A 56,071-nucleotide genomic window follows, 5' to 3' on the forward strand; every position below is an offset into this window, starting at 1 on the left:
CGTCGTCGGTGCGGTGCTGCGCCGTCCGACGGTGATCCGCAATGGCGTGCGGATGCTGGCGAGCGAGGTGCTCGCCACCGCGATCAAGAACGGCATCAAGCGCTCGATCGACCGCACCCGCCCGCAAAAGGCAATCGAGACCGGCGAGCACCGCTTCGCGCCGGGCAAGAGCGCGGCGCACGGCGATACGTCGTTCCCCTCGGGCCATACCGCCGGTGCAGTCGCCGTGGCGGGTGCGATCGCGCAAGACACTCCCGCGGCGGTCGCACCGGCCTATGCGGTGGCAGCAGGGGTCGCGGCGGTGCAGATGCCGCGCGGGAAGCACTATATTTTCGATACCGTCGCCGGGGCGGCGGTCGGCTTCGTCGCGCAGAAGGCGACAAGCATGATCATTCGCGCTGCCGAACCAGCCTTGGTTCGCCTTTTCAAGCGCACCCGCTGAGCGTCGTGTGACTCCCGCGCTATGAGCCGGTCAAGATGCTTAACAACGCCTTCAGCGCGTATCCTAAGTGCCGATAAACGCGGTTGAATTATCACAACGCTCAATCTGCGACAAACGGGGGCGTTGTGATGAAGTTAACGTGTTGGACGATCCTTGCGCTCGCGGCGAGCATCCCGTCGGTCGCGGCGGCGCAGTATAGCGTGCATTGGGCCGCGCCGGTGGCGGCGACGGGGCCCTCGGCGTATTTCCCGATCGGTATGCCGTTGCAGCTGAAGACGCGTAACGAACTCAACACCAAGGACGTGCATTCGGGCGATCGCTTCTATCTCGAGGTGGCCGAACCGCTGATCTATCGCGGCCAGGTCGTCGTGCCGGTCGGATCGATCGCGGTTGGCGAAGTGATGCGGTCCGAGCGAAGCGGAAATTTCGGCAAGCGTGGTGAACTCGAGGTCCGGCTCGATTATGTCGAGACGCCGTCGGGGCCTGTCCGCATCTCGGGGCGTTCTGCGCGGCAGGGCTTGGATCAAGGCGTGCTGGCGATTGGCGGCGCGCTGTTCGTATCGTGGCCGATGATGTTCATTCACGGCACCAGCGGGCGGCTCCCCGCAGATTCACCGATCACCGCCTATCTGGCCGATGATCTGCACTTCGGCGTGCAACCCGGGTCGGCGCAGACCGCACGAGCCGGAACAGAAGCGCCGCCGCAGGGGCCGCGCGCGCTGCCGGCGCGGTTCGATTCGTCGGTCTTCTCGGCCAACCGGCCGTAACGACCGTGCCGAGCGCGGGATGACCCCGCGCTCGGCGTTCGATCAGGCGGCGACGGCGCTCTTGAGCGCGTCGACCAGATCGGTCTTTTCCCAGGTGAAGCCATCGGCATCGGGCTCGCGCCCGAAATGGCCATAGGCTGCGGTGCGCTTGTAGATCGGCGCGTTGAGCTTGAGATGCTCGCGGATGCCCTTCGGCGTCAGGCGAACGAGCTTGGGCAGCACTTCCTCGATCTTGGCTTCGGGAACGGTGCCCGTGCCATGAAGGTCGACATAGAGCGAGAGCGGCTCGGCGATACCGATCGCGTACGACAGCTGGATCGTGCAGCGCCGTGCGAGGCCGGCAGCGACGACGTTCTTCGCCATGTAGCGCGCGACATAGGCGGCCGAGCGATCGACCTTGGTCGGATCCTTGCCCGAGAACGCGCCGCCGCCATGCGGGGCTGCGCCGCCGTAGGTGTCGACGATGATCTTGCGCCCGGTGACGCCGGCGTCGCCATCAGGACCGCCGATTTCGAACGCGCCCGTCGGGTTGATGTAGATCGCGGTCTTGTCGCTGATGAAGCCCTCTGGAAGGACGTCGTGCATCACGCCGCTGACATAGGCGCGGAGCTCTTCGTACAGCGCCGGATTGGCGTTGTCGCCCTGCAGGCAATAGCCCGCCTTGTGCTGCGTCGAGACGACGAGCGCGGTCGCGCGGACGGGAACCTCGTTCTCATATTCGAGCGTGACCTGGCTCTTGGCGTCGGGCTCGAGGAAGGGTGCCGCACCCGAGTGGCGATCGGCGGCAAGGCGCTCGAGGATCTTGTGGCTGTAATAGAGCGTCGCTGGCATCAGGCCCGGGGTCTCGTCGGTCGCGTAACCGAACATGATACCCTGGTCGCCCGCGCCTTCGTCCTTGTTGGCACCTTCATCGACGCCCATCGCGATTTCCGCCGACTGGCCGTGGAGATTGTTCTGGAAGGTGAACTTGTCCCAGTGGAAGCCCGACTGCTCGTAGCCGATTTCCTTGACGGTGTTGCGGACCGCGGCCTCGATTTCCTCGAGCGCGCCATCGGCCCACTGGCCGTTCTCGTAGACGCCCTTGCAGCGGATTTCACCCGCGAGGACGACGAGGTTGGTCGTGGTCAGCGTCTCGCACGCGATGCGCGCATAGGGGTCCTTGCCGAGGAACAGATCGACGATCGTGTCGCTGATCTGGTCGGCGACCTTGTCGGGATGGCCTTCCGAGACCGACTCGGAGGTGAAGAGAAAATTGGAACGCATGCGTGGGATCCTCATGTTGAGGAGAGCTTCGGCCGTTGCCATGCCTGATATAAAGCTTTCCTTATATGACGCCCTATCGTGCCAGGCGGCGCAATGCAAATGCCGCGAGCGCCAGGATGATCCCGATCAACACCGCCATCGCGTTGCCCATACGCGCGAACAGGGTCGGGCGAGCCGCGGGGGGAATCGGGCGCTCGATCGCGCCGGCCGTGTCCGCCGGGATCGACGCGACGATGCGGCCCTGCGCGTCGATGATCGCCGAGATGCCGGTCGGTGTCGCGCGGATGACGGGCAGGCCTTCCTCGATCGCGCGCATCCGGGCCTGGGCCAGATGTTCGGCCTGGCCCCAATAGCCGTACCAGCTGTCGTTCGACGGCTGGAAGAGGAAGGCCGGGCGGTGCCCGCTCTGGACGACTTCTCCGGAGAAGATGATTTCGTAGCAGAGCTGGAAACCGACGCGACCGAAGGCGGGGAGGTCGAGCCCGTCGGGGCCGTGGCCGGGCGCGAAATCGAACTCGCCGGGGACGAGCCGCGACAGGCCGATCGCCGAGAGCAGCGGGCGCGCCGGGAGGTATTCGCCGAACGGCACAAGGTGCGCCTTGTCGTAGCGGCCGAGGATGCGCGCGGTCGCGTCGATCGCGAAGATCGAGTTGGTCGCGGTGCTGACGGTGCCGGCGGCGTCGAACTTCAGCGCGTTGCCGCCGGTCAGCACCACGTCGTTCGGGCCGAGCACGGTGGCGATGCGGCGGCGGACGGTCCCGGGGGTTTCGGCATAATATTGTGGGGGATAGCCGCTCTCGGGCAGATAGCGGAGCGCGCCCTCGGGCCAGACGATCAGCCGTGGGGCGGGGCCGGGCTTGCCGCTCAGCCTCACGAGGGCCTGGAGATTGGTTTCGGCATAATCGTCGCGCGGGCGCTGTTCATCGGCGGCATTGGGCTGGACGACGCGGATGCGGGGGGCGTTGCGGGTGCCGCCTGGATGGTACCAGTTATATGTAAGTGACGAAAATCCGGCGATCCCGATCATCGCGACCGCGGCGGGAAGTCGCCACCACTTTGCCCACGAACCCGCCAGCGCGCCTGCTGCCAAGATCGCTATTCCGGACATCGCATAAGTACCGATAAAGGCCATGAGAGGCGCAAACGGCGTCGGTAGCCAGATCTCGGACAGCGGGTTCCACGGATAGCCGCTCAGCAGCGTACCGCGCAGATATTCGGTCGCGATCCAGGCGGCGGCGAAGATCAGCACGTAGCTCGCGTCGAGCACCGGCCGGCGAAGCTTCCACGCGACGGTTGCCGCCGCCATCGGGAAGAGCGCGAGATAGAGCGACAGGAGCGCCGGCGCGACCGATCCGAGCGCATGCGGCATCGCATCCTGATAGCTGAACGCCTTGGCGATCCAGTTATTGCCGATCGCAAAATGCGCGAAGCCGAACAGCCAGCCGCGCCCCAGCGCCGCCTTGCGGGTCGGCGCCTGGTGGACGAGCAGCATCCACGCGGCGAGGCAGCCGAGCGTGACGGGCCACCACCCGAGCGGCGCGAAGCCGACCGCGGCGATTCCGCCGAGCAGGAACGAGAAGAGCGCGGGGCGTTGGGTCATCGCGTGCGGCTATCGCGGGATCGGGCAGGCAACGCAACGTCGCGCTTCGATCCTCCCCAGAACGGGGAGGGGGTGTGCGAGCGAGAATGTGTCCGGGGGACACATTCTCGCTCGCACACCAGCCTTCTTCAGGCTGGTGGTGGAGGGGGCTCTCCACGAGCGGCACGCCCCCTCCACCATTCTGCCGGAAGAGGCAAAATGGTCCCCCTCCCCCTGCGGGGGAGGATTTGGTAGGGCGCGTTTATGACACGGCCCTTCCACCTCGCCTTTCCGGTCCACGATCTCGCTGCGGCGCGCGCATTTTATGGCGAGACGCTCGGCTGTCGCGAGGGGCGCAGCTCCGACGCGTGGATCGATTTCGATCTCTACGGCCACCAGATCGTCGCGCATCTCGATCCGGCGGCGAAAGCCGTCGCGGTGTCGAACGCGGTCGACGGGCATGACGTGCCGGTGCCGCATTTCGGCGTCGTGCTGACGATGCCCGACTGGCAGGCCCTCGCCGACCGGCTGACTGCGGCCGGCACGCGCTTCGGAATCGCGCCGCATCTGCGCTTCGCCGGGCAGCCGGGCGAGCAGGCCACGATGTTCTTTTATGACCCCTCGGGCAACGCGCTCGAGTTCAAGGCGTTTGCCGATGACGCGATGATCTTCGCGACATGAAGGATTTGTGATGAGCGACCCGATAACCCTCGAAATTCCGCATAAGCTCGGCCTTGCGGGCGCTCGTGCGCGCGTCGAGGGCGGGGTCGGCAAGATCGTCGAGATGGTGCCCGGCGCGACCTCGGTCGATCACCACTGGGAGGGCGACACGATGCACTTCACCGTCGCCGCGCTCGGGCAGCGTGTCGCGAGCCGGTTGACGGTGGGGGACGCCAAGGTGCGTGCGGAAATCGATCTGCCGATGTTCCTGCGGCTGTTCGCCGACAAGATTAAGGCGAAGCTGGCGAAGGAAGCTCCGAAGATGCTGGAGTAGGGATTTTCCGCCTACCTCTCCCGCGAGCGGGAGAGGCTACGGAGACTTGGGTCGCGCTTCTTCAGCGCGGGCCTAGTCGTAGTCGGTGAGGGTCTTCTTTTTTTTGGGCGGGGACGCCAAAAGAAGACCCTCACCCAACCCTCTCCCGCGAAGGGCGGGAGAGGGCTAGAAGGAGAAAAGCCTACTTCGCGGTCACGCGCCAGATCGTGTTGCCGACATCGTCGGCGACCAGCAGCGCGCCGGCTTGGTCGGTGATGACCCCGACCGGGCGCCCTTGCGCGTCGCCCTTGGCGTTGAGGAACCCCGTCAGCACATCGACCGGCTTGCTGCCCTTGACCGGGAAGCCATTGCCGCCGAACGGCACGAACGCGACCTTGTAGCCCGACACCGGCACGCGGTTCCACGAACCATGCTCTCCGACGAACGCGCCGTTGGCGAACTTGCCGCCGAGCTTCGCGTCGGCCGCGAAGGTCAGGCCGAGCGCCGCGACGTGCGGGCCCATCGCGTAATCGGGGCGCTTGGAATATTCCTGCAGCGCGGGGTTCTCGGGCTTCACGCGCGCATCGGGATAGCCGCCCCAATAATACCAGGGCCAGCCGAAATTGTCGCCGAGCCCGACGCGGGTGATGTAATCGGGGACGATGTCCGAGCCGAGCATGTCGCGCTCGTTGACCGCGACCCACAGCGCGCCCGACTTGGGCTCGAACGCCATGCCCTGCGGGTTGCGCAGCCCCGCGCCAAACACGCGGAAGGTCTTCGCCTTGGGATCGACCTGAAGGATGTTGGCGCGGAATTTCTCGGCGTCGAGGCCGTTGTCGGCGATGTTGCTCGACGATCCGACGCCGACATAGAGCAGCCCGTCGGGCCCGGCGAGCAAGGTGCGCGCCCAGTGATTGCCGCCGCCGACGAGCGGGATGACCTTTTCGGGCTTGGCGGTGATCTTGGTCTGGCCGGGGGTGAACGGCACGCGGACCAGCGCGTCGGTATCGGCGATGTAGAGCTGGCCGTCGAGCAGTGCCATGCCGGTGGGCGAGTTGAGCCCTGAGATCAGCACGGTGCGCGTTTCGGCCACGCCGTCGCCATTGGTGTCGCGCAGCAGCGTAATGCGGTTGGGCGAGGCGACGCCAGCGCCGCCCTTCTTCATCAGATAGCCCATCACGACGTCGGCTACCCCCTTGGTAGCGCGCGGCGGGGAATTGGTCTCGGCGACGAGCACATCGCCATTGGGCAGGCGGTAGAGCCAGCGCGGATGATCGAGCCCGGTGGCGAAGGCGGCGACCTTGAGGCCGGCCGCGGCGACGGGCATCGCGCCGTTCTGCCAGCCGACGCGGTCGGCGACCTTGACCGTGGGGATCGTCTGCTCGCGCGGGGGCGAGATGGTCGGGCGGTCACCTTCCACCGCGCTCAGCGGAAGCTGCGCGGGTTCGGGCTGGAGCACCCACCAGAGGACGCCGCCTGCAATCAGGACGACGATCGCGAGAATGATGAGGATGTGTTTGCGCATGGATGCGAAATAGGGGGCGAAGGCAGGCAGGGGAAGCGCGTTCTCGCGAAAGATAGCCCCTCCCCTTTCGGGGAGGGGCTTCGTTCGTATCAGGCGACCGCAGGCTCGCCGCGGACATGGCCCGAGGCCAGGTCGAAGCGGTCGGCGTTCATCACCTTGACCCACGCCTTGACGAAGTCGTGCACGAACTTGTCACCCGCGTCGCCCGAGGCATAGACCTCGGCCAATGCGCGGAGCTGCGAGTTGGCGCCGAACACCAGGTCGGTCCGCGAGGCGGTCCACTTTTGCTCGCCGGTCTCGCGCAGCGTGCCGAGATATTCCTCGTCGCTGTCGTCGCTCAGCTGCTTCCACGCCGTCTGCATGTCGAGCAGGTTGACGAAGAAGTCGTTGGTCAGCTGGCCCTTGCGGTCGGTGAAGACGCCATGCTTCTCGGCCTTGGGGTGGTTGGCGCCGATGACGCGCAGGCCACCGACGAGCACTGCCATCTCGGGCGAGCTGAGACCCAGCAACTGCGCGCGGTCGACCAGCAGTTCCTCGGTCGGAACACTGAACTTGACCGAGAGATAGTTGCGGAAGCCGTCGGCCTTGGGCTCGAGCACGTCGAAGCTCTCGGCATCGGTCTGCTCGGCCGAAGCGTCGGTGCGACCCGGCGTGAAGGGCACTTCGATCGTGTGACCCGCGGCCTTCGCAGCCGCCTCGACACCGACCGAACCACCAAGCACGATCAGATCTGCGATCGACACCTTCTTCTCGCCCTTCCCGTCGAACTCGGCCTTGATGCCCTCATAGACACCCAGCACTTTCGCGAGCTGCTCAGGCTGGTTGACCTCCCAGTCCTTCTGCGGCGCCAGGCGGATGCGCCCGCCGTTGGCGCCGCCGCGATGGTCCGAATGGCGATAGGTCGAGGCCGAGGCCCAGGCCGTCGTCACCAGCTCGGCAACCGAAAGCCCCGAATTGGCGATCGCCTGCTTGAGGGCGGGGACGTCGCTTTCGTCGATCTGCGTATAGTCGGCAGCGGGGATCGGATCCTGCCAGATCAGGTCTTCGGCGGGAACGTCGGGGCCGAGATAGCGGACCTTGGGCCCCATGTCGCGATGCGTCAGCTTGAACCAGGCACGCGCAAAGGCATCGGCGAATGCCGCCGGATCCTTCTGGAAGCGCTTGCTGATCTCGAGATACGCCAGGTCCTTCTTGAGCGCCATGTCGGCGGTCGTCATCATCGTCGGGACCTTGACGCCGGGCGTGTGCGCCTTGGGGGCAAGCGTTTCCTCGGGATTGCCGACCGGCTGCCACTGGTGTGCGCCCGCCGGGCTCTTCACCAGCTCATATTCGTGGTCGAGCAGCATGTCCCAATAGGTCTGGTCCCAGGTGATCGGCGTCGGGGTCCAGGCGCCTTCGATCCCAGACGTGATCGTGTCGTCGCCCATGCCGGTGCCGTGGGTCGACACCCAGCCCATGCCCTGCGTCGCAATGTCGGCGCCTTCCGGCTCGACGCCGACGAGCGAGGCATCACCCGCGCCGTGCGCCTTGCCGAAGGTGTGACCGCCGGCGGTGAGCGCGACGGTTTCCTCGTCGTTCATCCCCATCCGCGCGAACGTCTCGCGCATGTCGCGCGCCGAGCCCAGCGGGTTCGGGCAGCCGCCGGGGCCTTCGGGGTTAACGTAGATGAGGCCCATCTGGATCGCAGCGAGCGGGTTTTCGAAAGCCTTGCCCGATTCCTCGTTGATGCGCGTTTCACCGAGCCACTCTTCTTCGGTGCCCCAGTAAATGTCCTTGAGCGGCTCGAACACGTCCTCTCGTCCGCCACCGAAGCCGAACACCGGGCCGCCCATTGATTCGATACCGACGTTGCCGGCCATGATGAACAGATCGGCCCAGCTCAGCTGCTTGCCGTACTTCGCCTTGATCGGCCACAACAGGCGGCGCGCCTTGTCGAGGTTGCCGTTGTCCGGCCAGCTGTTGAGCGGTGCAAAGCGCTGCGATCCCGACGACGAGCCGCCGCGACCGTCACCCGTGCGATAGGTGCCGGCGCTGTGCCACGCCATGCGGATGAAGAACGGGCCGTAATGCCCGTAATCGGCCGGCCACCACGGCTGGCTGTCGGTCATCAGCGCGGTCAGGTCGCGCTTCACCGCGGCGTAATCGAGCGTGTTGAAGGCTTCGGCATAATCGAAGTCGTCGCCCATCGGGTTGCCCGACAGGCCGTTTTGCTGGAGGATTTCGAGGCTGAGTTGGTTGGGCCACCAATCGCGATTGGTGCGGCCGAGCAACGAGCGGAGCGCGGCGGGCTCCTTGCTCGGGTCGCTCAGCGGGCTGCCTGAGGTAATGGCGTCCATGATTCTCTCCATGTCGAGGCTTGGTAATCTCGACACGGAGAGTGGCATGGACGCGAAGATCGAGGAAATGCATTAAACCGCAGAGAGTGATCGACCGGGTGATTTCTGCGGTCGGCCGTCAGCCATCGCGACCCTCGGGTTCGGCCTTGGGCGGATGCAGGCGCAAGCCCAGCACGCGGCGTGTGTCGGCGGCGGTCACTTCGAGCGTCCAGCCGCTGTCGTGCACGATGGATTCGCCGACTTGCGGCACATGCCCCGCAAGCACTGCGGCGAGGCCGCCGATCGTGTCGATATCGCCATCGACCTCGGCGAGCCGCGGGTCGATCGTCTCGCCGACATCTTCCAACTCGGCGCGCGCATCGGCTTCCCAGGCGCCGCCGTCCAAGGGCACGAGCAACGCCTCGGGGGCGTCGTCATGCTCGTCCTCGATATCGCCGACGATTTCCTCGATCAGATCCTCGATCGTGACGAGACCCTCGGTGCCGAAATATTCGTCGAGAACGATCGCGAGATGGACGCGTTTTGTCCGCATGTCGGCGAGCAGATCGAGCGCGCCGCGCGACATCGGGACGTAGAGCGGTTCGCGGATCAGCTCGGCGATGCTCGGCGGATGCGGCGCGCCAGTCGCAAGGATCGCGAACACGTCCTTGATATGGACCATGCCGATGATCGTATCGAGCTTCTCGCGATAGACCGGCAAGCGGCTGTGGCCGGCCTCGGCGAACAAGGCGACGAGGTTGGCGAAGCTGGTGCGCTCCTCGACCGCTACGATATCGGCGCGGGGCACGCCGACATCGCCGGCATCGCGCTCGCCGAAATGGAGCAGGTTGCGCACCATCGTGCGTTCGAGCGGGGAGAGATCGCCCTTGGCGTCGGGCGCTGGGTCATCCTCGTGCGCGTCGATCGCTTCCTCGAGCGTCGCGCGGAGCGATTCGTCGCCGGTGTGACCCGAGATCCAGCTGCGGAAGCTCCGCCAGATGCTGGTTTCCGCGTGTTGGGCACCGCCGAGATGGCTGGCGGTGCCGGTCGTACTTTGGCCGTCGGGCATGGCGGTCGTTCAGTCCTCTTCGATGAGATAGGGATCGGCAAGGCCAAGGCTCTTCAGCGCGTCGATCTCGATCGCCTCCATCGCCTCGGCCTCCATGCCGACCATGTGATCATAGCCTAGCAAATGCAGCGTGCCATGCACGATTAAATGCGTTGCGTGATCTTCGAGGCTGACGCCTTTTTCCATCGCCTCGCGCGCGCAGGTATCGTGCGCGAGCACGATGTCGCCGAGCAGGACCTCGCCATCGTCGCTGTTCTGGCCGATCGTGTCGAGCAGGTCGGCCTGGACCATCGGAAAGGAGAGCACGTTGGTCGGCTTGTCCTTCTGGCGATATTGCGCGTTGAGGACCTGCACCTCGGCATCGGTGGCGAGGCGGATCGAGATTTCGACCGTGGCAGCGCCGGTCGCGAGTTCGCCATACGGCGTGCGCGAGAGTGCGGCGGTCGCGGCGTGCGTGGCGAGCGCCTCCCAGTCGTGCTCGGGCCAGACGTCTTCTTGGGAGAGGGCGATTTCAAGCATCAGGCAAGGTCCGTATGGAGGAAGTCGTTGCCCTTGTAGAGCAGGCTTGCGTTGTTGGCCTTCGCGCAGGCGTAGGCGAAACAGTCGCCCATGTTGAGCTTGGCGGGGTGGCCACTGTTGCGGCCATACGTCTGGTAAGCGTCGAGTGCAGCGATCAGTTCCGTCGATCCGACATCGACCAAACGCAAGCCCAGCAACTCGGCCGACTCCTCCACCAACGCGCGCGCTTCCGGCACCGACAAAGTGCCGCGCTTGCGTACCGCGCTTACGGTTTCCCAGCACGACATCGCAGACCAGAGCGAATCGGCTTCCGCGAGCACGGTTTGACGGAAGCGGTCGCGCTCCGGTTCGTTGGTGATCATGGCGACGAGCGCGGAGGCATCGACGAAGAGGGTCAATCCGGGGCCTCGCCCCACATCTCGTCGAAGAACGCCTTGTCGGCGTCTGCGCCCGCCGTTGGCGGAAAGGTGTGGCTGGCCCACAACGCATCCAGTTTCTCGCGCGCCGACATTTGCGGCGCGGCGCGGTCGAGCTCGGCCTCTCGCGCTGCGGCGAGTTCGCGGACCAGCGCCGTCTTGGTGAGACCCGACCGTTCGGCGACGCGAGTCACCAGGGCAGCGGTTTCCTCATCCTTGATGTAGAGCGATGCCATCTTCCGTCTCCGGGGATATCCAGACCTTATAGGTCAGGATATCCCCGCTTTCAATCAACTCGCGCCTTCATACGCCTCGACGATGCGTCCGACGATCGGGTGCCGCACGACGTCGGCCGAGCCGAAGCGGCAGATCGACAGGCCTTCGACGCCTTCGAGCCGCCCGACCGCATCGTTCAAGCCGGACGCATTCATCCCGCCGGGCAGATCGGTCTGCTTGGGATCGCCGCACACAACCATCCGGCTGTTCTCGCCGAAGCGGGTGAGGAACATCTTCATCTGCGCGGGCGTGGTGTTCTGCGCCTCGTCGAGGATGATGAAGGCGTCCGCCAGCGTGCGTCCGCGCATGAAGGCGATCGGCGCGATCTCGATCTCGCCCGAGGCGATGCGGCGCTCGACCTGCTCGGCGGGGAGGCAGTCGTTGAGCGCGTCGTAGAGCGGGCGAAGGTAGGGATCGACCTTCTCCTTCATGTCGCCGGGGAGGAAGCCGAGCTTCTCGCCCGCCTCGACCGCAGGGCGCGACAGGATGAGCCGCTGGATGCTGCCGGTGATGAGCTGCGCAACGGCCTGCGCGACCGCGATGTAAGTCTTGCCGGTGCCCGCTGGCCCGAGTGCGAAGATGATGTCGTTGTTGAGCAGTTGCCGCATGTAATGCGCCTGCGCGATCGTGCGCGGGACGATCGTCTTCTTGCGCGTACGGATCATGATCTGCGGGACGGCACCACCGCCAGCATCGGCCTGGATGATACCCGCAAGCGTGGGCTCGCTCGACATCGCGATCACCGCGTCGATCAGCCCGGTGTCGACGACTTCGCCGCGCACGATGCGGTTGTAGAGCCCGTGGAGCACGTCGCGCGCCTGGGCGACCGCCTCTGCACTCCCTTCGAGCCCGACCTTGTTGCCGCGCGCGGTGATGTAGACGCCAAGCTTGTTCTCGAGCGCGAGCAGGTTCTGGTCGAATTCGCCGAACAGCTGCGCCATCAATTGGGGACGATCGAACACGAGTTCGGTGCGGCTGCGATCACCGGATTGCGCGGGGACGGGCTTGCGGCTCATGCGGTTCCTTAACGTCGGAGGGTGAGCAAAAGGTAGGGATCGCGGCGCGGATAGATAGGTGGCGATCGGAATATTCCGACGCGGCGCCCGCAGGCGCTGGGCGCGCGTGCGAGGATCAGCGGCGCAGGCCGATCCGTTCGAGCACGATGCGTCCGCCCGAGAGCAGGATCATGCCGACGCCCGCCGCGATATAGACCCACAAGGCCGCCGGATTGCGCTTCCATTGCGGCGGCACGAGTTCGGTCGGGGCGGGTTTGGGCATAAGCTGCATTTTGCGCTTTTTGGGGAGGCGTGTCGAGAGGGCGCTTCTTTTTGAGCCCTCTCCCATTCTTCATGGGAGAGGGTTGGGTGAGGGCCTTCTGCTTCTTTCTGGCGGCGCAGAAGTGAGAAGACCCTCACCCAACCCTCTCCCGCGAAGGCGGGAGAGGGCTTTAGGAAGAAGACGGCGGGAGGAGGCCGAGCATCGAGTTGGCGCCGGCTTCCGCAAGCGTCACTTCGACGAGATCGCCGATCGCGGCATCGCTCACCAGATGGACCGATTGCAGCCACGGGCTCTTGCCGATCAGCTGCCCGGGCAGCTTGCCGGTGCGTTCCATCAACACCTGGCAGGTCCGCCCGACAGTCGCCGCGTTGAACGCCGCCTGGTCGCGGTTGAGCGCGGCCTGGAGGCGCTGGAGGCGGTCGTCCATCACGTCCTCCGGCACCTGGTCGCCCATCGTCGCGGCGGGGGTGCCGGGGCGCGGACTGTATTTGAAGCTGTAGGCCTGGGCATAGCCGACCGCATCGACCAGGCTCAGCGTTTCGCGGAAATCGGCCTCGGTCTCGCCGGGGAAGCCGACGATGAAATCGCCCGACAACGCAATGTCCGGCCGTGCCGCGCGGACGCGGTCGAGGATGCGGAGGTACGAGTCGCGGCTGTGGCTGCGGTTCATCGCCTTGAGGATGCGATCGCTGCCCGCCTGCACCGGCAGATGCAGGAACGGCATCAGCTTCTCGACCCGCGCATGCGCGTCGATCAGCCCCTGCGTCATGTCGTTGGGGTGGCTCGTCGTGTAGCGGATGCGGGCGAGGCCGGGGATCGCATCGAGCGCGGCGATCAGATCGTGCAGGCCGCGCGCGCCATCGGTCCAGGCGTTGACGTTCTGGCCGAGCAGGGTGAGTTCGCGCGCGCCGGCATCGACCAGCGCCTTGGCCTCGTCGACGATTTGCCCCCAACCGCGCGAGACTTCGCCGCCACGCGTATAGGGCACGACGCAATAGGTGCAGAATTTGTCGCAGCCTTCCTGCACCGTGAGGAACGCGCTCGGCGGTACGCGGCGGCGCGCGGGGAGGTGGCCGAACTTGAGGTCGACCGGCATGTCGGTATCGAGCGCCGCCTCGCCCCGCGCGGCCTTCGCGACGAGGTCGGGCAGGTTGTGATAGGCCTGCGGGCCGACCACGACATCGACCTTCGCGCGACGCACGATCTCGGCGCCCTCGGCCTGCGCGACGCAGCCGGCGACTGCGATCATCGGGGTGCGGCCCTGCTTGCCGGCATCCTTGCGCAGCCGGCCGATGTCCGAATAGACCTTCTCGGTCGCGCGCTCGCGGATGTGGCAGGTGTTGAGCACGACGAGGTCGGCGTCCTTCGCATCTACCTGCGTGAGACCTTGCGCGGCCATCAGCTCGCCCATCCGGTCGCCGTCATAGACGTTCATCTGGCAGCCGAACGATTTGACGGCGTACGTCTTGGGGGCGGTCTTGGGGGCGGGTGTGGCGTCTGACATGATCGGCGGCGCTATAGGCACAAAAGCGCCGGTGCAGAACCCCTGCTAGGCGGTCGGCGCGGGGCGTTCGAGACCGGCGGCGAGGACGCCGGGCAGCGTGTCGCCTTTGCCCGCCCAGGCGTCGTGTCCGATGAACGGCGGGACGGGGCCGCACATCACCACCGACAGCGCCGCTTCGATGCGGCGCTTGCTCTCGGCCGCGATCAGCTTGCGCCCGGGAAAGTCGCGCGGATAGAAGGGTTCGAGGAAGTGCACCGCGACGCGGAACCGCTCTTTGCGCGCAAGCAGCCGCATCGCATTGGCCTTGCCGGTCTCGTCCCCGATCCAGGCGATATCCGCACCGACCGGGCCGTAGTCGAGCAGCACTGGCTGCACCATCACGCCCGGCGGCGGTGGCTCGAGCACCTTGAGCATCGGCGTCTTGAACGGCAGCAACGAGCGGCCGTCGGTGGTCGTGCCTTCGGGGAACACCGTGACCGACCAATTCTCGGCAAGCGTCTCGCGCAGTGCGTTGATCTGCTCGGCGACTCCCAGGCGATCCTCGCGGGCGACGAACACGGTACGGTTGAGCGTGGCGAGCCAGCCGACCACCGGCGCCTCGCGGATTTCGGCCTTGGCGACGAACGCCGTGCCACTTGCCCCCGCGATCGCAAGGATGTCGATCCAGCTGACATGGTTCGCAACGTAGAAGACGTCGCGCTTGAGCGGCACGCCGACGACGCGCACGCGCGCGCCGCAGATCCGTGCCGCGGTGCCGAGGAACAGGCGCGGCCAGGGCGAGGAAAGCCGCACCGTCCGCCACAGATAGTGCAGCGGAATCGCGAGCAGCAGCGTCACCGCGAGCAAGCTCACGCGCGTCCACAGCCTGACCCAGCCGAGCCAAGAGATCGGGGGCGGGCGGCCAGCGGCCGCGTCGGCCCGCGCCGAGGCGCGCGCCGCAGCCGCTTCAGCTCTTGCGGTCAAGGACGACGCCGTACAATTCCATGCGGTGATCGACCAGCCGGAAGCCAAGCCGTTCGGCGATTGCCTTCTGGAGCTGCTCGAGCTCGGGATCGACGAATTCGATGACCTTGCCGGTCTCGACGTCGATCAGATGATCGTGATGCGCCTCGGGTGCGGGCTCGTAGCGCGAGCGGCCGTCGCCGAAATCGTGGCGGTCGAGGATGCCGGCCTCTTCGAAGAGGCGAACGGTGCGGTACACGGTGGCGATCGAGATGCCCGGATCGATCGCCGAGGCGCGCTCATAGACCTTCTCGACATCGGGATGGTCTTCGGCATCGGAGAGGACGCGCGCGATCACGCGACGCTGGTCGGTGATACGCAGGCCTTTTTCGGCGCACAGGGCTTCAAGATCGATATGACGCGGCATGCGGCCGATGTAGGCGCTTCGCGGTTGTTGCGAAAGGGGATAGTGAGTCGCAACAAGCCCGATCGACCAACCCTAGAGCCCCTCCCTGTCGCGGGAGGGGCGGTGGCAGGTGCTTAGCGTGCAGCGACCTTGCGGCGCTTGGTGCCGAGGCCAATCTTCTTGGCGAGCGTGCGACGCTGCTCGGCATAGTTGGGCGCGACCATCGGGTAATCGGCGGGGAGATTCCACTTCGCGCGATATTGCTCGGGGGTCATCTGATAATGCGTCATCAGATGGCGCTTGAGCATCTTCAGCTTCTTGCCGTCTTCGAGGCACACGATGAAGTCGGGCTTGATCGAAGAGCGCACCGAAACTGCGGGCTCTTGCTTGATGGTTTCAACGGGCGCCGGGCCACCAAGGCTGGTCAAAGCACCATGAACGTTTGCGATGAGCACCGGAAGATCCGAAACCGCAACGCTATTGTTGCTGACATGCGCAGCAACGATGTCCGCGGTCAACGTAATCAGGGTCTCCTGCAGTTCGTCCATCACGTCCATAATAATCCTTTCACGATCAACTCGGCAGGCGTCTCAGCCCGCCTGACGGGGCCTATCGCCGCTCCGCTCTCCCTGTGCAAGCAGTAATGAATATGTGACAAAAGGTTTAAGGTATTAAGCGGCGATACGTTAGAGCGTCATAAGTCTGTCCGTTGTGTCCGCGATAGTAATCGCGGCGTCGACCGGCCATGATAAAGCCCTCGGAACTATACAATTTAATGGCGTCATTATCGCTGCGGACTTCGAGATGAATGCTGGTCGCGCCTTGCAATCCGGCATCGCCGATAACGGTACGCAGAAGAGCGCCAGCGACACCGCGGCGACGCAGATGCGGTGTAGTTGCGAGCAACAACAGTTCTGCTTCGTCGAGCACGCGACGCGACAAGGCGAAACCGGCGGATTCACCGGCAACTTCGGCAAGTGTCAGCCACACGCCTGGCATTGCGAGCAGGCCGAGCACTTGATTGTGGGTCCACGCCTCGCCGAAGCGCGGATCGAACGCCGCCTGCATCACGCGATCGACACTCGCCAGATCGGCGACGGCGCCAGTCCGCAAGGCGATGCCGATCATCGTGCTCATGCCACGGGCACGAGCGGCTTCGCGTCGGGCGCGCGGCCGTAGATCGGCTTGGGTTCGAGCGTCGCCCAGTGCGGCGGCAGCAACACCGCGTCGGCGGCGTTGGGCAAGCGTGGATCGGCGACGATCGTAGGGTCGAGGGCGGTCAGGTAGCGGACGCCGCTGCCGATCGCGGTACGCCCTGCCAGCGCGGCGAGCGCCGCTTCGGGCCGCAGCGACGTAAAGGGACCGGTGTCCCGATCTGGCGGGGCAAAACCTTGCATGAAGACTTCGCCATGCCCGCCTTCGAGAATGATCGCAAGATCACCACTGCCACCGCTGCCGAACGCCGTCGCGGCGAGCAGATTGAGCGAGGAATACCCGGTGAGCCTTGCGCCCCAGCCGAGCGCGAGGCCGCGCGCGGCGGCGATCCCGACGCGGATGCCGGTGAAGCTGCCCGGCCCGCAATCGACCAGGATCGCGTCGGCGCGGCCACCGCCGGGCAAGTCGGCAATCATCGGAATCAGCCGCTCGGCGTGGCCGCGACCGACGACTTCATGCGTCTGGGCGAGGACCGTGCCGTTCTCGATCAGCGCTACCGAGCACGCAGCGGTGGCGGTTTCGATTACGAGCGTGCGCGACAAGGGCGTCAGGCGAGCGTGTTGAATTTTTCGAACGCCGGGCGGGGGAGGCGCCCGTAGACCGTCGACGGATCGCCATGCCCGAGCGTTGCGATGAAATTGGTGGTCACGTTCGGCGTGTCGGCGAAGAACGCGGCGTCGACCGCCTTGCCGTCAAACCCCGACATCGGCCCGGTATCGAAACCGAGCGCACGCGCCGCGATCAGGAAATACGCGCCTTGGAGCGTCGAATTGCGGAAGGCCGACTCGGCCCGGACCTCTTCCTTTGCAAACCACGGCCGCGCATCGACGTGCGGGAAGAGTTCGGGGAGGTGATGGTGGAAATCGCGGTCCATCGCGATGATCACCGTGACGGGCGCCTTGCGCACCTTGTCGGCATTCGAATCCGAGCAGCAGACGGCAAGTTTTTCCTTCGCGGCGTCGCTGGTGCACCAGACAAAGCGCGCGGGAAGCTGATTGGTCGCGGTCGGGCCCCATTTCATCAAGTCCCAGATCGCGTGCAGATCTTCGGTGCTGACCGGCTGATCGGTATAGCCGTTATAGCTGCGTGCGGCGCGGAAGATCTGGTCGAGCGCTGCGTCGTCGATGATGGCCATGCTCAGACTGCTCGCACTTCGGTGACTTCGGGTACGTAATATTTGAGCAATTGCTCGATACCGTTCTTGAGCGTCGCGCTCGACGACGGGCAGCCGGCGCACGCGCCCTGCATCGCGAGGAACACCTTGCCCTTGTCGAAGCCGCGATAGACGATGTCGCCGCCGTCATTGGCGACCGCCGGGCGAATGCGCGTCTCGATCAGATCCTTGATCTGCGCGACGATGTCGGCGTCGGCGGGATCGTCGTTGAAGCTATCCTCGGCGGGGACTGCGATGCCACCGGCATTGCCGGGTTTGAACAGCGGCATGTTGGCGCTGAAATGATCGAGCAGCAGGCCGAGCACATCGGGCTTGAGCGCCGACCAATCGACCCCGGCGGCGGCGGTGACCGAGACGAAATCGCGACCGAAGAACACGCCCGTGACGTCACCCAGGCCGAACAGCGCGTCGGCGAGGGGCGACGCCTCGGCGTCCTCGGGCGTGACGAAATCGCGGGTGCCCGCTTCCATCACGACACGGTTGGGGAGGAATTTGAGCGTCGCCGGGTTGGGCGTCGTTTCGGTTTCGATCAACATGCCTGCCATGTGGCGCGCGTGTGCGGCGGGTGCAAGGGTGGATATGGAAACGCTGGGGTGCTGGCGGTCGCCGCATTCCGCCGCTATCTACGCCAGATGATCTCGCCCTCGCGTATGACGCGCTTCGCCTTCGCTTCCGTCCTGGTCCTGGCTGCCGTGCCGCAGGTCGTCGCCCAGACCGCTCCCGCGCAGCCCGCACTGCGCGCCGCCAACACGCCGGTCGATCCGCAGAGCGCGATCGCGAGCCGCGAGGCGTGGCTCTACAAGGGCAGCGACATTACCCCCGATCCAGCGTGGCATTTCGGCACGCTCAAGAACGGCTTGCGCTATGCGGTGCGCAAGAACGGCGTCCCGCCGGGGCAGATCTCGATGCGCGTGCGGATCGACGCGGGTTCGCTCTACGAGACCGACCCCGAGCGCGGCTTCGCGCATCTCATCGAGCATCTCTCGTTCCGCGGCTCGCAATACGTCCCCGATGGCGAGGCCAAGCGCATCTGGCAGCGGATGGGCACGACCTTCGGCTCGGACACCAATGCACAGACCACGCCGACGCAGACGGTCTACAAGCTCGACTTGCCGAGCGCGACCGAGGCGGGGATCGACGAGAGTCTCAAGATCCTGTCGGGGATGGTCTCCAACCCCAACATCACCGCGACCGCGCTGGGGGCCGAGCGGCCCGCGGTGCTCGCCGAACAGCGCGAGCAGCCGGGGCCGCAAGTGCGCGTGATCAATGCGCTCAACGAGACGTTCTTCGCCGGGCAGCCGCTCGCCGATCGTTCGCCGATCGGCCACGTCAAGGAGCTCGAGGCGGCGACCGCCGACACCGTTCGCGCGTTCCATGATCGCTGGTATCGCCCCGAGCGGACGCTCGTCGTAATCGCGGGCGATTTCGATCCCGCCAAACTCGAGACGATGGTCGCGAAGAATTTCGGCGGGTGGAAGGGCATCGGCCCCAATCCCGCCGACCCCGATTTCGGCAAGCCCGACCCCAAGCAGACCACCACCAAGGCGGTGGTCGAGCCCGGCATTCCGACGCGGATCGAAATGGCGATCGTGCGGCCGTGGCAGTACAACGACGATACGATCGTCTTCAACCAGAAGCGGCTCGCCGATTTCATCGCGCTCGCGGTGATCAACCGCCGGCTCGAGACGCGCGCGCGCTCCGGCGGCAGTTATATTGCCGCCGCAGTGCGGCTCGACGATCCGTCGCGCTCGGCCAACGGCACCTTCGTGACGATCTTGCCGGTCGGCTCTGCCTGGGATCCTGCGTTGAAGGATGTTCGCGCGGTGATCGCCGATGCACAGGCCTCGCCGCCGACCAAGGCCGAGATCGAGCGCGAGCTCGCCGAGCAGCGCGTGTCGTTCAAGACGCAAGTCGACACCTATCGCGCCGAAGCCGGTAGCAAGGAAGCCGACGACATGGTCCAGGCGCTCGACATTCGCGAGACGACGACCTCGCCGGCGGTGATCCAGGGCGTGTTCGAGGATGCGGTCAAGAAGGGCTTCTTCGCCCCCGACAAGATCCTCGCTGCGACCAAGCGGCTGTTCCAGGGCACCGCGACGCGCGCGCTGATCTCGACCCCGACCGCCGAGCCGGGGCTCGAGACGACGCTTGCCAATGCGCTCAAGGTCGATGTGAAGGGGCTCGCGGGGAAACGCACGCGGCAGGGCAATGTGACCTTCGCCAGCCTGCCCAAGCTCGGCGCGCCGGCAACGATCGTCTCGAACACGCCGATCAAGGAGTTCGAGATGCAGGAGTACAACCTGTCGAACGGCGTGCGCGTGCTGGTCTATCCGACGACGTCGGAGGACAGCCGCGTCTATGTCCGCGTGCGCTTCGGCGGCGGCTATAACGCGCTGCCGTCGAACAAGGAGACGCCGGCCTGGGCGGCCGATCTCGCGCTCACCGCGGGCGGCATCGGGAAGCTCAACCAGGGCGATCTCGATGCGTTGACCTCGGGGCGGCGGATCGGGCTCGATTTCGGAATCGACGAGGACGCTTTTCTCTACAATGCGCTGACTTCGCCCGCCGATCTCGACGACCAGTTGAAGCTGATCGCTGCCGCCATGTCGGCGCCGGCGTGGGATCCGGCGCCGGTGCTGCGCGCGCGCGCGGTCGCGGTGTCATCTTATGCCGGCGCGAATGCGTCGCCGACCGGCGTGCTGTCGCGCGATCTCGATCGCTTGCTGCGCGATGGCGATCCGCGCTGGGGTACGCCGAGCCTTGCCGCGATCAACGCGACAACGCCTGCCGCCTTCCGAGCCTTGTGGGAGCCGCTGCTCAAGACCGGGCCGGTCGAGGTGATGGTGTTCGGCGACATCAAGGCCGACGTTGCGATCGCGGCGGTGCAGAAGACGCTCGGCGCGCTCCCGCCGCGCACTGCGGCGACCGAGCAGACCCCGCCACCGCATTTCCCGGCGCACAACACCACGCCCGTCACGCGCACGCATGACGGCCCGGCGAACCAGTCGGCGGCGGTGATCGCGTGGCCGACCGGGGGCGGCGTCGCCGGGCTGAGCGAGGCGCGGCGGCTCGAAGTGCTCGCGGCGATCTTCAGCGATCGTCTGTTCGACCGGCTGCGCTCGCAGGCGGGCGCGAGCTACAGCCCCAACGTATCGAGCGATTGGCCGACCGGTTTCGCGACCGGCGGCAAGATGGCCGCGATCGGCCAGGTCGCGCCCGAGAACATTCCGCTGTTCTTCAAGCTCTCGCGCGAGATTGCGGCCGAGCTGGTGTCGACGCCGATCGACGCCGACGAGCTCAAGCGGACGATCGGGCCGATGCAGCAGTCGATCCAGCGCCAGTCGACCGGCAACCAGTTCTGGATGAACCAGCTCGACGGCGCGACCTATGATCCGACGCGGATCAATGCGCTGATGCATCTCTATTCGGATATCTCGAACATCACCGCGGCGCAGCTGCAGGAGACCGCAGCGAAGTATCTGCGGCCCGATCGCGACTGGACGTTGCAGGTGGTGCCGGCGGGCGAGGGGAAGAAGTAAGCCCTCACGTCACCCCGGCCTTGTGCCGGGGGCAACCGTTCCGCGCGTGCTGCGTCTGCAGCGCGTGTAGAGCGGTGGACCCCGGGACGAGCCCGGGGTGACGGGTTTGGACTGCGGGGCCGGCGGGGGTGAGCGGATCGGTACCGCCCCAACGCGTCACCCCCGGCCTTGTGCCGGGGTCTACCCCGCCGCGCGTGCTACGACGGCGGCGCGAGGGGCGTGGTGGACCTCGGCACAAGGCCGGGGTGACGTTCGAGGGTCAGCGGATCGGCGAGTTCGGATCGAGCCGCATGTCGAGATACTTGTCCACGCTGCCCATCAGCTGCGGCATTTCGTGTTCGAAGAAATGGTTCGCCTTGGGGATCGTGTCGTGGTGGATCGTGATGTGCTTCTGCGTGCGCAGCTTGTCGACCAGCTTCTGCGTTGCGAGCGGGGGCGAGACTTCGTCATTCTCGGCTTGAATGATGATCCCGCTCGCCGGGCACGGCGCAAGGAAGGTGAAGTCGTACATGTTCGCCGGCGGCGCGACCGAGATGAAGCCGCGGATCTCGGGGCGGCGCATCAGCAGCTGCATGCCGATCCACGCGCCGAAGCTGACGCCCGCGATCCAGGTGGTCTGCGCCTCGGGATGGAAGCTCTGCACCCAGTCGAGCGCCGACGCCGCGTCGGACAGCTCGCCCACGCCGTTGTCGAAGGTGCCCTGGCTCTTGCCGACGCCGCGGAAATTGAAGCGCAGCGTCGCGAAGCCGCGGCGCTGGAAGGTCTTGTAGAGCTCCATCACGATATGGTTGTTCATCGTGCCGCCGGCTTGCGGATGCGGGTGGAGGATCATCGCGACGGGCGCGCGCGGGCGCGGGCCGGGGACGAAACGACCTTCGAGGCGACCATCGGGGCCGGGGAAAATGACTTCTGGCATCGGACCTGCTGACTGTAGAATGTGGGGCGCGGCCCGTAGGATATGGGCGCGGGAGCTTGTGCGCTATATAGCCATGACCCTGCTTTTCGCAATCTTAACGGAGCCGCCCCGCTTTTGACCGACCGTCCCGCTTCCCGCCTCTATCTCGATCACGCGGCGACGACGCCGATGCTGCCGGCCGCGATCGCCGCGGGGGAGGCGGGGATGCGCAGCTGGGCGAACCCGTCCTCGCCGCATGCCGAGGGTCGCGCGGCGCGCGCGGCGCTCGAGGCGGCGCGGGCGAGGATCGGCGCGGCCTATCGTTGGGGCGGCGAGACGATCCTGACGAGCGGGGCGAGCGAGGCGCTGGGAATCGCACTCGGGCGCGCGGTGGCGGCTCGGCGGCTGATCTCGGCGGTCGAGCATGACGCGGTGATTCGCGCTGGCGGCGATGCCGGCGTGGTGCCGGTCGATGGACAAGGGTTGCTCGATTTGACCGCGCTTGCCGCGATGCTCGACGGCGAACGCGCGATCGTCGGGGTGCAGTGGTGCAACAGCGAGACGGGAGTGCTGCAGCCGATCGCCGAGATCGCCGCGATCGTCCATGCCGCGGGATCGCTGCTGCTGGTCGATGGCGCCCAGATGCCGGAGAGCGCTGCTGGCGACGTCGTCGAGCATGCCGATTTCCTGGCGATTTCGGCGCACAAGCGCGGTGGCCCGCCAGGGATCGGCGCGCTGCTCGTGCGCGATATTGCGACGCTCAGCCCGACTGGCGGGCAGGAACGCGGCTATCGCGGCGGGACCGAGAATGTGCCTGCCGCGCTCGGTTTCGCTGCTGCTTTGGCTGAGGCGGAAGATGTCGCCAAGATGCGCTCGCTGCGCGCGAAGCTCGATGACGCGATCGCACGCTCGGGCGGCCAGCTTGTCGCTGCCGACGCGCCGCGGCATCCGGCGATCGGCGCGTATCGCATGCCGGGGATGGCAGCGGCGACGCAGTTGATCCGCTTCGACATGGCGGGGATCGCAGTGTCGGCGGGGAGCGCGTGTTCTTCGGGGAGCATGAAGCCGAGCCATGTGCTCGGCGCGATGGGGTGGAGCGTCGAGGCGTCGCGCGAGGTGGTGCGCGTCAGCTTCGGGCGCACGACGACCGAGGCCGATGTCGACCGCTTCATCGCCGAATGGCGCAGCGTCGCCCGCTCGGCGCGGGCGTTTGCGGCGTGATCTATCTCGAGTACCAAGCGACCACGCCGCTCGCGCCCGAGGCGTTCGACGCGATGCTGCCGTGGCTGCGCGACCAGCACGCCAACCCGCATTCGGCGCATGCCGCAGGGCGCAAGGCCAAGGCGGTGGTCGAGGTCGCGCGGTCGCGGATCGATGACCATTTCGTGGCCGAAGGCGATATCGCCTTCACCAGCGGCGCGACCGAGGCGCTCAACTGGGCGATCAAGGGCACGCAAGGGCCGATCGTCACGCTCGCGACCGAGCATGCCGCCGTGCTCGACACGGTCGAGGCCGAGCGCGCGCGCGGCCGCACGGTGACGATCCTGCCGGTCGGCGCGGACGGGCTCGTTGATCTGGGCGTTGCGGAGGCGGCGATCGGGCCGGGGACGGGGCTCGTCGCGGCGATGCTGGTCAATAACGAGATCGGCGTGGTCCAGCCGATCGCCGAACTGGCCGAGCTCGCGCATCGCGCCGGTGCGTTGATGCTGTGCGACGCGGTGCAGGGGTTCGGACGTATCTCGATTCCGTCGAGCTGCGACCTCGTCGCGCTGTCGGCACACAAAGTCTATGGACCCAAGGGCATCGGGGCGCTGTGGATCCGCAAGGGGGTCGCGCTCGCGCCGTTGCTGCATGGCGGCGCGCAGGAAGCTGCGGGACGATCGGGCACGCTGTCGCCTGCGCTGTGTGCGGGGTTCGGCGAAGCGGCGCGGCTGCTGCAGACGGAGGAATATCCCGACGCGCTCAAGGTCGACTGCCTGTGGACGCTCGCCACCAAACGCCTCGGCCCCGAGTGGCATATCAACGGATCGACCGAGCAGCGCTATCACGGCAATCTCAACATCCGCCGCGATGGGCTCGATGTCGCGCGGCTGATGTCCGACCTCCGCGATATCGCCTTTTCGGCGGGGTCGGCGTGTGCGAGTGGCTCTGGCCGATCGAGCCATGTGCTGCGCGCGATCGGGCTCTCCGAAGCGCAGGCGCGCTCCAGCATCCGGCTGGGCTTTGGTCGCTACACGCCCGAGGCGGAGCTGGCAGAGGCGATCGACCGGATCGTGGCAGCGACCGATGCGCAACGGATCGCGGGAGGAATTGCGGCATGACGCTGGTACGCTTCATCGGAATCGACGGGACACTGCGCGAGGTCGATGCCGCGCCCGGCGCGCGGCTGCTCGAGGTCGCGCAGGCCGATGGCCAACCGCTCGAGGGCACGTGCGAAGGACAGATGGCCTGCTCGACCTGCCACGTCATCGTCGCGGCCGAGGATTTCGCCAAGCTCCCGCCGCCGAGCGAGGATGAAGAGGATATGCTCGACCTCGCGGCCGGTGCAACGCGGACCAGCCGGCTCGCGTGCCAGATCTTGCTCGCGCCTGATTTAAATCAATTAACCGTACGGATTCCCGGCGAAGTTCGGAACATGCAGGGCCGTTGATCATTACGCTCCCGTACCCCTTGGTACCCACTGGGAGAGATTTGATGAAGTTCGCAGCCCTTGTTTCGGCTGGCCTGATCGCCGCCGCTGCCCTCGTTCCCGCCGCCGCCAGCGCGCAGCAAAACCGCCACGACCGCGTCGTGACCCGCACCGTCCATACCGAGCGCCACAATGGCTATCGCAACCACACGCGCCGCGTCTGCAAGGTGACCTATCGCCATCACAAGCGCATCCGCACGTGCCGCACGGTCCGCTACTGAGACCGGCTAGGCAAGCCCCGCCGATAAAGCGGGCTTGATCCCGCCGCCCGACCCCGCCATATGCGCCGCGGGAGTCGGGCGGACGTAGTCGTCGCCAACCTGGTCAGATCCGGAAGGAAGCAGCCACAACGATTTCGCTACGGGTCGTTCCGGCTCCCACCGCGCAGCCGCCAAGCTGCACCGCAGTTGTAGCGCGAGGTCGCGGAAAGCGCGGCCGGCGGCGCCTCCAGCGCCGTCCGACGACACGGCTTAGCCGGGCCGCCGCTCAACCGCCCGACCGCAGCAAAGCCTGGAACCGACCCTCCCGCCGCTGCGGCGCACACACGTCGGTCGACCGATCGCGCCGCATCACGGTTTCAACGCGCTACGCCCTGCGCAACCTTCGCCGCGGCAGCATCGTTTCGATCATGAAGCAATCGCGAGTTTTCCGCATGACTGGCCTTATCTCCACGATTCTCGTCGCCGGGCGCGACCGTCAGCGGCTGAGCGAGATCGTCCAGGTGGCGTCGCGGTTCGGGCTCGGGGTATTGCTCGCGCAGCTCGGGCTCGCGCGCGCGCCGGTCGATGCGGCGCTGCCCGACGAGCCCAACACGCTGCCGCGCAGGACGCGGCTCGCGCTCGAGGAACTCGGCCCGACCTTCGTCAAGCTTGGTCAGATCCTCGCGACTCGCGGCGATCTGCTGACGCCCGAATGGATCGCCGAACTCGAGCTGCTCCATTCGCGTGCGCCGACGTTGCCGTTCGAGACGCTGCGCCCGGCGGTCGAGGCGGCGCTCGGCCAATCGCCCGAAACCGCGTTCGCGACCTTCGATCCCGCGCCACTCGCCGCGGCGTCGATGGCGCAAGTGCACCGCGCGACGCTCACCGATGGGAGCGCGGTCGTGCTCAAGATCCGGCGCCCAGACATCCGCCCGCGGATGGAGGCGGATCTCCGCCTGATCGCGCACCTCGCCGCGCTGGCCGAGACGGGCAGTGCGGAGGCGCGGCGTTTCCGGCCGTCGGAGATGATCCGGCAGTTGGCCGAGGCGGTGCTCGAGGAACTCGATTTCACCGCGGAGGGGCGCAACGCCGACCGCCTGCGCGCCGATTTCGCCGACGATGCGCGGATCGTCATTCCGCAGATCCACTGGGAATGGACGTCGGAGACGCTGTTGGTGATGGACTATGTCGCGGGGGTGCCGCCGCGCGACGGCGCGACGCTGCGTGCCGTCGGGATCGATCCGAGCGCGATCGCCGCGCTCGGGGCCGATCTCGTGCTCGACATGGTGCTCGTCAACGGACGCTTCCACGGCGATCCGCATCCAGGCAATCTGCTGTGCCTGCCGGGCAATCGCATCGCGTTGCTCGATCTCGGGATGATCGGCCATGTCTCGCCGCGGCGGCGCGAGGAATTCATCGGTTTCGTCCAAGCGCTGTCGCGGTCCGATCCGGCGCAGCTGGCCGATGTGCTGGCGGTGTGGTCGGCTGGAAGCGGCGTGCCGCGCGAGCGCGTGCAGGCGGCGGCGGAACGGCTGATCGTCCGTCACGGCGGCGGTCGCGTCCTGCTGGCGCCGATCGTCGGCGATCTGCTGCCGCTGATGCGCGACGAGGGCATGACGATGCCGCCCGATCTGCTGCTGATCTTCAAGGCGCTGGTGACGATCGACGGCGTGTTGCAAGCGATCGAGCCCGATTTCGATCTCTCGGCGGCGATGCAGCGCGCGACACTGCGAATCGTCAAGGCGCGGCTGTCGTCGGAGCATTGGGCGCCGGTCGTGCAGGCGCTTGCGTGGGAGGTGATCAAGCTCGGCGACGATGCGCCGCGGCTCGTCCGCGCGGCGGTCCGCCGGCTCGAGGCGGACCCCGCCGGACCGGTGCAGAGCGATCCGGCGGCAGCGATCCTGACGGTGGGGCGCTGGATCGCGGCCGCGGTGCTCGTTGCCGCGGGGATCATTGCGGCGGCGCTGTTCCTTGTCTGAGCGGGGCAGGGCGCGCTAATCGCCGCGTCGCGCACCAACCCTTCGACACGGCGCGCCCGCCGCGCTAGACCGCCCGGCGATGTCCGACTCCTTCGATCTAGACCTTCCCGTCACCGCCTCGAAGGACGCGTACCGCGTCCTCGCGCGCAAATATCGACCGCAGACCTTTGGCGAGCTGATCGGCCAGGATGCGATGGTCACCACGCTCGGCAATGCGATCCGGCGCGGGCGTCTCGCGCATGCCTTCCTGCTGACCGGCGTGCGCGGCGTCGGCAAGACGTCGACTGCGCGATTGCTGGCGAAGGCGCTCAACTGCATCGGGCCCGACGGCACCGGCGGCCCGACGATCGACCCGTGCGGCGTGTGCGAGCCGTGTGTCGGGATCGCCGAGGGGCGGCATATCGACGTGATCGAGATGGATGCCGCGAGCCATACCGGCGTCGACGACATGCGCGCGGTGATCGATGCCTCGCGGATGACGGCGTTCGTCGCGCGCTACAAGATCTACATCATCGACGAAGTCCACATGCTGTCGAAGAACGCGTTCAACGCGTTGCTCAAGACGCTCGAGGAGCCGGCCGAGGGCGTGAAGTTCGTGCTCGCGACGACCGAGGTCAACAAGGTGCCGGTGACGGTGCTGTCGCGCTGCCAGCGCTTCGATCTGCGGCGCATCCCGGCCGAGAAGCTCGCCGAGCATTTCGCGCGCGTGTCGAAGGCCGAAGGCGTCGAGGCCGAGCCCGAGGCCTTGGGGCTGATCGCGCGGGCGGCCGAGGGCTCGGCGCGCGACGGGCTGTCGATCCTCGACCAGGCGATCGCGCATGCCGATATGGACGGCGGCGCGGTGAGTGCGGCGGCGGTGCGCGACATGCTCGGCCTGTCCGATCGCGGTGCGATCCGTGACTTGATGGCGTTGCTGATCGCGAGCGACGGCGTTGGCGCGCTTGCCGCGCTTCGCCGGCAATACGATCTCGGCGTCGATCCGCTCGGCGTACTGCGCGGGCTCCTCGAAACGGTCCATGCGACGACGCTGGTGAAGCTCGGCGCGACGCAGGAAGCGGGGCAGGCGACCGAAGAGCGCGAGGCGCTGGTCGGCTGGGCCGAGACGCTGTCGTTCGCGGTGCTCCACCGGCTGTGGCAGTTGCTGCTCAAGGGCCATGACGAAGTCGCCCGCGCGGCGATGCCGATCGAGGCGTGCGAGATGGCGTTGTTGCGGCTCGTCCATGCCTCGAGCCTGCCCGATCCGGGCGAGCTCGCGCGCATGATCGCGGCGGGCGCGCCGATGATAGCGGCGCCGGTCGCGCAAGCCGCCGCCGCACCGGCGCAGGCGCCCGCCGCCGAGGCGGTCTTGCCGAGCACGGTCGAGGGGATCGTCGCGCTGCTCGAGGATGCCGGCGAACTCGCGCTGTCGTCGCGGATCGTGCATCATGCGAGCGTGATCAGCATCGTCGAGGCCGAGCTCGTGCTGAGCAACGCGCGACCGCTGCCGGCCGATCTGGTCGGTGATCTCGGTGCCGCGCTCAAAGCGCTCACGCGCCGCGCGTGGAAGATCACGACGTCGCCCAAACCCGGCCGGCCGACATTGCGCGAGGCCGAAGCAGCCCAATATGAGAGTTTCAAGGCCAGCATCTTGGCAAGCCCGATGATCGAAGCGGCGTTTGCCGCTTTCCCGGGCGCCGAGCTGCCCGAGACCGAGATCAAGAGCTTGCTCGAAAAAAGGAGAAATACCGTATGAAGAGCATCGAAGACATCATGGCGATGGCGCAGAACGTCCAGGCCGAGCTGACCAAGGCGCAGGACGGGCTCGACAAGATCGAGGTCGAGGGCGCCGCCGGCGGCGGGCTCGTCAAGGTCCGCGCCTCGGCCAAGGGGCGGATCATCGGGATCGAGATCGACCCGTCGCTGCTCCAGCCGAGCGAGAAGCAGATGGTCGAGGATCTGGTGATCGCGGCGTTCAACGACGCAAAGGTCAAGGCCGATGCGGCATCGGGTGCGGAAATGGCGAAGATGACGAGCGGCATTCCGTTGCCGCCGGGCTTCAAGCTCCCGTTCTGAACGGCCCGTACGCCACGGGCCTTCGCTCGTTTTTGGGAGGCGGGTGATGTGCCTGCATCGGTCCGCTCGAAGCGCCAGCGGCTGAGTCGGACAGGGCGCTGCCGCCACGGTATGAAGGGTTCGTTTCCGAAAGGGCCGGATCGGAATATTTGTGGCGGCGCCGACACATAACGTCAACAATCATATGCATTCGACGTCAAAGCGCTTTTCAACCTTTCACCTGACATTCATCATCCTGGCAACCGGCTGAGAGAAGCCGAGCTTAACAGGGATATGAAATGCTTGTAGGAACACCTCGTGGGCGGGCTTTGCTCGCCCTGTCCGCGTCGCTCTTTGCGATCGTGACGGCAAGTTCAGCGGTCGCACAGGACACCGCGCCAACGCCCGGCAGCGTCCCGCCGACCACCCAGCCAGCCACTGCCGACGACACGACCGGCGAGATCGTCGTCACCGGATCGCGCATCCGCAATCCGAACGGCGCGTCCGCGGTTCCGATCAACTCGATCAGCGCTGCCGAATTGCTGCAGACCGGCACGACCAACATCGGTGAAGTGCTCAACAAGCTGCCCGGCACTGCCAACACGTTCAGCCAGGCGAACTCGACTCGTTTCCTCGGCACCGCCGGCCTCAATCTGATCGATCTCTACGGCCTGGGTACGCAGCGCACGCTGGTCCTCGTCAACGGCCGCCGTCACGTCGCTTCGGACGTGCTCAACAACGCGGTCTCGACCGACATCAACACCATCCCGAGCGACCTGATCGAGCGTGTCGACATCGTCACCGGCGGCAGCTCGGCAATCTATGGTTCGGACGCGATCGCTGGCGTCGTGAACTTCGTCCTCAAGGATCATTTCGAAGGTCTGCAGGTTCGCGGCCAGGGTAACATCACCCCGCACGGCGATGCCGGATCCTATTATGGCAGCCTGCTCGCCGGCAAGAATTTCGCCGACGGCCGCGGCAACATCGCGATCGATCTCGAATATGCGCGGCAGAACAGCCTCTACGCTTCGGACCGTTCGAACTATGCCAGCAGCAACGGCTTCCTGCTGGTGAACTCGGCCGGCGGTGCGAACACGTCCGGGCCTGCCAACAACCAGTTCTTCAACGACCGTCGCACCGGCACGATCTCCGATGGCGGCCTCGTCGCCTTCGGCAGCACGACGGGCGCATGCGGCCGCGATTCGCAGGGCCGGGCGTTCACCTGCAACTACCTGTTCCAGCCGGACGGTTCGCTGGTGCAGCAGACCGGCACGCGCGTCGGTCTCGCGCCGACCGCGGGTTCGCCCTCGGGCAGCTCGTTCATCGGCGGCAACGGCAACACCGGGCGTGAAAACACGCTGGTCCAGCTCTACCCCGAACTCGATCGCTATTCGGCGAACTTGATCGGCCATTTCGAAGTCTCGAAGGCGTTCATCCCGTTCGTCGAAGCGAGCTTCGTGCGCACCAATTCGGTCGGGCAGGGCTCCTCGGGTCCGGCGTTCATCACCGGTTCGACGATCGGCAGCGCGTTCGGCTATTCGGCACCGCTGTCGACCTATGAGCGGCCGAACCTCGACAATCCGTATCTGTCGACTCAGGCGCGCGCGCAGATCATCTCGGCATTGGTTGCCGGTGGCGCCAACCCAGCGAACATCACGGGGGCGACGCGCTTCACGCTGCGCCGCAACCTGACCGATCTCGGCACGCGTACCGAATCGGCGACGCGCGACACGTATCGTATCGTCGGCGGCGTCCGGGGTGATCTCAGCAGCCACCTCAACTATGAGGTTTCGGCGAACTATGGCGAGTTCATCGAGAACACCCGCCTCGAAGGCGTGATGAACACCCAGCGTTTCCTGCTCGCAATGGACGCGCAGCGGAACGCATCGGGCCAGATCGTCTGCGGTTCGCAGATCAGCGCTGCCCGTGCCGGTACCGATCTCAACGGCGATGCCGCCAACCTGGCGCGCGACATCGCGGCGTGCGTTCCGATCAATCCGTTCGGCAACGGCAACATTTCGCAAGCTGCCAAGAGCTACCTGCTCAACTCGATCTCGGCTTCTGGAAAGCTGACGCAGCTCGACATCGTGGGTACGATCGCGGGCGATACGGGTGCCTTCTTCAACTTGCCGGGCGGCCCGATCCGCGGCTCGGTCGGTGGCGAATATCGTCGTGAAACCGCGCGCTATGCGCAGGATGCGGGGGTCGCGAACGGCTATTATTTCTACAATGCGATCCCGGCCTTCACGCCGACGTCGTTCGAGGTGAAGGAAGCGTTCGCCGAGGTTCAGCTGCCGCTGCTCCGCGATCTGCCGTTCGCCAAGGAACTGACCGTCGGTTCGGCCGCACGCGTTTCGAACTATAAGGGTTCGGCGGGCACGACTTGGACGTACAATGCGACCGGGACCTACAAGCCGATCGATCAGATCACGTTCCGTGGATCGTACAACATCGCGGTCCGTGCGCCGAACCTGGCCGAGCTCTACACCCCGCAGGGCCAGAACTTCGCGCCGGGCTTCATCGATCCGTGCGCTGCGGATCACATCGCGGAGGGCTCGGCTAACCGCGCGGCGAACTGTGCCGCTGCAGGGCGTCCGGCGGGCTACAACTATGCGTACAACCAGTCGCTGGTGTACCGCAGCGGTGGCAACCCCGATCTGAAGGCGGAAGAATCGCGCTCGATCACGGCGGGTGTGGTGTTGCAGCCGGTCCGCGACCTCGTCCTGAGCGTCGATTACTACGACATCAAGGTCGACAACGTCATCCAGTCGGTCGATGGGCAGACGATCGTCGATCAATGCTACGATCTGTCGAACCCGAACAACCAGTTCTGCGGCCAGTTCAAGCGTGCCGGTGCAACGGGTGGTTCGGGCGGCGAAGAGCCGTTCCGCATCATCGAAGGCAGCCTGCTCGCCTCGTCGCTCAACTACGCCAAGCTTCAGGCGCGCGGCATCAACACCGACGTCACCTATCGTCACAAGTTCGGCGACTTCGGCGCAACGGTGCACGTGGTGTGGAATCACTCGATCCTGAACGACCAGTTCACCGACCCGACCGATCCGACCTATGTCACGCGTTTCAACACGACCGTCGGCATTCCGAAGGATCGCGTCAACGCAAGCTTCGGCTTCACCTACAACAAGCTCTTCCTGAACTATCAGGTGCGCTACATCTCGCCGCAGCTGATCGGCGATTACGAGACGGTGAACTCGGTTCAGGGTCGCGCGCCGACCAACCCGAACCAGTATCCGAACAACTACTACCCGGCGGTCGATTATCACGATTTCCGTCTGGGCGTGAACGTGACGCCGAAGTCGACCTTCTATGTCGGCATCGACAACGCCTTCGACCGGCAGCCGCCCTACGGCTCGACCGGCATCGGCGGCGGCACGGCGATCTTCGACAATATCGGTCGCCGCCTGTACGCAGGTGTCACCGCGAACTTCTGATCGGCTTCGATCGGAACGACACCTTGGGGTCGCCGCGAAAGCGGCGGCCCTTTTTGTATCGCGAAGCGCGTGTGGCATGGGAGTAGATGATGCCTGGTAATCCACCCCCGCCAGCATGGCTGGTCGCGCTGGAGCGTGATGCGAATGCCGGCAGCGGCGCGGCGTTGCTCGAGCTTGCGCGCTTGTACCTGGTGGGCCGCGACGTCCCGCGCGATCTGCCGCGCGCGCGCGACTATTTCGCGCGCGCCGCCGCGGCGGGGGAGCAGGCTGCGGCAGCGGTGTATCGTGCATTTGTCGCCAACGGTACGGGCGGCGCGCCGGACTGGCCGGCGGCGCTGCGGTTGCTCGAGGCGGATCGCGTCGATCCGGACGCGGCGGAGCAGCTTTCGCTGATCGCTGCGATGGCGCTCGATGACGCGGGAGCGGGATCGATGCCGCTCGTCGGTGAGCCGCTCAGCGCACAGCCACGGATCCTCCTGTTCCGGCGGTTCCTGAGCAACGCGGAAGCAGACTATCTCGTCGCGCGTGCCACGCCACGCTTTCAGCCTGCACTCGTCGTGCATCCCGTGACGGGCCAGCAGATCCCCGACCCGGTTCGGACATCGAACCTGGCTGCGTTTCCGCTGGCGCTCGAACAGCCAGCAATCCACGCGATCAATCGCCGGATTGCGGCCGCGAGCGAGACCGACGTGCGGGCTGGCGAACCGCTGACGGTGCTGCGCTATCGGCCGGGGCAGCAATATCGCGCGCATCTCGACACTTTGCCTCGCGTCGAAAACCAGCGCCTCGCGACGATGCTCGTCTATCTGAACGACGGCTATGGTGGTGGCGAAACCCACTTTCCGAAAATCGGCCTCAAAGTCCGGGCGCAAAAGGGGGATGCCTTGCTCTTTTACAATGTGCGCGATGGCGGGCAGCCCGATCCGCTCACCTTGCATGAAGGCATGGTCGTCTCGGCCGGAGAAAAGCTGGTCGCATCGCGCTGGATCCGGCAGTCTCGTCTGATGCTGTGATATCACCATAGCGTGACGCGCGCTCGCCGCTGGCGCTTTTGGCGCGGGCGAGGACGAAGCCGGTTGTTCGACCATGCGCTTTGGGTGTGCGTCAGCTTTATTCGTCGCCTGTACCCGCTGGGGGGTTGGGAACGCGGCTCGCTGCCGCTACCCTTGCGCCAATGTTTGGAAGTGGCGACGTTGCAGCAATTCTGGTCGGGGTCGCACTCGCCGTGTTTATCGGCGGGACCGGCTGGGTGCTGTACACCGGCCTGCGCGCGCGGCGGGCCGCGTCCGATGCGATCGCGAGCAATGCCCGGTTGGGTGCGATGCTCGCGTCGGCGCCTGCGCTGGCGATGGTCGTGCGCGCCGACGGGCGGGTCGAATGCAGCGCGCGGCTCGCGTCCTGGCTCGGGCTGTCGACGCCGCCACGCTATCTCGATGATCTCGCACAGGCCGATGCCGGCCTCTCCACAGACGACGCCGCCGCGCTCGCCGCCGATGTCGTGTCGGCGCAGAAATCGGGGCGCGGCTTTTCGCGCACCGTCCGCGCGCAAGGCTCCGACCGCGCGCTGATGATCCGCGGCAGCCGTGCGGCGCGCGAGATGCAGGCGCCGGGCGGGGTGATCCTGTGGGTGTTCGACGCGACCGAGAGCGAAGCCGAGATCGTCCGGCTCGGCGACGCGGTCGGCTATGCGACGACGCTGTACGAGGAACTGAGCGGGGTGATCCAGGCCGCGCCGATGCCGATGTGGTATCGCGGCGCCGACCTGCGGCTCGCCATGGTCAATTCGCATTATGTCGATGCGGTCGAAGGCGCCTCGGCCGAGGACGTCGTCGCGCGCGGGCTCGAACTGGTCGAGGGATCGGGGATGGGCGGCCCGCTCGCCAATGCCGTGCTCGCGCGCGATGCCAAGGCGGTGCAAAGCCAGGCGATGCCCGCGACGATCCGCGGCGCGCGGCGGATGCTGCGCGTGTATGACGCGCCGCTGTCGACCGGTGGGGTCGCGGGCTTCGCGATCGACATCGAGGATCTCGAGCAAGCGCGTGCGCGGCTCAAGCGCTTCGACGATGCGCAGCGCGCGATGCTCGATCGGCTTTCGGCGGGCGTGGTGCAGTTCGCCGCGGATCGTTCGCTCGTCTTCTGCAATCAGCCGTTCCGGCGGTTGTTCGCGATGAAGGGCGAATGGCTTGCCGATCGTCCCGAATTCGACCGCGTGCTCGAACGCATGCGTGAAACCAAGCGCCTGCCCGAAGTACGCGACTTCCCCGGCTGGAAGGCCGAGCGGCGCGACTGGTTCCTGGCTGGCGGCGGCGAGGAAGAGGAATGGCATTTGCCGGGCGGCGTGCATCTGCGCGTCGTCGCGCAGCCGCTGCCCGATGGCGGGCTGCTGCTGATCTTCGAGGACCGTACCGAGGAGGTCCAGCTCGCCAGCGCGCGCGACACGCTGCTGCGCGTCCGCACCGCGACCTTCGAGAATCTGCACGAGGCGCTCGGCGTGTTCGCCGCCGATGGACGGCTGCAACTGTGGAACAACAAGTTTCGCGCGACATGGGGGTTCGACGAGGCGTTCCTCTCGACGCATCCGCGCGTCGATGCGCTCGCCGAGCGCGCAGCGCGCCAATTGTCGAACCCCGAGCGTGCGGTACTGATCAGCGATCTGGTGCGCGCCGCGACGGTCGAGCGCCAGCAGCGCGGCGGGCGGGTGGCCTTTGCCGACGGGCGCCATTTCGAATTCGCGGCGGTGCCGCTGCCCGATGGCAACGGGCTGTTCACGATGCTCGACATTTCGGACAGCCGCCGGATCGAGACCGCGCTGCGCGACCGCAACGAGGCGCTCGAGGCGGCCGACCGGATCAAGACCGCGTTCGTCGCGACGATGAGCTACGAACTGCGCACGCCGCTGACCTCGATCAGCGGGTTCGCCGAGATGCTGCATGAGGGCTATGCCGGCAAGCTGAGCAAGGCGGCAGTCGGTTACGTCGAGGCGATCCTCGAATCGGTCGAGCGGCTGGGCATGCTGGTCGACGAAGTGCTCGATCTGACACAGGCCGAGGGTCGCACACCGGCGCTCGAAATGCATTCGGTCGCGCTCGCGCCGCTCGCGCGCGCTGCCGCCGATGCCGTTGCGCCGCTCGCGGTGAAGCGCAAGCTCGAGTTCGCGGTCGAGATCCTGCCGTCGAGCGGCGAGATTTCGGGCGATGCGAAACGCTTGCAGCAAGTCGTCGAGCATTTGTTGCGCCATGCCGTGTCAGGAACGCCCGAGGGCGGGCGGATCCTGCTGCATGTCGATGGAGGCGCCGATGGCGCGCGGATCGTCGTGTCGGACGATGGCGCGGGGATGTCGCGGCAAGCAGTCGCACGCGCGTTCGATCGTTTCGGCCAGCCCGGCATCACGCGCGATGGCGAGCGCGCGCTCGGGCTTGGTTTGCCGCTCGCGAAGCAATTCGTCGAGGCGCATGGCGGGACGATCGCGCTGGTGTCCGAGCCGGGGCAGGGGACGCTGATCACGGTGACATTGCCGCGGGGCTGACGTTGCGCGGTTGGAAGGATGCGCATATTCTATGCGCATTGGAGGTGTCCGATGACTCGAGTCCGTGAAGATCGCGCCGCGTTTCGACGACCAACCAATCTGTCGCTCGACGAGCAATTGGTTGCAGATGCAAAGGCGCTCGGGATCAATGTCTCACGCGCATGCGAAGTCGGGCTGGATGCTGAAATCCGGGCGGAGCGCAATCGCCGCTGGAAAGAAGAGAATCTCGAGGCGACCGCCGCCTGGGCGGTGTATGTCGAGACATACGGCTTGCCGCTCGAGCGCTATCGTCAATTCTGATGGCGCGTTTCGATGTCTATCGCACGCGGGATTTCGACGACGTTCTGCTCGATTGCCAAGCTGACGTCCTTGATGACTTGCCGACGCGATTCGTGGTTCCGCTTGTCCCCGCAGAGCGAATCAGCCGCATTTACGCGCGGTTGAACCCCGTTCTTTCCTTTTCAGACGGCGACTATGTGATGGCCACGCAATATGCGGCCACTGTCCCGGTCAAGGACCTCGGGAAACGTGTCGCAGCGCTTTCTGCCGAACAGTCCGCTATCATGAACGCGCTCGACATGCTGCTGACGGGCTATTGAAATGATCCTCGTCGATCCTCCGGCCAGCGAAGCGCTCGGCGCGCGCCTCGCGGCTCTCGTCGCACCGGGCGATGTCATCACGCTGTCGGGGACGCTCGGCGCTGGCAAGACCAGCATCGCGCGCGGGCTGCTCGCCGCACTCGGGCTGGTCGGCGAGGCGCCGTCGCCGAGTTTCGCGATTGTCCAGCCGTATGCGCCGCCCGAAGTGCGGTTGCCCGTGCTCCACGTCGATCTGTATCGCATCGATGACGCGCACGAGATCGAAGAACTCGGGCTCGACGAGGCGCTCGCGGATTCGGTGCTGATCGTCGAATGGCCCGAACGCGCGCCCGGCTGGTGGCCCGAGGCGCTCGCGCTGGCGCTCGAGATGCTGCCCGATGGCACCCGCCGCTTGACAGCCAGCGTGCCCGCTGGCTGGAGGGCGCGATGGCAGCAGATATGATTCCACCCCCGGCCGCGGCGGCTTTTCTGGCCGCTTATGGCTGGGGCGGCGCGACGATCCTTCCGGTTGCGGGCGATGCGTCGTTCCGGCGCTATTTCCGCGTGATCGATGGCGCGCGCAGCGCGATCCTGATGGACGCGCCGCCGCCGCACGAGGACCCGCGCGACTTCATCGCGATCGCGCGCTGGCTCGGCGAACACGGCTTTGCCGCGCCGACGATCGATGCGGTCGATCTCGCGCAGGGCCTCGTCTTGCTCGAGGATTTCGGCGACGTGCAGATGCGCGAGACGGTCGATGCCAATGCCGCACGGGCGCCAGCGCTCTACGGCACCGCGATCGATACGCTGGTGCGGTTGCACGGCGTGCCCGCAGCGCCGGTCCCGCCCTATGACCATGCGGTGCTGCACCGCGAAGTCGATCTGCTGACGCAGTGGTATTGCCCCGCGGTCGGCGTTACCCCCGATCAGGCGCGCTACGATGCTGCCTGGGACGCGGTTTTCGCGCCCGTGCTCGCCGAACCGGGCGTGACCGTACTGCGCGATTATCACAGCGAAAACCTGATGTTGATCCCGGGCGGAACGGGCGAACGTACGCTCGGGCTGCTCGATTTCCAGGATGCGCTGGTCGGGCATCCGGCCTATGACCTCGTTTCGTTGCTGCAGGATGCGCGGCGCGATGTCGACGAAAGCGTGGAGGCGCAAATGCTGGCGCGGTACAAGGACGCAACGGGGGCGGGTGACGCCTTCGACAGGGCGTATCACGTGCTCGGCGCACAGCGGAACGCCAAGATCGTCGGCATTTTTACGCGGCTGTGGCAGCGCGACGGCAAGCTCCGCTACGCAGGCCTGTGCCCACGCGTGTGGCGCTATCTCGAGCGCGACCTCGCACATCCGGCGCTCGCTCCGGTCAGGGCGTGGTTCGACGCGACGCTCCCGGCGGAGCTGCGCGGCGACCCAATGCTGGTCCGCCAGGGCGCCGCGGCGTGATGCGTCCCAAGCGCACGCTGCGCCTGCGGCCCGACTCGAACGCCGCGGTGCCGACCACCGCGATGGTGATGGCGGCGGGGCTCGGCACGCGGATGCGCCCGCTCTCGGCGATGCGGCCCAAGCCGCTGATCCAGATCGGCGGCACGACCTTCATCGACCATGTGCTCGACCATCTGCGCAGCGCGGGCGTGTCGAAGATCGTCGTCAATGCACATTACATGGCCGACATGCTCGAGGCGCATCTCGCGGTGAATGCGCACGGGCTCGAGGTGGCGATCTCGGACGAGCGCGGCAAGCTGCTCGAGACCGGCGGCGGGCTGGTCAAAGCGCTGCCGCTGATCGATGCCGACCCGTTCCTGTGCGTCAACACCGACAATATCTGGCTCGACGGCCCGCTCGATTCGCTCAAACTGATGGCGGACGCGTGGGATGATGCGAGCATGGACGTGCTGATGCTGATGATCCCGCAAGCGCGCGCCAACCACAATGCGGGCCTAGGCGATTTCTATCTCGATCCGTTCGGGCGGATCGCGCGGCGCAAGTCGGGGCGGGTGGCGCCCTATGTCTGGACCGGGATCCAGATGCTGTCGAAGCGGCTGATCGTCGATCCGCCGAGCGACGCGTTTTCGACCAACGTCTTCTGGGATCGCGCGATCGAGGCGGGGCGCGCGTTCGGCATCGTCCATCAGGGCTTGTGGTTCGACGTCGGCACGCCGGCGGCGATCCCCAAGACCGAGGCGATGCTCGCGGATGGCTGAGGGCCCGCGGCTCTTCACGATCCCCGCGCACCGCGCGTTCGCCGATGCGCTGGCGGCGGGGCTGATCCGACAATTTGGTGGCGATGATTTGGGGCTCGCCAAGGGGCTCGTGCTGCTCCCCAACAACCGCGCCAAGCTCGCGCTGACCGACGCGTTCGTCCGTGCGAGTTCGGGCGGATTGCTGTTGCCGCGGCTGGTCGCGATCGGCGATCCGGCGCTCGACGAAGCGATCGGTGCGGCGCTCGATCCGGCGGACGATGGTGATCCGGTGCCGCCCGCGGTCGCGCCGCTCGAACGGCGGATGATCCTTGCGCGGCTCGTCGCCGAGGAGCGCGCGCGGGCGGGCCAGCCCGTCGATGCGGCTGAGGCGGTGCGGCTTGCCGGCGACCTTGCGCGCACGCTCGACCAATTGCTCGTCGAGGAGATCGCGCCGCATCGGTTGCGCGAGATCGAGCTCAACGAAGCGATGTCGGCGCATTGGGAGCGCGCGCTCGCGCTGTTCGGGATCGTGCTCGACCGCTGGCCCGATGAGCTGCGGCGGCTTGGCCGGGTCGACGCGGCGGCGCGGCGCGCGATGCTGTTCGAGCGACTGACGACGCGCTGGCGCGCCGCGCCGCCCGCCGGGTTCGTCTGCGCGGCCGGGGTGATCGACAGCGCGCCCGCAGTCGCGCGGCTGCTGCGCTGCATCGCCGATAGCCCGCGTGGAATGGTGGTGCTCGCCGATCTCGCGACGGGGATGGATGAGGGCGAGTGGCAGGCGCTCGGGCCGCATGTGCCCGATCCGGTGAGCGGTCTGTCGCGGCGATCGATCGAGACGCATCCGCAATTCCATCTCAAGCTGCTGCTCGAGCGGATGGGCGTCAATCGCGGCGAGTTCCGGACGTGGCGCGACGGCAGCGATCACGACGCGACGATCGCACGCGGCAAGGCGGTGGCGAACGCGCTGTCGGTCGCCGACTATACCGCGCGCTGGACTACGCTCGGCCCCGAGCAGCGCCGCCTGGCGGGAATTTCCGCCGCCGAGCTCGCGACGCCGGGCGAGGAAGCGCAGGCGATTGCACTCGCCTTGCGCGCTGCGCTCGAGCCCGAGGCGGGCGAGCTGATCGGCACGCGGACCGCGGCGCTGATTACGCCAGATCGTGGGCTGGCGCGGCGTGTTGCCGCACATCTCCAGCGGTGGAACATTACCGTCGATGATTCTGCGGGGCGACCGCTGTCGATCCTGCCGCCTGGGACCTTGCTCACCGCGCTCGCCGAGGCGGCGACGCAGCGGTTTGCGCCGCTCGCCTTGCTGACGCTGCTCAAGCATCCGCTGGTGCGCAGCGGAGCGCCGCGTGCGGCGTGGCTGTCGGGGGTGCGGGCGCTCGACCGCGCCTTGCGCGGGCCGAGGCCGGCGGCGGGGCTGGCGGGGATCGACGCGCATTTGCGCGAGGCGCGGCACGCGCGCGCTGCGCTCGAATGGTGGCCCGAGGCGCGCGCATTGCTCGCACCGATCGAACGTGTCTTTGCGCACGGCGCGCAGCCGCTCGGTGCGGTGCTCGAGGCGCTGCGCACGACCGCGCAGGCGCTGTGCGGCGATGCCTTGTGGTCGGGCCCCAATGGGCGCGCGGCGGCGGAATTGCTGAACGAGGCCGAGGCGCATGCCGCCCACGGCCCGCCCACGATCGACCCGGCGAGCCTCGCGGCGTTGCTCAAGACGCTGATGGATGAAGTCGCGGTGCGCTCGCGTCAGGGCGAGCATCCGCGCCTCGCGATCTATGGCTTGATCGAGGCGCGGTTGCAGACCGCCGACATCATGATCCTCGGCGGACTCAACGAAGGGACGTGGCCGGGCCTGCCCGCGCCTGATCCGTGGTTGGCACCGCGGATCCGCGCCGAGCTCGGGCTTCCAGGGCTCGATCGCGGTGTTGGTCTGGCGGCGCATGATCTGGCGCAGGCGCTCGGCGCGCCGACCGCGCTGATCACGCGCGCGCGGCGCGGGGGCACGCAACCGGCGATCGCGTCGCGCTTCTGGCTGCGGTTGCAGGCGCTGGCGGGCGAGCGGTTCGAGCGTGCGACTGCGCTCGAGGGTTGGACGCGCGCGCTCGACGATCCTGGGGTGCATGAGCCAGCCGAGCAGCCCGCGCCGGTGCCGCCGCGCGAGCGCCGGCCCGAGAAGATCGCGGTGACCGATGTCGACCGGCTCAAGGCCGACCCATACGCTTTCTACGCCAAGCGCATCCTGGGGCTCGCGCCGCTCGATCCTGTCGACGCCGATCCGAGTGCGGCGTGGCGGGGGACTGCGGTCCACGACATTCTCGAGCGCTGGGCGAAGGAGGACGGCTGCGCGCTCGACCGGCTGCATACGCGTGCGCTCGCGATGTTCGAGGGTGCGCATCCGATGCAGCGCGCGCTCTGGAAGCCGCGGCTGATGGAGGCGATCGACTGGATCGTCGCGCAGATGGGGCGCAATTTGGATGAGGGGCGGCAAGTGCTCGCGGTCGAGCAATCGGGGGCGGTGTCGCTTGCAGGCGTAATGCTGACGGGCAAGTTCGATCGGATCGATCGGTTGGCCGACGGGACGCTCGCGGTGATCGATTACAAGACCGGCAAGCCGCCATCGCCGGCAGCGGTGCGCGAGGGGTTCAGTCTGCAGCTTGGGTTGCTCGGGCTGATCGCCGAGCGCGGCGGGTTCGACGCGATTGCCGGCAAGGCGCGCGGGTTCGAATATTGGTCGCTGTCGAAGAAGGGCGATGCGTTCGGGTATGTGACCTCGCCGGTCGATGCGGCGGGGAAGGGCGACAAGGTTTTGCCCGAGGATTTCACGGGCGTTGCGGCGGGGCACTTTTCGGCGGCGGCTGCGGACTGGCTGACGGGGATGCGGGCGTTCGAGGCGAAGCTGCATCCGGAATATGCGCCGTATGCCGAGTATGACCAGCTGATGCGGCGGGATGAATGGTATGGGCGTGAGTGAGCTCGGCCGTGGTCTGCTCTTCCCGAACCTTTTTCCTCCCCTCCTTGAAAGGGAGGGGCTGGGGGTGGGTAGGCCCGTGGCTGGCGTTGCGTTCCTCCTGAGAGCAACCCACCCCTCGATCCCCTCCCTTCCAGGAAGGGGAGGATTGAAATGAGCGCTCCCCACACCCACCGCCCCCTCCCGATCCTCAAGGACCAGCAGGCGCGCGCCAGCGATCCCGGTGGGCACGTCTGGCTCTCCGCGTCCGCGGGCACCGGCAAGACGCAAGTGCTCACCGCGCGCGTGTTCCGGCTGCTCCTCACCGGCGTCGATCCCGGCGCGATCCTGTGTCTCACCTTCACCAAGGCGGGCGCGGCCGAGATGGCGGGGCGGATCGGCGATCGGCTCGCCGCCTGGGTGCGGATGCCCGAGCCCGAGCTCGTCTCCGACCTGCAGGCGCTCGGCGAGGATCCGTCGCCGGCGCTCCGCGCGCGGGCGCGCACGCTGTTCGCGCGCGTGCTCGATTCGCCGGGCGGCGGGATCCGCATCCAGACGATCCACGGCTTCTGCCAGAGCCTGCTCGCCGCCTTCCCGGTCGAGGCGGGGCTGGTCCCCGGCTTCCGTCCGATCGAGGCGCGCGAGGAAGCGGTGATGGCGCGCGATGCGCTCGCCGAGATGCTCGTCGCTGCCGAGACCGAAGGGCGCGAGGCACCCGTCGCGACGGTCGGCGCGCTGAGCTTGCGGCTGGGCGAGGGCGAGGCGGAGAAGTTCCTGCTCGCCTGCGCGCGTGCACCCGCCGCGATGGCCGAGCTGCCGATGGGGGAGGGGGTGCGGCCCTTCATCCGCCGTGCGCTCGATTTGCCGCAGGGCGAGATCGAGGCGGAGATCACCGCCGCATGCAGCGATGATGCGTTCGATGTCGATGCGGTCGCGCGGCTCGCCGCCGCCAACCGGGCCTGGGGCACTGCTACCGGCGGGAACCATGCCGATGTCGCCGAATGCTGGGTCGAGGCCGACCCCGCGATGCGCGCGCAGATGCTCGGCGATCTGATTGGTGTACCCTTCACCGCGAAGCGCGAGCCGCGCAAATATTCGCCCAAGCTGCTCGCTGCCGATCCGGAGTATGCCGATCTCGCGATCGAGATCGGCGAGGCCTGCGCGCATCTGTTGGGCCTGCGCGAGCGCGCGGCTTATGCCGACCTGCTCGCCGATGCGCTGTCGGTCGGGCGCGACTATGCGGTGACGTATGAGCGCGCCAAGCGGCGGCTCGGCGCGGTCGATTTCGACGATCTGATCCGCGCGACGATCAGCTTGCTCGGCCAGCCGGGAATGGGCGAATGGGTGCGCTACAAGCTCGACCAGGCGACCGACCATGTGCTGATCGACGAGGCGCAGGACACCAATCCCGCGCAATGGGCGATCATCCATGCGCTGGTCGAGGAGTTCTTCGCGGGCGAGGGCGCGCAGGATGCGCGCGTCCGCACGCTGTTCACCGTCGGCGATTTCAAGCAGGCGATCTTCGGTTTCCAGGGGACGCACCCGCTTTACTTCGCCGCCGCCGAAAAGAAGCTCGGCACCTTGGCTCGCGATGCGTGGGAGGCCGATGACGAGCAGCGCCGCCAGACCGGCACGATGCGCGCACGGCCGTGGCACCGGCTGTCGCTGACGCAATCGTTCCGCTCGACGCGGCCCGTGCTCGAATTCGTCGATGCCGCGATCGAGGCGCTGCCCGAGCCTGGGCTCGGCGCGATCGCCGACCGCGAGGTGCATGCGAGCGAAGTGCCGGGGCCGGGGACCGTCACGCTGTGGCCGCTCGTCGTCGCGGGCGGAAGCGACGAGGACGAGGAGAGCTGGATCTCCGATTCGACGCGCGAACTCGCGCGCCAGATCGCGCGAACGATCAAGGGCTGGATCGGCACGCTGATGCTCGAGAGCAAGGGGCGCACGCTGCGGCCCGAGGACATCATGATCCTCGTCAAGCGGCGCGGCGAGCTCGCCTCGCTGATCGTCGCGCGGCTCTATGCCGAGGGCGTGCCGGTCGCGGGCGTGGATCGATTGCGGCTCAACGCGCCGTTGTCGGTGCAGGATCTGCTCGCCGCGATCCGCTTCGTGCTCCAGCCGGCCGACGATCTGTCGCTTGCCGCGCTGCTCGTTTCGCCGCTGATCGGATGGAGCCAGGAGCGGCTGATGCTGGCGGCACCCCCGCGCACCAGCAGCTTGTGGCGGCATATTTCGGCGAGCGAACCTCGCGAGGACATCGCGCCGCTGTTCGCGATGCTGGCGCGCGCCGATATCGCGACACCCTACCAGTTTCTCGAGGAATTGCTGTCGGGGCCGCTCGGCGCGCGGCGCAATCTCGTGCGGCGGCTCGGGCAGGAGGCGCGCGATCCAATCGAGGAACTGCTTAGTGCCGCGCTCGATTTCGAGTCGCTCGGGACGCCGTCGCTGCAGCGCTTCCTCGACTGGTTCGATCGCGGTGAGGTCGAGATCAAGCGCGATCCGTCCGCCCCGCTCGATGCGGTCTGCGTGATGACGGCGCACGGCGCCAAGGGGCTGCAGGCGCCGCTCGTCATCCTCGCCGATGCTGCGGTCGATCCGACGCGCTCGCCGCGTTCGACGCTCAACTGGCGCGCGGGCGACATGGCGAACGAACTGCCGGTGATCCGCCCGCGCAAGGGCGAGGCGACCGGGCCGCTCGCCGTGCTGGTCGAGGAAACCGCGGCGCGCGATCTCGAGGAGCATTGGCGGCTGTTCTATGTCGCGGCGACGCGCGCCGAGGAGCGGCTGGTGATCGCCGGATCGGTCGGCCCGCGCGCGCAAGGGATCGCGCCCGAGCAGAGCTGGTACGCCGCCGCCGACCGCGCGATGGCCGCGCTCGGGATCGCGGGCGAGGGCGCGCGCGACTTTGCCGGGCGTGAGCCGCAACGTCCCGTCGCGCCCGATCGCCGCGCGGCGCGCGGGGCAGCGACGCACGAGCCCGTCCCCGACTGGGCGCTGCGCCCCGCACCGCAGGAAGCCCGCCCGCCGCGTCCGCTCGCGCCGTCATCGCTTGGAGAAGATGCGGTCGCCGATGCGCCGCCGACGCCGACGATGCGCGCCGCCGCCGAGCGCGGGCGGTTGATCCATGCGCTGTTCGAACGCTTGCCCGCGGTCGCGCCCGAGCTGCGGGCGGCGGCGGCGGATCGCTGGCTTGCGCAGGCGGGCGCGGTCGAGGATGCCAAGGACCGCGCGCGGATCATCGCGCCGGTGCTGGCGGTGCTCAATGATCCGGCGCTGGCCGAGCTGTTCGGGCCGAACGCGCTCGCCGAGGCGCCGATCGCGGCGGTGCTGCGCGACGGGTTCGTCGTGTCGGGGACGGTCGATCGGCTGTTGGTGACCCCCGAGCTGATCCGCGTGGTCGATTTCAAGACCGGGCGCGCGGTGCCTGCGGGGCTCGCCGACGTGCCTGCCTATCATCTCAAGCAGATGGCGGCGTATGTCGCCGCGCTCGCGGTGATCTTCCCGCAGCGCGCTGTCGAGGCGGCGTTGCTCTATACCAGCGGGCCGACGCTCCACGCCCTGCCCGACGATCTACTCACCGCGCACAAGCCAGGCTTTGCGGGCGTGGAGCAAAGCTAGCGTTCGTGCGCTTGAGTGTACCCGGCGCACATCCTATCTCTGCGTTCACACGAAGGAGTTTCACCATGGCGACCAAGAAGATCACCGACGCGAGCTGGGAAGCCGACGTCACCAACGCAACCGGCCCCGTGCTGGTCGATTTCTGGGCGGAATGGTGCGGCCCGTGCAAGATGATCGGGCCGAGCCTCGAGGAAATCTCCGAGGAACTGGGCGAGCAGGTGACGATCGCCAAGCTCAACATCGACGACAATCCCGATGCGCCGGGCAAGTTCGGCGTGCGCGGCATCCCGACGATGATTCTGTTCAAGAACGGCGCGCCTGCCGCGACCAAGGTCGGCGCCGAGCCCAAGGGCCGGTTGAAGGCGTGGCTCGAGGGCGAACTCGCCTGAGATCCTATCGCGGGTTAGGCTGTTAGCGCTGTGAAGCGATAGCCTTTTCTGGATATCTTCCCGCCAGTGCGTGAGCCTCACGCGCTGGCGGAGTCGTATCATGATCCTGGCGAAGCGCGCGACCGCGGCCGTGGCGGCGATCCTCCTGCTCGGCGGGTGCGCGACGATCTCGCACGGCACGACGCAAAGCCTGGATGTGCGCTCGCAGCCGGCGGGGGCAGAGGTAAGCACATCGCTCGGGATCGCGTGCATCACGCCGTGCACGCTGCGGCTCAAGCGCAAAACCGGCTTCGTCGCGACGATCCGCAAGCCTGGCTATCAGCCGCTTGAGGTTGCCGTGAGCAGCATCGACACCGAGCGGCCGGGTGCCGCTGCCCGCAGTGCGCTGACGACGGGACTGGTCGGTTACCTTGTCGATCGCGGCAACGGCGCGTTGCGCGAGCTCAAGCCCAACCCGATCGACGTAACCTTGACGCCCGAGCCGCGACGCTGACGCGTCAGGCGGGTGCGAGGATCTGCCCGATCCGCGGGAAGTGCACCGCGACGCGCCCGACGTGCGGATCCTCGCGCAGCACGACGATCTCGCGCGGCGTCAGGCGCACGAGCGCACCGGCAACCGCATCTGCGCCCGGGTCTTCGGTTCGAACGGTGACGTTCTGGCCCGCTGTGAAGCCGCTGTCGGGCTCGATCAGTTCGATCGCGGTGGGTTCGGCATCGCGCGCAATGACGAGCGCTTCGGCCGCGGAGAGGTCGGTCGGCGTGCCGTGGCCGATCGCGGTGACGCGCTCGAACCACGCGGCGAGATGTGGCAGGCGGGCGGTACGCGCGTCCTTCATCCCGAAATTGCCGTGGAACCACAGGTTCATCGCCGCCGCGCAATCGGCATAGCCCGGCGCGTCGCCGCCGAGGAACGCGCGCCCGTCGCTTAGCGCGTCGTCGAGCCGCGCGAGCCACCCGGTGAATTGCGCGAGCAGATGCGGCGCGGCCTTGGCGATGCGGTCTCGGTCGAAGCCGAACAGCTTCTTGCGGTCCTCGAAGAACGCGTCGGGGATGCGGTCGAGGAACGGCGCCATCGCCGAGCCGACCGCCTGGCTGAAGGTCGCGCCGCCCGCCTGCAGCGCGAGCACCGCGTGCAACCGACCGAGCGGGGCGGGGAACAGGCTCGGGCCGGGCAGTGCGGCCTCGATCGCCTCGATCGCGATCGCGGTGTCGCAATAGATGTCGGCGCCGATCTGCAGCACCGGCGTCTTGCGATAGCCGCCGGTGAGCGGGGTGAGATCGGGCTTTGGCGCGATGTCGGGGATGATCACCGAACGCCACGCCGCACCCTTGATGCCGAGCGCGATCCGCAGCAGCTCGCTATACGGCGAGCGCGGATAATGGTGGAGGATGATCTCGGACATCGGGGCTCTCCTGGTGGGTTTTATGTTTTATCTTTGGTGGTCCCGGAGAAGGCCGGGGCCCAGTTGCGGGCGGATGATCGTCGTGTACCGCCCCCGCTATCAAGGCCTTCGCGCCTGGGCCCCGGCCTTCGCCGGGGAGCAGTAAAGGGCAGTACTCAGCTGCGATAATCCGCGTTGATCGAGATGTAGCCGTGCGTCAGGTCGCACGTCCATACCGTCGCCTGACCATCGCCCAGCCCGATGTCGACGCCGATCTCGATGTCCTGCCCTTTGAGATGCGCCGCGACGGGCGCCTCGTCATAGCCGACCACCGCGAGGCCGCCCTGCGCCACCTGCGTGTCGCCGAAGCGGATCGCGAGGAGATCGCGCTCGGCGGGTTCGCCGGCTTTGCCGACCGCCATCACGACACGGCCCCAATTGGCGTCCTCGCCCGCGATCGCGGTCTTGACCAGCGGCGAGTTGGCGATGCTGAGCGCGATCGTGCGGGCGCTGGCGTCGCTCTCCGCGCCGGTCACCGCGATCTCGATGAACTTGGTCGCGCCTTCGCCGTCGCGGACAACGAGATGCGCGAGCTGGAGGCACAGGTCGGAAAGCGCCGCGCGGAAGGCGTCGGCGCCGGCATCCTCGGCGTCGGCGAGCGGCGTGTTGCCCGCCTTGCCGGTCGCGAAGGCGAGCACGCTGTCGCTGGTCGAGGTGTCGCTATCGACCGTGATGCACGAGAAGCTTGCGCGATTGGCCTCGCCGAGCGCCGCCTGGAGGAAGGCGGGTTCGACTGCCGCATCGGTGAAGATGAAGCCGAGCATCGTCGCCATGTCGGGCGCGATCATCCCCGAACCCTTGATGATGCCGACGAGCGTCACGGTACGCCCGTCGACCACCGCGGTCGTCATCGCTGCCTTTGCGAAGGTGTCGGTCGTGCCGATCGTGTTGGTCGCCTCCTCCCACGTACACGGCGCGGCGGCGAAGGCAGCGTCGAGCCCGGCCTCGGCCTTGTCGATCGGCAAGGGCACGCCGATCACGCCGGTCGAGGCGACGAAGATATCGGAGGGCCGGCAGCCGAGCTGCCCCGCCGCGCGTGCCGCGATCGCCTCGACGGCCGCGCGGCCGCGCGCGCCGGTGAAGGCGTTGGCGTTGCCGGCATTGACCACCATCGCGCGCGCCCGGCCGAGCACGAGCGCGGCGCGGCACCATTCGACCTCGGGCGAAGGGCATTTGCTCTGCGTCAGCACGCCCGCGACGCTGGTGCCCGGATCGAGCGTGATGAAGGTCAGGTCGGTGCGCTCCCACGCCTTGTAGCCGGCGCGCGCGACATGCGGCGTGACGCCGGCGATCTGCGGCAAAAGCGGGAAGGGGCGGGCGAGCGGGGAGCGCGGGCTGGTCATGCTGTGCTCTTAGATGCGCTGCTGCGCTGACGCAAAGGGTGGGCGCCGCGTGGAGGGCGGCAAGGTTGGAGCGGGCCAGCGGGGGGATTGGCGGGTCTCTCGGCTAGTCGTATCCTTTCATAGCGTATCCCGGTCGGCTCACGCCGCGATCGTGCACGACGAAGGAGATGGCATGATGTCGGGGGAGGGGAAACGCCGCGAAACGCTGATGATCGCGGTTTGCAGCGTGCTGGGGTTCGCTGCGATCCTGGTGCTGAGCGTTGGCATCGCATCAATACGCGATTCGACCGACGATTCGCTCGCCGATCTGTCGCGCGTCCAGGCAAGGCAGTCCGCGCCTTCGACCCGGCGCGCAGCCTCGCCCGAGCGCTTGGAAGCGTCCGATCCGCAGGGTCCGGTACCCGTTGGAAATCCAGCGCGTTGGATCACCGCCGATGATTATCCTGTCGCAGCGCTCCACCGCAGCGAGCAGGGCAAGGTGGGAGTCGATCTGCAAATTGCCGCCACGGGCAGCGTGGTCGCGTGCCGCATCGGCGAGAGCAGCGGCCATGAGTCGCTCGACCAGTCTGCGTGCCGCGCGCTCCGCAGCCGTGCCCGCTTCGCCCCGGCGCGCGATGCGAACGGCACGCCGATTGCCGCGACCTGGCACCGCAATGTCGTCTGGCGCCTTCCGTCCTGATCGGCGATGGAGACGCGATCCGCTGGACGTGCGCGCGGTTAGTCCCTAGATCGCGCGGAGCCATGCCGTTTCTGCTGCTTCTCTCTGCCCTTCTGACCGCGCTGACCGGCGTGGTGAGTGGCGTGCGACCGGTCGAGATCAGCGCGCAATGCCCGCTGGCCGCCGCGCAGACGCAGCGTCTCGCGGTCGCGGTCGCCCCGTTCGTGATCGGCCATCGGCATTTGCTCGGCGCGTTCGGGCTCACCGACAGCTTTGCGGTTGCCGATTCGCTGCCCGCCCCGCTGTCGGCCGCACCGCGGCTGTATCTGGATCGCCCACGCGCTTGATCCGGCGGCGCTGACCGCGCTCGCCAGCTCTCCATCCTATTCTGCGCAGCCTCGGCGCGCGCGTTCTATCGTACAGGAATTCCCCATGTTTGGTGGCCTTGCCAAAACGCTCTTCGGTTCGTCCAACGACCGCTACGTCAAATCGCTCGGCGCGATCGTCGCCAAGATCAATGATTTCGAGCCGGTCATTTCGGCGATGTCCGATGAGGATTTGTCGGCGCAGACGGTCCGCTTCCGCGAGCGGCTCGCCGCCGACGAGAAGCTCGACGACTTGCTCCCCGAGGCCTTCGCCACGGTGCGCGAAGCCGCCAAGCGCGCGCTCGGCCAGCGGCATTACGACGTACAGATGATCGGCGGCATCGTGCTCCACCGCGGCGAGATCGCCGAGATGCGCACCGGCGAGGGCAAGACGCTCGTCGCCACGCTCGCCACCTATCTCAACGCGCTGCCGGGCAAGGGCGTCCACGTCATCACCGTCAACGACTATCTGGCAGCACGCGATGCCGGCTGGATGGCGCAGGTCTATAATTTCCTCGGGCTGACGGTCGGCGTGATCGTGCCGAACCTGTCGGACGAGCAGCGCCACGCCGCCTACGCCGCCGACATCACCTACGGCACGAACAACGAATTCGGCTTCGATTACCTGCGCGACAATATGAAGTACGATCGCGAATCGATGGTCCAGCGGCCGTTCGCGATGGCGATCGTCGACGAGGTCGATTCGGTGCTGATCGACGAGGCGCGCACGCCGCTGATCATCTCGGGCCCGACCGACGACAAGTCCGACCTCTATCGCTCGGTCGATCTGGTGGTGAAGGAGCTCGCCGCTGAGGATTACGAGAAGGACGAGAAGCAGAAGTCGATCATCCTCACCGAGGACGGTACCGAGAAGGTCGAGCGGATGCTCGAGAATGCCGGGCTGCTCGAGGGCGCCAATCTCTACGATTTCGAGAACACGCAGGTGGTCCACCACCTCAATCAGGCGCTGCGCGCCAACATGATGTTCAAGGCCGACACCGATTACATCGTCAAGGACGGCAAGGTCATCATCATCGACGAGTTCACCGGCCGGATGATGGACGGGCGCCGCTGGTCGGACGGTCTGCACCAGGCGGTCGAGGCCAAGGAAGGCGTCGATATCGAGCCCGAGAACCAGACGATGGCCTCGATCACCTTCCAGAACTATTTCCGCATGTACCCGAAACTCGCGGGCATGACCGGCACCGCGGCGACCGAAGCGGCCGAATTCTACGACATCTACAAGATGAACGTGGTGACGATCCCGACCAATGTCGGCGTCAAGCGCGTCGACGAGGAAGACGAATTCTACAAGGACACCGCCGACAAGTTCGCGGCGATCGCCAAGAAGATCAAGCATCACGCCGATCTCGGCCAGCCGGTGCTGGTCGGCACGGTGTCGATCGAGAAGTCCGAGCTGCTCAGCGACTTCCTCGTCAAGGAAGGCGTCGAACATGCCGTGCTCAACGCGCGCCAGCATGAGCGCGAGGCGCATATCGTCGCGCAGGCCGGCCGCGCGGGCGCGGTGACGATCGCCACCAACATGGCGGGCCGCGGCACCGACATTCAGCTCGGCGGCAATCTCGAATTCCTCGTCAATGACGAGCTGTCCGAGATGCCCGAGGGGCCGGAGCGCGAGGCGGCGATCGCCAAGATCAAGGAGCAGATCGCTGCCGAGAAGGCTGCGGTGCTCGCCGCCGGCGGGCTGTTCGTACTCGGCACCGAGCGGCACGAGAGCCGCCGCATCGACAACCAGCTGCGCGGCCGTTCGGGCCGCCAGGGCGATCCGGGCCTGTCGCGCTTCTATCTCAGCCTCGACGACGATCTGCTGCGCATCTTCGGGCCGGACACGCTGTTCGCCAAGATGATGCGCAACAATATCGGCGATGGCGAGGCGATCGGCAGCAAGTGGCTGTCGAAGGCGATCGAGACCGCGCAGAAGAAGGTCGAGGCGCGCAACTACGACATCCGCAAGCAAGTCGTCGAATATGACGACGTGATGAACGACCAGCGCAAGGTGATCTACGAGCAGCGCGCCGACATCATGGATGCCGACACCGTCGGCGACGTGGTCGAGGACATGCGCGCCGAGACGGTCAACACGATCGTCGGCGGCGCCTGCCCTCCGGGTACGTATCCGGAGCAGTGGAACATCGAGGGGATGAAGGCGCAACTCGCCGAGACGCTCAACCTCGACCCGCAGATCGAGGCATGGCTCGAGGAAGAGGCGATCGACCCCGAGATCATCGAGCAACGTGTCCAGGCGATGGCCGACGAGATGATCGCCGAAAAGGCCGCATCGCTCGACCCCGACACCTGGGTGCGCGTCGAGAAGTCGATCCTGCTGCAGAATCTCGACCATCACTGGAAGGAGCATCTCGCGACGCTCGATGCGCTGCGCCAGGTCGTCCACCTGCGCGCCTATGCGCAGAAGACGCCAATCAACGAGTATAAGCAGGAGGCGTTCTCGCTGTTCGAGCGGATGCTCGCCAACATCCGCGAGGACGTGACGCGGACGATCGCGTTCGCGCAGTTCCAGCTCGAGCAGGCGCCCGAACTGCCGACGCTGCCCGACTTCATCACGCAGCATTTCGACCCGTTCACCGGCGAGGACGACAGCTACGATCAGGATGGCGCGTCGTCGGGGCACATCACGACGCGGCTCGCGCCGCTGTCGATCCCGCAGCCCGATGGCAGCGAGATTGGGCAGGACCCGGCGCAGTGGGAGAGCACGGTCAGCCGCAACGCGCCGTGCCCGTGCGGCTCGGGGCGCAAGTACAAGCACTGCCACGGCGCAGTGTGACGCTCTCGCCGCGTGCTGGCCCCGGCTGATCTTCGGGGCTAGCACGCTGGCGGGAACGATGCCGGGTCGCTGGTGTTCTGTTCGGACAGAACAGGGTGATCAGCATGAGCGAAGACTTCCCCGATGTGCCGAGCGTCGACATGGTCGAGCGCAAGGGCGGCGGTACGGCGGCGATCGTGATCGGCGTGCTGATGCTCGCCGCTATCATCGTCGGCGCAATCCATCTCTACAATCAGAGCAGCGCGCACGCGGTGCCCAGCGACGCCGTATCGACGGACAGCGGCGCAAAGCCCCTGCGCGACAGCGCCGCACGCGGCAGTGACGGCGCGACGCGCTGATCCGTCCGGGGCGGGCTTACCGCGGCATTACCGCAGGCACCCATCCAGTCCATCGTTGCGAACGACCCCGACGCGCCGTGCGATCGTATTGCCATGCCGTCGCGTAAAGCCGCGTGGCGCAACCGCCGCGCGTTTTTTGGGCAAAGGCAGCACAGCGGCGATCCGCCCGGCTTCGTCGGCCGACAAACGCGAAGCGTCATGCCCGAAATAGCGATGCGCCGCGGCATCGACGCCGTAGGTTCCGATCCCCGTCTCGGCGACATTGAGATAGACCTCCATGATCCGGCGCTTCCCCCAGATCGTCTCGATCAGCAGCGTGAAATACGCTTCGAGGGCCTTGCGCGGATAGCCGCCGCCCTGGATCAGGAAGACGTTCTTGGCGGTCTGCTGGCTGATCGTCGAACCACCGCGGATGCGTCCGCCGCGCGCGTTGCGCGCCATCGCGGTCTCGATCGCGGTGAAATCGAAGCCGTGATGCGCGCAGAACCGCGAATCCTCACCCGCGATCGCGGCACGCGGCATGTTGCGGTCGATGTCCGACAGCGGGCGCCAACTCTTGTCGATCCCATGCCCGCCGAGCGCATCGCCGATCATCGTCAGCGTGATCGGCGGCGGGACGAAGCGGTACACCACCACCATCAGCACCGAGATCAGCAGGAAAGCGATCACCAGCTTGACGATCCAGCCGATCGCCCAACCGATCCAGCCGCGGCGGCGCGGCGTTCTGGTCCGGTTGGAGAGGGGCGCGCGGGATGGCCTGGTGTCGCTCATCCTCGCGTCTTAGGGCGCGGCGGTCAGCGCTGTCCACCACGTGCGGCAAGCACGGCTGCGGCGGCAGCGAGGCCGGTCGCATAGGCGCCGTGCGCGGTCGAGAAATCGTGACGCGAGCAGGCTTCGCCAGCGAAGAACAGGAGATCGTCGACCGGGGCGGCGAGCACCGCGCGTTGGCCTGCGGCGCCGACCCGCGCGTGCGAATAGCTCCCGTGAATATGCGGTGCGTGCCGCCAGCGGGTGCGGCCGAGCGGTGTCAGTTTGGCGCGCCAGTCGCTGCCGAGCAGCGCGACCAGCTCGCCGATCGCAAAGTCCGCGGCAGCGCGGTCGTCCTTGTCCTCGAGCATCTCCGCGCAGTCGCCGCCGAGAAAGCCTTCGATCAGCGGCGTACCGAAAGGCGCGAGGCGGTAGCTTGCGGTGCAGGCGCTGTGCGGATCGCCGATCAGATGGCCGTTGCGCGGCAGATCGGCATCGGCGACGTGGAGGAAGATCTTGTCGGCGAGCCCGAGCGGCAGGTCGGCGGCGGCGGCGTGCTTGGCGGGGAGCGGTGGATCGAAGCGGATTGCTTCGCGCGCGAGTACGGTGGTGGGCACCGCGACGATGACATGGCGTGTCTCGAGCGTGCCGCGGTCGGTTTCGACGCGGATGGTAGTGCCGCGATGGTCGATACGCGTGACCACGGTCTGGAGTTGTCGTGGCAGGTCCCGCGCGTGACGCGCGACGAGCGTGCCATAGCCTTGCTCGACCGCCCAATTGTCAACAGTCGCCGCATCCTCATACGCCGCCCAGTCGTGGAGCGAGACTTCGGCCAGCGGCGCGCCATTGGCATAGCCTGAGATCGCATCGATCATCGGGCGCCAGGGGGCGTCGGAGGCGATGAAATCGCTGAGCGGGCGATCGGGGCCGCTCAGCGCGGCGTGCGCAGTGGTTTCCCAGCGATCCCAGGCGGTGCGATAGGCAGCTTGCTCGGCGCGCGGGAAACCAAGGTCGCGCCATTGTTTGCCCCAGTTGGAAGGGCTGCGATCGACGCTTAGCCCGTATTGCTCGGCAAGCCTCGTCCACGGGTTGCGCCGGGCGGAGTGGAGCCAGCCACAGCCATAATCGACGGTGATGTTCCCCGGCGAAGGCCGGGGTCCAGTCGTGCTGTCGGTCTTCGGCTGGGGCAGACGCTGACTATGTCCGCCTTCGCTACTGGGCCCCGGCCTTCGCCGGGGTGCGGTATCGGGTGGGAGGGGAAGCGCTACGCTATGCGCCCGACCACCAATGCGGTCCCCCGCCTCGAGCAGCAGCACGTCGAGGCCGGCATCGTGCAGCGTGCGCCCGGCGGCGATGCCAGCGGCACCGGCACCGACGATGATGACATCGGCGCCGGCCATGCGCTTACGCCGCGACGAGCATCCGCTGGTCGCCGGCGATCCGCATCATCGCCTTCTGCAGCTTCTCGAACGCGCGTACTTCGATCTGGCGGACGCGTTCGCGCGAGACGCCATAGACCTGCGACAGCTCCTCGAGCGTCTTGGGCTCGTCGGTCAGGCGGCGCTCGGTGAGGATGAACTGCTCACGCTCGTTGAGATCCTCCATCGCGGCGGTCAGCATCGAGTGGCGGACGTCAGCCTCCTGCGCTTCGGCGACGACAGTATCCTGCAGCGGCGCATCGTCCTGCAGCCAATCCTGCCACTGGCCGTCGCCATCCTCGCGCATCGGCACGTTGAGCGACGTGTCGCCGCCCATCGCCATGCGGCGGTTCATGCTCGTCACCTCGGCCTCGGTCACGCCGAGGTCCTTGGCGATCTTGGCGAGATGCTCGGGGCTGAGATCGCCGTCCTCGAACGCGTCGAGCTTGGACTTCATCCGGCGCAGGTTGAAGAACAGCTTCTTCTGCGCAGCGGTAGTGCCCATCTTCACGAGGCTCCACGAGCGTAGGATGAATTCCTGGATCGAGGCGCGGATCCACCACATCGCATAGGTCGCGAGGCGGAAGCCGCGATCGGCCTCGAACTTCTTCACGCCCTGCATCAGGCCGATATTGCCCTCGGAGATCATCTCGCTGACGGGCAGGCCATAGCCGCGATAGCCCATCGCGATCTTCGCCACGAGGCGGAGATGCGACGTCACGAGCTGCGCCGCGGCGTCGGTGTCGCCATGTTCCTCGAAGCGTTTGGCGAGCATATATTCCTGCTCGGGCGCGAGGATCGGGAATTTCTTGATCTCGGAAAGATAGCGATTGAGGCTCGCTTCGCCACCGAGGGCGGGAATCGTCGCGGGGACGTTGCTGCGGGCTGCCATGATCGTGTCTCCCTTTAATAGGTCGGGTGCCGTGAAACGCGGACGCCAGGCCGAATGCTATACCAAGAGTGCAGTGAACAGTTCCTGCATGTCGCCAGGCATTTCGCTGTCAAACGCCAAAGCGTTACTATTCACCGGATGAATGAACCCCAGACGGGCGGCGTGCAACGCCTGACGTCGGAAACCCAGGGTTTCCAGAAGTGCCTTATGGGCCTGCTTTGTTCTACCGTAAACCGGGTCGCCGATCAAGGGATGGCCGAGCGAGGCCATGTGCACACGGACTTGATGCGTGCGCCCCGTTTCCAGTCGACATTCCACCAACGCACCCCCGTTCAACCGCTCAAGAGTAGTATAGTGGGTGACGGCGCGT

At 67.0% G+C, this 56,071-nt stretch carries 53 protein-coding genes and 1 other RNA gene (2 of these 54 only partly in view); 29 read left to right on the forward strand and 25 right to left on the reverse strand.

Annotation, left to right across the window (positions count from 1 at the left end; genetic code table 11):
* Positions 1-442 carry the 3' portion of a phosphatase PAP2 family protein gene (locus ACP7C5_RS10310; RefSeq protein ID WP_426264165.1) on the forward strand. It extends 161 nt beyond the left edge of the window, so 442 of the gene's 603 nt are visible here — the last part of the coding sequence; its start codon lies off the left edge, out of view; the stop codon is at positions 440-442.
* A 128-nt stretch (positions 443-570) separates the two neighbouring features.
* Positions 571-1,209, forward strand: a complete 639-nt coding sequence (locus ACP7C5_RS10315; protein ID WP_426264166.1) for a hypothetical protein — start codon at positions 571-573, stop codon at positions 1,207-1,209.
* Positions 1,210-1,251: 42 nt separating this feature from the next.
* Here the strand turns inward: ACP7C5_RS10315 and metK are convergent, their stop codons facing one another.
* Positions 1,252-2,472, reverse strand: coding sequence for a methionine adenosyltransferase (metK, locus tag ACP7C5_RS10320; protein WP_426264167.1), 1,221 nt, complete (start codon positions 2,470-2,472; stop codon positions 1,252-1,254).
* Positions 2,473-2,545: 73 nt separating this feature from the next.
* Complete coding sequence (gene lnt / locus ACP7C5_RS10325; protein WP_426264168.1) at positions 2,546-4,072, reverse strand: apolipoprotein N-acyltransferase; 1,527 nt, start codon at positions 4,070-4,072, stop codon at positions 2,546-2,548.
* Positions 4,073-4,315: 243 nt separating this feature from the next.
* On the opposite strand from lnt, the gene ACP7C5_RS10330 reads away from it, so the two are divergent.
* Positions 4,316-4,732, forward strand: coding sequence for a VOC family protein (locus ACP7C5_RS10330; RefSeq protein ID WP_426264169.1), 417 nt, complete (start codon positions 4,316-4,318; stop codon positions 4,730-4,732).
* A 10-nt stretch (positions 4,733-4,742) separates the two neighbouring features.
* Complete coding sequence (locus ACP7C5_RS10335; protein ID WP_133186709.1) at positions 4,743-5,045, forward strand: polyhydroxyalkanoic acid system family protein; 303 nt, start codon at positions 4,743-4,745, stop codon at positions 5,043-5,045.
* Positions 5,046-5,226: 181 nt separating this feature from the next.
* Here ACP7C5_RS10335 and ACP7C5_RS10340 read toward each other — a convergent pair whose 3' ends face one another.
* From ACP7C5_RS10340 to ACP7C5_RS10415, 16 genes are all read right to left on the reverse strand, one after another.
* Positions 5,227-6,549 carry a PQQ-dependent sugar dehydrogenase gene (locus ACP7C5_RS10340; protein ID WP_426264170.1) on the reverse strand — a complete coding sequence of 441 codons (1,323 nt, stop codon included), beginning with the start codon at positions 6,547-6,549 and terminating at the stop codon, positions 5,227-5,229.
* Positions 6,550-6,638: 89 nt separating this feature from the next.
* On the reverse strand, positions 6,639-8,885 hold the full coding sequence (katG, locus tag ACP7C5_RS10345) for a catalase/peroxidase HPI (RefSeq protein WP_426264171.1): 2,247 nt from the start codon (positions 8,883-8,885) through the stop codon (positions 6,639-6,641).
* 118 nt (positions 8,886-9,003) lie between these two features.
* Complete coding sequence (locus ACP7C5_RS10350) at positions 9,004-9,933, reverse strand: hemolysin family protein (protein WP_426264172.1); 930 nt, start codon at positions 9,931-9,933, stop codon at positions 9,004-9,006.
* A 9-nt stretch (positions 9,934-9,942) separates the two neighbouring features.
* The gene (gene ybeY, locus ACP7C5_RS10355; protein WP_426264173.1) at positions 9,943-10,452 is read right to left on the reverse strand and encodes an rRNA maturation RNase YbeY; all 510 of its coding nucleotides are present in this window, start codon (positions 10,450-10,452) and stop codon (positions 9,943-9,945) included.
* Entirely contained in the window at positions 10,452-10,850 is a 399-nt protein-coding gene (locus ACP7C5_RS10360; RefSeq protein WP_426264174.1) for a type II toxin-antitoxin system VapC family toxin, read from the reverse strand. Before ACP7C5_RS10360 ends, ybeY begins: the two co-directional genes overlap by 1 nt.
* A complete protein-coding gene (locus tag ACP7C5_RS10365) occupies positions 10,847-11,104 on the reverse strand; it encodes a type II toxin-antitoxin system VapB family antitoxin (RefSeq protein WP_140851674.1) in 258 nt (85 codons plus the stop codon). Before ACP7C5_RS10365 ends, ACP7C5_RS10360 begins: the two co-directional genes overlap by 4 nt.
* Positions 11,105-11,158: 54 nt before the next feature.
* Positions 11,159-12,160, reverse strand: a complete 1,002-nt coding sequence (locus ACP7C5_RS10370; protein WP_189675716.1) for a PhoH family protein — start codon at positions 12,158-12,160, stop codon at positions 11,159-11,161.
* 115 nt (positions 12,161-12,275) lie between these two features.
* A complete protein-coding gene (locus tag ACP7C5_RS10375) occupies positions 12,276-12,431 on the reverse strand; it encodes a hypothetical protein (RefSeq protein WP_426264175.1) in 156 nt (51 codons plus the stop codon).
* A 160-nt stretch (positions 12,432-12,591) separates the two neighbouring features.
* Positions 12,592-13,926: a tRNA (N6-isopentenyl adenosine(37)-C2)-methylthiotransferase MiaB gene (miaB, locus tag ACP7C5_RS10380; protein ID WP_426264176.1), complete on the reverse strand. Its 1,335-nt coding sequence runs from the start codon at positions 13,924-13,926 to the stop codon at positions 12,592-12,594.
* A 45-nt stretch (positions 13,927-13,971) separates the two neighbouring features.
* Positions 13,972-14,889 (reverse strand): lysophospholipid acyltransferase family protein, encoded by a 918-nt coding sequence (locus ACP7C5_RS10385; RefSeq protein WP_133186727.1) that lies wholly within the window; start codon positions 14,887-14,889, stop codon positions 13,972-13,974.
* A complete protein-coding gene (locus tag ACP7C5_RS10390) occupies positions 14,873-15,295 on the reverse strand; it encodes a Fur family transcriptional regulator (RefSeq protein ID WP_133186729.1) in 423 nt (140 codons plus the stop codon). The genes ACP7C5_RS10385 and ACP7C5_RS10390 overlap by 17 nt, the downstream gene beginning before the upstream one ends.
* A 113-nt stretch (positions 15,296-15,408) precedes the next feature.
* Entirely contained in the window at positions 15,409-15,831 is a 423-nt protein-coding gene (locus tag ACP7C5_RS10395) for a MucR family transcriptional regulator (protein WP_133186731.1), read from the reverse strand.
* Between the two features lie 106 nt (positions 15,832-15,937).
* On the reverse strand, positions 15,938-16,411 hold the full coding sequence (locus ACP7C5_RS10400) for a GNAT family N-acetyltransferase (protein ID WP_133186733.1): 474 nt from the start codon (positions 16,409-16,411) through the stop codon (positions 15,938-15,940).
* Positions 16,408-17,031: a tRNA (adenosine(37)-N6)-threonylcarbamoyltransferase complex dimerization subunit type 1 TsaB gene (gene tsaB / locus ACP7C5_RS10405; RefSeq protein ID WP_426264177.1), complete on the reverse strand. Its 624-nt coding sequence runs from the start codon at positions 17,029-17,031 to the stop codon at positions 16,408-16,410. Before tsaB ends, ACP7C5_RS10400 begins: the two co-directional genes overlap by 4 nt.
* A 5-nt stretch (positions 17,032-17,036) precedes the next feature.
* A complete protein-coding gene (locus ACP7C5_RS10410) occupies positions 17,037-17,624 on the reverse strand; it encodes a malonic semialdehyde reductase (protein WP_426264178.1) in 588 nt (195 codons plus the stop codon).
* 2 nt (positions 17,625-17,626) lie between these two features.
* Positions 17,627-18,199, reverse strand: a complete 573-nt coding sequence (locus ACP7C5_RS10415; protein WP_189676216.1) for a NifU family protein — start codon at positions 18,197-18,199, stop codon at positions 17,627-17,629.
* A 96-nt stretch (positions 18,200-18,295) separates the two neighbouring features.
* Between ACP7C5_RS10415 and ACP7C5_RS10420 the strand changes: the two genes are divergently transcribed.
* Entirely contained in the window at positions 18,296-21,202 is a 2,907-nt protein-coding gene (locus ACP7C5_RS10420; protein ID WP_426264281.1) for a M16 family metallopeptidase, read from the forward strand.
* Between the two features lie 259 nt (positions 21,203-21,461).
* Here ACP7C5_RS10420 and ACP7C5_RS10425 read toward each other — a convergent pair whose 3' ends face one another.
* Positions 21,462-22,118 carry an alpha/beta hydrolase gene (locus tag ACP7C5_RS10425; protein WP_133186743.1) on the reverse strand — a complete coding sequence of 219 codons (657 nt, stop codon included), beginning with the start codon at positions 22,116-22,118 and terminating at the stop codon, positions 21,462-21,464.
* 42 nt (positions 22,119-22,160) lie between these two features.
* Between ACP7C5_RS10425 and ACP7C5_RS10430 the strand changes: the two genes are divergently transcribed.
* The 20 genes from ACP7C5_RS10430 (at position 22,161) to ACP7C5_RS10525 (ending at position 46,188) form a co-directional block, all read left to right on the forward strand.
* Positions 22,161-23,318, forward strand: a complete 1,158-nt coding sequence (locus ACP7C5_RS10430; protein ID WP_426264179.1) for a cysteine desulfurase family protein — start codon at positions 22,161-22,163, stop codon at positions 23,316-23,318.
* On the forward strand, positions 23,276-24,418 hold the full coding sequence (locus tag ACP7C5_RS10435) for a cysteine desulfurase family protein (protein ID WP_426264180.1): 1,143 nt from the start codon (positions 23,276-23,278) through the stop codon (positions 24,416-24,418). Before ACP7C5_RS10430 ends, ACP7C5_RS10435 begins: the two co-directional genes overlap by 43 nt.
* Positions 24,415-24,747: a 2Fe-2S iron-sulfur cluster-binding protein gene (locus ACP7C5_RS10440; protein ID WP_426264181.1), complete on the forward strand. Its 333-nt coding sequence runs from the start codon at positions 24,415-24,417 to the stop codon at positions 24,745-24,747. Before ACP7C5_RS10435 ends, ACP7C5_RS10440 begins: the two co-directional genes overlap by 4 nt.
* A gap of 44 nt (positions 24,748-24,791) precedes the next feature.
* Positions 24,792-25,007: a hypothetical protein gene (locus tag ACP7C5_RS10445; protein WP_426264182.1), complete on the forward strand. Its 216-nt coding sequence runs from the start codon at positions 24,792-24,794 to the stop codon at positions 25,005-25,007.
* Positions 25,008-25,073: 66 nt separating this feature from the next.
* Positions 25,074-25,171, forward strand: an RNA gene (gene ffs / locus ACP7C5_RS10450) — signal recognition particle sRNA small type.
* Positions 25,172-25,438: 267 nt separating this feature from the next.
* Positions 25,439-26,965: an ABC1 kinase family protein gene (locus tag ACP7C5_RS10455; RefSeq protein ID WP_426264183.1), complete on the forward strand. Its 1,527-nt coding sequence runs from the start codon at positions 25,439-25,441 to the stop codon at positions 26,963-26,965.
* Positions 26,966-27,044: 79 nt separating this feature from the next.
* Positions 27,045-28,697, forward strand: coding sequence for a DNA polymerase III subunit gamma/tau (locus ACP7C5_RS10460; RefSeq protein WP_426264184.1), 1,653 nt, complete (start codon positions 27,045-27,047; stop codon positions 28,695-28,697).
* Positions 28,694-29,017, forward strand: a complete 324-nt coding sequence (locus ACP7C5_RS10465) for a YbaB/EbfC family nucleoid-associated protein (protein WP_133186755.1) — start codon at positions 28,694-28,696, stop codon at positions 29,015-29,017. The genes ACP7C5_RS10460 and ACP7C5_RS10465 overlap by 4 nt, the downstream gene beginning before the upstream one ends.
* A 278-nt stretch (positions 29,018-29,295) precedes the next feature.
* Positions 29,296-32,445, forward strand: coding sequence for a TonB-dependent receptor domain-containing protein (locus ACP7C5_RS10470; RefSeq protein WP_426264185.1), 3,150 nt, complete (start codon positions 29,296-29,298; stop codon positions 32,443-32,445).
* Positions 32,446-32,534: 89 nt separating this feature from the next.
* On the forward strand, positions 32,535-33,458 hold the full coding sequence (locus ACP7C5_RS10475; RefSeq protein ID WP_426264186.1) for a 2OG-Fe(II) oxygenase: 924 nt from the start codon (positions 32,535-32,537) through the stop codon (positions 33,456-33,458).
* A gap of 161 nt (positions 33,459-33,619) precedes the next feature.
* Entirely contained in the window at positions 33,620-35,971 is a 2,352-nt protein-coding gene (locus ACP7C5_RS10480) for a PAS-domain containing protein (protein WP_426264187.1), read from the forward strand.
* Positions 35,972-36,022: 51 nt separating this feature from the next.
* Complete coding sequence (locus ACP7C5_RS10485; protein WP_426264188.1) at positions 36,023-36,271, forward strand: type II toxin-antitoxin system CcdA family antitoxin; 249 nt, start codon at positions 36,023-36,025, stop codon at positions 36,269-36,271.
* Complete coding sequence (locus ACP7C5_RS10490; protein WP_133186765.1) at positions 36,271-36,570, forward strand: CcdB family protein; 300 nt, start codon at positions 36,271-36,273, stop codon at positions 36,568-36,570. Before ACP7C5_RS10485 ends, ACP7C5_RS10490 begins: the two co-directional genes overlap by 1 nt.
* 1 nt (position 36,571) lies before the next feature.
* Positions 36,572-37,012 (forward strand): tRNA (adenosine(37)-N6)-threonylcarbamoyltransferase complex ATPase subunit type 1 TsaE, encoded by a 441-nt coding sequence (gene tsaE, locus ACP7C5_RS10495; RefSeq protein WP_426264189.1) that lies wholly within the window; start codon positions 36,572-36,574, stop codon positions 37,010-37,012.
* Positions 37,009-37,998, forward strand: coding sequence for an aminoglycoside phosphotransferase family protein (locus tag ACP7C5_RS10500; RefSeq protein WP_322164105.1), 990 nt, complete (start codon positions 37,009-37,011; stop codon positions 37,996-37,998). The genes tsaE and ACP7C5_RS10500 overlap by 4 nt, the downstream gene beginning before the upstream one ends.
* Positions 37,998-38,756 (forward strand): nucleotidyltransferase family protein, encoded by a 759-nt coding sequence (locus ACP7C5_RS10505; RefSeq protein ID WP_133191881.1) that lies wholly within the window; start codon positions 37,998-38,000, stop codon positions 38,754-38,756. Before ACP7C5_RS10500 ends, ACP7C5_RS10505 begins: the two co-directional genes overlap by 1 nt.
* Positions 38,749-41,709, forward strand: coding sequence for a double-strand break repair protein AddB (gene addB, locus ACP7C5_RS10510; RefSeq protein ID WP_426264190.1), 2,961 nt, complete (start codon positions 38,749-38,751; stop codon positions 41,707-41,709). The genes ACP7C5_RS10505 and addB overlap by 8 nt, the downstream gene beginning before the upstream one ends.
* 150 nt (positions 41,710-41,859) lie before the next feature.
* Positions 41,860-45,306, forward strand: a complete 3,447-nt coding sequence (addA, locus tag ACP7C5_RS10515) for a double-strand break repair helicase AddA (protein WP_426264191.1) — start codon at positions 41,860-41,862, stop codon at positions 45,304-45,306.
* A gap of 65 nt (positions 45,307-45,371) precedes the next feature.
* Positions 45,372-45,695, forward strand: coding sequence for a thioredoxin TrxA (trxA, locus tag ACP7C5_RS10520; RefSeq protein ID WP_133186775.1), 324 nt, complete (start codon positions 45,372-45,374; stop codon positions 45,693-45,695).
* Positions 45,696-45,795: 100 nt separating this feature from the next.
* Positions 45,796-46,188: a hypothetical protein gene (locus ACP7C5_RS10525; protein ID WP_426264192.1), complete on the forward strand. Its 393-nt coding sequence runs from the start codon at positions 45,796-45,798 to the stop codon at positions 46,186-46,188.
* A gap of 4 nt (positions 46,189-46,192) precedes the next feature.
* Here ACP7C5_RS10525 and ACP7C5_RS10530 read toward each other — a convergent pair whose 3' ends face one another.
* Positions 46,193-47,098 (reverse strand): glutathione S-transferase family protein, encoded by a 906-nt coding sequence (locus ACP7C5_RS10530; RefSeq protein ID WP_426264193.1) that lies wholly within the window; start codon positions 47,096-47,098, stop codon positions 46,193-46,195.
* A 155-nt stretch (positions 47,099-47,253) separates the two neighbouring features.
* Positions 47,254-48,480 (reverse strand): bifunctional glutamate N-acetyltransferase/amino-acid acetyltransferase ArgJ, encoded by a 1,227-nt coding sequence (gene argJ / locus ACP7C5_RS10535; RefSeq protein WP_426264194.1) that lies wholly within the window; start codon positions 48,478-48,480, stop codon positions 47,254-47,256.
* A gap of 172 nt (positions 48,481-48,652) precedes the next feature.
* Here argJ and ACP7C5_RS10540 point away from each other — a divergent pair, with 172 nt between their 5' ends.
* From ACP7C5_RS10540 to ACP7C5_RS10555, 4 genes are all read left to right on the forward strand, one after another.
* The gene (locus tag ACP7C5_RS10540) at positions 48,653-49,159 is read left to right on the forward strand and encodes an energy transducer TonB (RefSeq protein WP_426264195.1); all 507 of its coding nucleotides are present in this window, start codon (positions 48,653-48,655) and stop codon (positions 49,157-49,159) included.
* Positions 49,160-49,221: 62 nt separating this feature from the next.
* Positions 49,222-49,485 carry a hypothetical protein gene (locus ACP7C5_RS10545; RefSeq protein ID WP_354288044.1) on the forward strand — a complete coding sequence of 88 codons (264 nt, stop codon included), beginning with the start codon at positions 49,222-49,224 and terminating at the stop codon, positions 49,483-49,485.
* Between the two features lie 85 nt (positions 49,486-49,570).
* Positions 49,571-52,306, forward strand: a complete 2,736-nt coding sequence (gene secA / locus ACP7C5_RS10550; protein WP_426264196.1) for a preprotein translocase subunit SecA — start codon at positions 49,571-49,573, stop codon at positions 52,304-52,306.
* 104 nt (positions 52,307-52,410) lie between these two features.
* The gene (locus ACP7C5_RS10555; protein ID WP_426264197.1) at positions 52,411-52,644 is read left to right on the forward strand and encodes a hypothetical protein; all 234 of its coding nucleotides are present in this window, start codon (positions 52,411-52,413) and stop codon (positions 52,642-52,644) included.
* A gap of 27 nt (positions 52,645-52,671) precedes the next feature.
* Here the strand turns inward: ACP7C5_RS10555 and mtgA are convergent, their stop codons facing one another.
* The 4 genes in view from mtgA to ACP7C5_RS10575 are tightly spaced (at most 57 nt apart) and all read right to left on the reverse strand, a layout consistent with a single transcriptional unit that may run on beyond the window.
* Positions 52,672-53,415: a monofunctional biosynthetic peptidoglycan transglycosylase gene (mtgA, locus tag ACP7C5_RS10560; RefSeq protein WP_426264198.1), complete on the reverse strand. Its 744-nt coding sequence runs from the start codon at positions 53,413-53,415 to the stop codon at positions 52,672-52,674.
* A 23-nt stretch (positions 53,416-53,438) separates the two neighbouring features.
* Positions 53,439-54,791 carry a flavin monoamine oxidase family protein gene (locus tag ACP7C5_RS10565; RefSeq protein WP_426264199.1) on the reverse strand — a complete coding sequence of 451 codons (1,353 nt, stop codon included), beginning with the start codon at positions 54,789-54,791 and terminating at the stop codon, positions 53,439-53,441.
* 4 nt (positions 54,792-54,795) lie between these two features.
* Positions 54,796-55,701 (reverse strand): RNA polymerase sigma factor RpoH, encoded by a 906-nt coding sequence (gene rpoH / locus ACP7C5_RS10570; protein ID WP_426264200.1) that lies wholly within the window; start codon positions 55,699-55,701, stop codon positions 54,796-54,798.
* 57 nt (positions 55,702-55,758) lie between these two features.
* On the reverse strand, positions 55,759-56,071 hold the final stretch of the coding sequence (locus ACP7C5_RS10575; RefSeq protein WP_133186791.1) for an RluA family pseudouridine synthase. 638 nt of this gene lie beyond the right edge of the window; only the last 313 of its 951 coding nucleotides appear in the window; its start codon lies beyond the right edge, outside the window — the gene reads right to left on this strand; the stop codon is at positions 55,759-55,761.

This window comes from Sphingomonas sp. PWP1-2 (genome assembly GCF_049898305.1).
In the GTDB taxonomy this organism is placed as follows: domain Bacteria; phylum Pseudomonadota; class Alphaproteobacteria; order Sphingomonadales; family Sphingomonadaceae; genus Sphingomonas; species Sphingomonas glacialis.

Excerpts from the sequence above, each read along its gene's own strand:
- tsaE (WP_426264189.1), top strand. The coding sequence starts at position 36,572 with ATGATCCTCGTCGATCCTCCGGCCAGCGAAGCGCTCGGCGCGCGCCTC.
- ACP7C5_RS10440 (WP_426264181.1), top strand. The coding sequence starts at position 24,415 with ATGACGCTGGTACGCTTCATCGGAATCGACGGGACACTGCGCGAGGTC.
- ACP7C5_RS10490 (WP_133186765.1), top strand. The coding sequence starts at position 36,271 with ATGGCGCGTTTCGATGTCTATCGCACGCGGGATTTCGACGACGTTCTG.
- ACP7C5_RS10410 (WP_426264178.1), bottom strand. The coding sequence starts at position 17,624 with ATGGCCATCATCGACGACGCAGCGCTCGACCAGATCTTCCGCGCCGCA.
- ACP7C5_RS10505 (WP_133191881.1), top strand. The coding sequence starts at position 37,998 with ATGCGTCCCAAGCGCACGCTGCGCCTGCGGCCCGACTCGAACGCCGCG.
- ACP7C5_RS10445 (WP_426264182.1), top strand. The coding sequence starts at position 24,792 with ATGAAGTTCGCAGCCCTTGTTTCGGCTGGCCTGATCGCCGCCGCTGCC.
- ACP7C5_RS10430 (WP_426264179.1), top strand. The coding sequence starts at position 22,161 with ATGGGCGCGGGAGCTTGTGCGCTATATAGCCATGACCCTGCTTTTCGC.
- ACP7C5_RS10540 (WP_426264195.1), top strand. The coding sequence starts at position 48,653 with ATGATGTCGGGGGAGGGGAAACGCCGCGAAACGCTGATGATCGCGGTT.
- ACP7C5_RS10415 (WP_189676216.1), bottom strand. The coding sequence starts at position 18,199 with ATGTTGATCGAAACCGAAACGACGCCCAACCCGGCGACGCTCAAATTC.
- miaB (WP_426264176.1), bottom strand. The coding sequence starts at position 13,926 with ATGTCAGACGCCACACCCGCCCCCAAGACCGCCCCCAAGACGTACGCC.
- ybeY (WP_426264173.1), bottom strand. The coding sequence starts at position 10,452 with ATGCTTGAAATCGCCCTCTCCCAAGAAGACGTCTGGCCCGAGCACGAC.
- ACP7C5_RS10390 (WP_133186729.1), bottom strand. The coding sequence starts at position 15,295 with ATGCCGCGTCATATCGATCTTGAAGCCCTGTGCGCCGAAAAAGGCCTG.
- ACP7C5_RS10315 (WP_426264166.1), top strand. The coding sequence starts at position 571 with ATGAAGTTAACGTGTTGGACGATCCTTGCGCTCGCGGCGAGCATCCCG.
- ACP7C5_RS10375 (WP_426264175.1), bottom strand. The coding sequence starts at position 12,431 with ATGCAGCTTATGCCCAAACCCGCCCCGACCGAACTCGTGCCGCCGCAA.
- ACP7C5_RS10330 (WP_426264169.1), top strand. The coding sequence starts at position 4,316 with ATGACACGGCCCTTCCACCTCGCCTTTCCGGTCCACGATCTCGCTGCG.
- ACP7C5_RS10525 (WP_426264192.1), top strand. The coding sequence starts at position 45,796 with ATGATCCTGGCGAAGCGCGCGACCGCGGCCGTGGCGGCGATCCTCCTG.
- ACP7C5_RS10480 (WP_426264187.1), top strand. The coding sequence starts at position 33,620 with ATGTTTGGAAGTGGCGACGTTGCAGCAATTCTGGTCGGGGTCGCACTC.
- ACP7C5_RS10500 (WP_322164105.1), top strand. The coding sequence starts at position 37,009 with ATGATTCCACCCCCGGCCGCGGCGGCTTTTCTGGCCGCTTATGGCTGG.
- lnt (WP_426264168.1), bottom strand. The coding sequence starts at position 4,072 with ATGACCCAACGCCCCGCGCTCTTCTCGTTCCTGCTCGGCGGAATCGCC.
- ACP7C5_RS10395 (WP_133186731.1), bottom strand. The coding sequence starts at position 15,831 with ATGGACGTGATGGACGAACTGCAGGAGACCCTGATTACGTTGACCGCG.
- argJ (WP_426264194.1), bottom strand. The coding sequence starts at position 48,480 with ATGACCAGCCCGCGCTCCCCGCTCGCCCGCCCCTTCCCGCTTTTGCCG.
- ACP7C5_RS10365 (WP_140851674.1), bottom strand. The coding sequence starts at position 11,104 with ATGGCATCGCTCTACATCAAGGATGAGGAAACCGCTGCCCTGGTGACT.
- ACP7C5_RS10460 (WP_426264184.1), top strand. The coding sequence starts at position 27,045 with ATGTCCGACTCCTTCGATCTAGACCTTCCCGTCACCGCCTCGAAGGAC.
- ACP7C5_RS10455 (WP_426264183.1), top strand. The coding sequence starts at position 25,439 with ATGACTGGCCTTATCTCCACGATTCTCGTCGCCGGGCGCGACCGTCAG.
- rpoH (WP_426264200.1), bottom strand. The coding sequence starts at position 55,701 with ATGGCAGCCCGCAGCAACGTCCCCGCGACGATTCCCGCCCTCGGTGGC.
- katG (WP_426264171.1), bottom strand. The coding sequence starts at position 8,885 with ATGGACGCCATTACCTCAGGCAGCCCGCTGAGCGACCCGAGCAAGGAG.
- metK (WP_426264167.1), bottom strand. The coding sequence starts at position 2,472 with ATGCGTTCCAATTTTCTCTTCACCTCCGAGTCGGTCTCGGAAGGCCAT.
- trxA (WP_133186775.1), top strand. The coding sequence starts at position 45,372 with ATGGCGACCAAGAAGATCACCGACGCGAGCTGGGAAGCCGACGTCACC.
- ACP7C5_RS10565 (WP_426264199.1), bottom strand. The coding sequence starts at position 54,791 with ATGGCCGGCGCCGATGTCATCATCGTCGGTGCCGGTGCCGCTGGCATC.
- ACP7C5_RS10555 (WP_426264197.1), top strand. The coding sequence starts at position 52,411 with ATGAGCGAAGACTTCCCCGATGTGCCGAGCGTCGACATGGTCGAGCGC.
- ACP7C5_RS10465 (WP_133186755.1), top strand. The coding sequence starts at position 28,694 with ATGAAGAGCATCGAAGACATCATGGCGATGGCGCAGAACGTCCAGGCC.
- secA (WP_426264196.1), top strand. The coding sequence starts at position 49,571 with ATGTTTGGTGGCCTTGCCAAAACGCTCTTCGGTTCGTCCAACGACCGC.
- ACP7C5_RS10370 (WP_189675716.1), bottom strand. The coding sequence starts at position 12,160 with ATGAGCCGCAAGCCCGTCCCCGCGCAATCCGGTGATCGCAGCCGCACC.
- ACP7C5_RS10545 (WP_354288044.1), top strand. The coding sequence starts at position 49,222 with ATGCCGTTTCTGCTGCTTCTCTCTGCCCTTCTGACCGCGCTGACCGGC.
- addA (WP_426264191.1), top strand. The coding sequence starts at position 41,860 with ATGAGCGCTCCCCACACCCACCGCCCCCTCCCGATCCTCAAGGACCAG.
- mtgA (WP_426264198.1), bottom strand. The coding sequence starts at position 53,415 with ATGAGCGACACCAGGCCATCCCGCGCGCCCCTCTCCAACCGGACCAGA.
- ACP7C5_RS10435 (WP_426264180.1), top strand. The coding sequence starts at position 23,276 with ATGGCGCAGCGTCGCCCGCTCGGCGCGGGCGTTTGCGGCGTGATCTAT.
- ACP7C5_RS10475 (WP_426264186.1), top strand. The coding sequence starts at position 32,535 with ATGCCTGGTAATCCACCCCCGCCAGCATGGCTGGTCGCGCTGGAGCGT.
- ACP7C5_RS10420 (WP_426264281.1), top strand. The coding sequence starts at position 18,296 with ATGATCTCGCCCTCGCGTATGACGCGCTTCGCCTTCGCTTCCGTCCTG.
- ACP7C5_RS10485 (WP_426264188.1), top strand. The coding sequence starts at position 36,023 with ATGACTCGAGTCCGTGAAGATCGCGCCGCGTTTCGACGACCAACCAAT.
- ACP7C5_RS10530 (WP_426264193.1), bottom strand. The coding sequence starts at position 47,098 with ATGTCCGAGATCATCCTCCACCATTATCCGCGCTCGCCGTATAGCGAG.
- ACP7C5_RS10470 (WP_426264185.1), top strand. The coding sequence starts at position 29,296 with ATGCTTGTAGGAACACCTCGTGGGCGGGCTTTGCTCGCCCTGTCCGCG.
- ACP7C5_RS10425 (WP_133186743.1), bottom strand. The coding sequence starts at position 22,118 with ATGCCAGAAGTCATTTTCCCCGGCCCCGATGGTCGCCTCGAAGGTCGT.
- ACP7C5_RS10335 (WP_133186709.1), top strand. The coding sequence starts at position 4,743 with ATGAGCGACCCGATAACCCTCGAAATTCCGCATAAGCTCGGCCTTGCG.
- ACP7C5_RS10400 (WP_133186733.1), bottom strand. The coding sequence starts at position 16,411 with ATGAGCACGATGATCGGCATCGCCTTGCGGACTGGCGCCGTCGCCGAT.
- ACP7C5_RS10350 (WP_426264172.1), bottom strand. The coding sequence starts at position 9,933 with ATGCCCGACGGCCAAAGTACGACCGGCACCGCCAGCCATCTCGGCGGT.
- ACP7C5_RS10340 (WP_426264170.1), bottom strand. The coding sequence starts at position 6,549 with ATGCGCAAACACATCCTCATCATTCTCGCGATCGTCGTCCTGATTGCA.
- addB (WP_426264190.1), top strand. The coding sequence starts at position 38,749 with ATGGCTGAGGGCCCGCGGCTCTTCACGATCCCCGCGCACCGCGCGTTC.